The sequence below is a fragment of the Ottowia sp. genome, from assembly GCF_016703145.1.
GTDB lineage: Bacteria > Pseudomonadota > Gammaproteobacteria > Burkholderiales > Burkholderiaceae_C > Ottowia.
In genome coordinates this window covers 1-54,718 of record NZ_JADJCO010000002.1, presented here as the reverse complement: position 1 = coordinate 54,718, position 54,718 = coordinate 1, and the positions used below count along the sequence as shown (strand labels likewise).

The window sequence follows — 54,718 nt, the reverse complement described above, 5'->3', positions numbered from 1 at the left end:
GCCGACTCGCCAGCCTTGCCGCCCGCACCGCTGCATGCCATCGACTGGGCGGCCCTGCGCGGCCCGCTGCTGGTGGCTCTGCCCGGCGCCGGTTGCACGCCCGCCGTGCTGGGCGGCCTGCGGGCCCCCGGCTGGACGGTGCAGCCGGTGGACTGGGCCGAGCCGCCGCTCTGCCCGCACTCCTGCGACCCGCGCCAGGTGGCGCGGCGCCTGGCGGACAGCCTGCGCCAGCGCGCCCAGGACGGCCACGCCGGTCCGGTTGTGCTGCTGGGCTACTCCGTGGGCGGCGTGCTGGCCATGTTGACCGCGTTGCAGCCTGGTCTGCCCGTGGCCGGCCTGGTGGTGGGCAACACCGGCGCGCACAGTGCCCGCCATGGCGACCCCGCCTTCGCGCAGCGCGTGCGCGAGGCCTGGGCCCCGCCCGCCCAGCACGATTTCCTGCGAGCCTGCTTTGCCCAAATGCCACCCTCGGCGCTGTGGCGGCAGCTGTGCGACTACCTGGCCAGCCTGCCGCCGTCCGCGCTGCTGCAAAGCATCGAGGGCTTGCGCGCCCTGGATCTGCGCCCCGATCTGCCGTCGCTGCACTGCCCCGTGCTGGTGCTGCACGGCGAGCAGGACCGCCGCCGCGGCGTGGCCGACGCCATTGAGCTGGCCGCCTGCCTGCCCATGGCCCGGCTGCAACTGCTGCCTGGTGGTCACACGCCCATGGTGGACTGCCTGCCGCGGTACCTGCGGGCGCTGCACCCCTTTTTGGCTGGACTGCACCCGCCCCGCACCGATGCCGGGGCGCGGCCCGCCTGACGCGCTGCTTTCCTGCCCCTTCGAATCAGAGACCCGCCACGTTTTCACGGAGACAAACCATGCCCCGCACCGACCTTCACGACACCGCCTTCGCCCCCGTCGCCCCGGGCCGCCGCAGCCTGCTGCGTGGCCTGGCCAGCCTGCCGCTGGCCGCGCTGGCCCTGCCCCACGCACGCGCGGCGGACGCCGCGTGGCCCGCCGCACGGTCCATCACCATCATCGTGCCGTCGGCGGCCGGTGGCGCCGCGGACTTCATGGCCCGCACCTTCGCCAACCATGTGCCGCGCACCCTGCCCCAAGCCACCGTGGTGGTGGACAACCGGCCCGGCGCCGCCGGCATCCTGGGCGCCATGGCCGCCAAGGAGGCCGCGGCCGATGGCTATACCTTCCTGATCACCAGCAACTCCACGCATGCGGCCAACGTCAGCCTGTACCGCAAGCTGCGCTACGACCCGCTCAAGGACTTCGTGCAGGTCGGCATGTTCGGCCGCTTCAGCTCCGTGCTGCTGGTGCGCTCCGATGCCCCGTACAAAACCCTGGGCGAGCTGGTGGCGGCGGCACGCGCCAAGCCGGGCATGCTGAACTACGGCTACTACAGCTCGTCCTCGCAGGTGCCGGCGGAGCTGCTGCGCGTCTACGCCAAGCTGCGGTTCCAGGGCGTGTCGTACAAATCGGTCACGCACATCCTGACCGATCTGATGGGCGGGCAATTGGACTTCGTCTTCATCGACACCCTCTCCGCCGCGCCCATGCTGAAGAACGACCGGCTGCGCCCCATTGCCGTCACCAGTCCCAAGCCGCTGCCGTCGCTGGCCCATGTGCCGGCCGCCAACGCGATCGTGCCCGGCCTGGAGCTGCAGGGCTGGTTTGGCCTGGCCACGGCCGCCGGCACCCCGCCCGCGGCGGTGGAAGGCATGGGCCGCGCGCTGCAGCAGGCCATGGCCGACCCCGAGGTGCAGCAGGCCTACGCCGGACGCGGCCTTGAAAACCAGTGGCGCTCCGGCCCCGATATGCAGCGGTTCATCCAGGAAGACATCCGCCGCTGGGCCCAATGGGTGGATGTGGCGGGCATCGAGCGCATGTAGCCCCGCGGCCAGCAGACGCAGCCGGGGGTTGCTTCAATACCTGCTGATGAGCATCTCGCGCTCCTCGGCGATGAGCAGCAGGCCGTCGAAGATGAGGTTTTCGACCAACTCGAACGAGCGCGTCATCGACGGCAGCATCTTCCAGCCGGCGCCGCCCGTCATCAGGCACATGGGCTCGGCGCCGCAGTGGCGCGTCAGGTGCTGGGCCATGCGCTCGCAGGCACCGGCGATGGCGAAGGTGCCACCCGAAGTGAGCGCGTCGCTGGTGTTGGTCGGGAACTCGCACACCTCGCCCGTGGGCACGTGCAGGCCGGCGGTGCCCGATTCGAGCGCGCGCAGCATGACGCCGTGGCCGGGCAGGATCAGCCCGCCCAGAAAGCGCCCATGCTGGTCGATGGCCTCCACCGTCACCGCCGTGCCCACCATCACCAGCAGCAGCGGCCGCGGCGGCCCGTGCCGCAGCATGTGGTGGTGCGCGCCGATCATGGCGACCCAGCGGTCGGCGCCCAGGCGCGCGGGGTAGTCGTAGCCGTTGGTGAGCCCGGCCTCGGCCTCGGAGGCGACGACCCAGCGCGGCTCGACGTTCCACAGCTCCATCTGCTCCTGCACACGGTACTTGACGGCCTGGCCGGCCACGATGCAGCCCAGCATGCGGTCGGGCTCGGGCAGCTTGGCCCAGGCGCCCTCGGCCAGGCGATCGAGCTGCTCCAGGAATTCAACCCCGTGCGCCAGCACCTGCGCATCGGCCGCGGGGCGGTCGTACAGGGTCCATTTCAGTCGCGTATTGCCGACGTCGATCGCCAATAAATTCATGGCTTCGCAATATAAGCGGTTTTGTCCTACGGTCAGGAACGCGATGTCACCTGCGGTGGCCGGGATGACGGGGTACAGTGGCGGCTTCCTTCAACCACACCCGAGGAGAGCCCAGCATGGGATTGTTCAGTTTCATCAAGGAAGCCGGTGAAAAGCTGTTCGGCGGCAAGGAGGCCGCGGCGGTCCCCGGCGCCGACGTGGCCGACCTGAACGCCAAGGCCGGCGACGCCATCAGGACCTACATCGAGCAGCAGAACCTGGGCCTGTCGGGCCTGGGCGTGGCGTTCGACGGCGGCTCCGGCACCGTCACGCTGAGCGGCAACGCCCCCAGCCAGGAAGCAGCCGAGAAGGCGGGCCTGGCCGCCGGCAACGTGGCCAGCGTGAGCAACGTGGACAACAACCTGCAGTACCCGGCCGGCACCGCGTCGCAGTACCACGACGTGGTGCGGGGGGACACGCTGAGCGCCATCGCCAAGAAGTACTACGGCGACGCCAACAAGTACCCGGTGATCTTCGAGGCCAACAAGCCGATGCTGAGCCACCCCGACAAAATCTACCCGGGCCAGAAGCTGCGCATCCCGGCACTCTGATAAAGATAGCTACCGGCGCAATCCCTACGCGGGCCAGGGCCGGATTCAATGCATAAAGGCACCCTCGGGTGCCTTTATTGCTTCATGCTGGCTCCAGCGATCCACAGGCACTGAATGATGGACGACCTGCGCATCGGCGCGGCAGGATGGAGCGCCCCGAACGCGGCCGCCGAGCCCTTCCCCGATGAACGAAGCCACCTGGCGCGCTACAGCCAGGTTCTGAGCTGCGCCGAGATCTACGGAAGCCGCGGCGCCAGGTCACCGCTCACGCCACCGTCGTCCACGCTGGCGCCGGTGAAGGCGGCGAAGCTCATCTTGGCGAACGCCACGATCTTCCCGTCCCTGGTTTCCCAATAGTGGCCATCGGCGGGCACGACCTGGATGATGGACACGCGCGGGTCTTCCTTACCCTTGAACCAGGCCTTGGCAAACTCGGTCCAGTATCTGTCGATCGTGGCGGGGTCGGTGTGAATGCTGGCGCGGCCTGAAACCGCCAGATAAGCCATCTTCCCCTCGTTCTGGCACGTCAGAACCACACGGGGATCTCGGGCGATGTCGCGATTCTTCTCGCTCTCGGTGGAGCTCAGAAACCAGAAGGTGCCGTCCTCGTCGACTTCCTGGATGGACATCGGGCGCGTGTCCCCGGGAAAGCTGTCCAGGCCCGTCTGGAACATGCAGGTCCGGGTGTCTTTCGCGATCTCGCGAATCTTCTGGCCGGCCTCGGCGCCCGAGAGATCCTGCCGAGGCTGATGATCGATGTCCGCCATGATGGCTCCTTTCTTTGGCTGGACTTCCATTGGAGCGGCGGACGCATCCCGAGGCCGTAGGAGACGGCCCCGAGCCAGTCCAAGGAAAGCGCCCGTCTCCGATGCCGGCCCGGGCCGGGCATGGCGTAGAGTGTGGCGCCATGCCCGCCGCCACCCTGCCCGACGACCCCACCGCGCTGGACGCCAGCGCCCTGTCCGCCGCCCTGCACGCCCGCCAGGTGTCGTGCCGCGAGGTGATGGGCGCCTACCTCGCGCGCATCCACCGCCTCAACCCGCGCTGCAACGCGCTGGTCTCGCTGCGGCCCGACGACGCGCTGCTGGCCGAGGCCGACGCCCGCGATGCCGAGCTGGCGCGCGGCGCCTCGCGCGGCTGGATGCACGGCCTGCCGCAGGCCATCAAGGACCTGTCCAACGTCGCCGGGCTGCCCACCACGCTGGGCTCGCCGCTGATGCGCGGCTTCGTCGCCAAGGAGGACGGCCTGATGGCCTCGCGCCTGAAGGCGGCCGGCTGCATCGTCATCGGCAAGAGCAACACGCCCGAGTTCGGCCTGGGCTCGCACACCTTCAACGAGGTGTTCGGCGCCACGCTGAACGCCTACGACCCCGCCCGCTCGGCCGGCGGCAGCAGCGGCGGCGGCGCGGCCGCGCTGGCGCTGCGCCTGCTGCCGGTGGCCGACGGCTCCGACTTCATGGGCAGCCTGCGCAACCCCGCGGCCTGGGCCAACTGCTTTGGCTTTCGCCCCAGCCAGGGCCGCGTGCCGATGGCGCCGGTGCAGGACGTGTGGATCAGCCAGCTCAGCACCGAAGGCCCCATGGGCCGCAGCGTGCGCGACGTGGCGCGGCTGCTCGCCACGCAGGCGGGCCGGTCGGAAAACGCTCCTCTTTCAATAGCTGAAAGCATCGATCCGGCGCTGGCCAGCACCCCGTTGGCCCCCAAGAACCTGCGCATCGGCTGGCTCGGCGACCTGGACGGCCACCTGCCCATGGAAGCCGGCATCCTGGACGCCTGCGCGCACGGACTGGGCCGGCTGGAGGCCCTGGGCTGCGCCGTCGAGCCCACCCTGCTGGGCATGCCGCCCGAGCAGGTGTGGGACGCGTGGCTGGTCTGGCGCCGCATGCTGGTGGCCCCCCGCATCGCACCCTTCCTGCTGAAGGAAGGCAACCGCGCGCTCATCAAGCCCGAGGCGCTGTGGGAGCACGACCAAGCCCGGCACACCAGCGGCGCCGAGTTCATGAGCGCCAGCGTGGCGCGCACCGGCTTCTACCGGCAGATGCTGCGCCTGTTCGAGCGCCACGACGTGCTGGCCCTGCCGACGGCCCAGGTCTGGCCCTTCGACGCCCGCGAGCGCTGGCCCAGAGAGGTTGCCGGCCGCGCCATGGACACCTACCACCGCTGGATGGAGGTGGTGATCTACGCCACCTTCGCCGGCCTGCCCTGCATCAGCGTGCCCGTGGGCTTCGACCACCGGGGCCTGCCCATGGGCCTGCAGTTGATCGGCAAGCCGCGGGCCGACCAGCAGGTGCTGCAACTGGCCGCCGCCTACGAGCAGGCCATCGGCGACTGGCTGGCGGTGCGGCCCAGCGAGGCCTGACGGCCCCCTTCAGCCCTGCCGCCACGGCAGGCCGGCGTGCCGCCAGCCGTTCTTGCGCCCGCGCTGGGCCTGCTCGTCCGGGTCGCCCTCGAAGCCGCCCAGCACGTTGTAGGCGGCCAAGCCCAGCGCCGTCGCGCGCCGGGCGGCGGCGATGGAGCGCACGCCGCTGCGGCACAGCATCATCAGCGGGCGGCCGTCCCGCGCGGCGGTCTGGACGGCGGCGTCAAAGCCGGGGTTCAGCGCCATGCCGGGCCACTGCTTCCAGGCCGCGGTCTCGGCGCCGGGGACGAAGCCGACCCATTCGCGCTCGGCGTCGGTGCGCACGTCCACCAGCACCGCCTGGCCGGCCTGCATCCAGTCGTGCGCGGTCCGCGGGGTGATGTCGCCGGCATAGCCTTCGGCCGGCGCCGGCTCGCCCGAGGCCGCGCCGCCGGCGTCCTGGCGCAGGCCCGAGCGCTGGTTGGCGGGCACGGCCTCGTCCATGCGGCGCGGCCTGGGCAGGCCGAGGCCGTCCATGGTCTGCACGAACTGCTCGCGCGTGCGGCCGGCCAGCCGCGGGTTGGTCGTCTTCTCGGCGCCGATGGTGGACTGGGTGCGGCCGTGGTAGTCGTGCCCCGGCCAGACCAGGGTGGTGTCGGGCAGGGGGAAGAGCTTGCGCGTGATGCTGTCGTAGAGCTGCTCCGCACTGCCGGACTGGAAGTCGGTGCGTCCGCAGCCCTGGATCAGCAGCGTGTCGCCGGTGAACACGTGGCGCTCGGCAGCCTCGCCCGCCGGCCGCCACAGAAAGCACACGCTGCCCGCCGTGTGGCCGGGCGTGTGCAGCACGCGCACCGCCTCGCGGCCAAAGGCCAACGTGTCGCCGTCCCGCAGTTGCACCGCCGCCGTGCCCACGTCGCAGCCAGCGGGCGCGGCCGTGCGCGCGCCGGTCAGCTCGGCCAGCCGGGCGGCGCTGGTGATGTGGTCGGCGTGGGCGTGGGTCTCCACCGTCCACTTCAGCGTCAGCCCCAGGTGCGCCAGCGCGTCGAGGTCGCGCTGGAGTTGCTCGTCCACCGGGTCGATGATCAGCGCCTCGCGCGTCTGCTCGTCGAACAGGAGGTAGGTGTAGGTGCTGGAGGCGGGGTCGAAAAGCTGGGTCGGGTTCATGCCCGCAGTTTAGGGAAATGCGGCCGATCCTGTACAACAGGGGCTGCGCCCGCCACATCCCAGCAGGAGACACCGCATGACCGATCTGTCCGCCGAGTCCCGCGCCCTGGCCGCGTACCGCCCCGCGAACAAGGTGCGCTTCGTCACCGCCGCCAGCCTGTTCGACGGGCACGACGCGGCCATCAACATCATGCGGCGCCTCCTGCAGGGCATGGGGGCGGAGGTGATCCACCTGGGCCACGACCGCAGCGTGGACGAGGTGGTGACCGCCGCGCTGCAGGAGGACGCGCAAGGCATCGCCATCAGCAGCTACCAGGGCGGCCACGTCGAGTACTTCAAGTACATGGTGGACCTGCTGCGAAGCGCGGCGGCGCGCACGTCCAGGTGTTCGGCGGCGGCGGCGGCGTGATCGTGCCGGCCGAGATCCGCGCGCTGCAGGCCCATGGCGTGGCCCGCCTCTACAGCCCCGAGGACGGCCAGCGCATGGGCCTGCAGGGCATGGTCGGCGAGATGCTGATGCGCTGCGACCACGACCTGTCGGCGCATGCGCCGACGCGGATCGAGGCCCTCCAGGGCCACACCGAAGCGGCCTGGCGCGCGCTGGCGCAGCTCATCACCGCGCTGGAGAATTCCAAGGCAGATCAGGTTCTGGCCAGCACCCTGCAATCGTTTGCAGCTACAAAAAATATACCCATCGTCGGCATCACCGGCACCGGCGGCGCCGGCAAGTCGAGCCTGACCGACGAGCTGATCCGCCGCCTGCGGCTGGATCAGGACGACGCCCTGCGCATCGCGGTGATCTCCATCGACCCGTCGCGGCGCAGGTCGGGCGGCGCGCTGCTGGGCGACCGCATCCGCATGAACGCCATCGGGCCGTGGGGCCAGGGGCCGCGCGTCTTCATGCGCAGCCTGGCCACGCGCGGGGGCGGCGAGCTGAGCGCCGCCCTGCCCGGCGTGATCGCCGCGTGCCAGGCCGCCGGGTTCGACCTGGTGATCGTGGAGACCTCGGGCATCGGCCAGGGCGACGCCGCCATCGTGCCGCTGGTCGACGTGCCGGTGTACGTGATGACGCCCGAGTACGGCGCAGCCAGCCAGTTGGAGAAGATCGACATGCTGGACTTCGCCGAGTTCGTGGCCATCAACAAGTTCGACCGCAAGGGCGCGCTGGACGCCCTGCGCGACGTGGCCAAGCAGGTGCAGCGCAACCGGCAGGCCTTTGGCCAGCGCGCCGAGGACATGCCGGTGTTCGGCACCATGGCCGCGCACTTCAACGACGACGGCGTGACGGCGCTGTACCAGGCGCTGCGGCCCCGCCTGGCGGCGCTGGGCCTGGCGCTGCGGGACGGCCGCCTGCCCGCCGTGGGCGTGCGGCACAGCACCCACCAGTCGCCCATCGTGCCGCCCGCGCGCACGCGCTACCTGGCCGAGATCGCCGACGCCGTGCGCGGCTACGAGCGGCGCGCGCGCGATCAGGCCCGGCTGGCGCGCGAGGCGCAGCAGTTGCAGGAAGCCGCGCGCCTGCTGCGGGCCGAGGCGCCCGGCCGCGCCGACGCCGCCGACGCCGCGCTGGCGCTGGCCGAACAGCGCCTGGCGCGCCTGGACCAGGACGCGCGCCACCTGCTGGCGCAGTGGCCCGAGACGCAGCGCGCCTACGCCGGCGACGAGATCGTGGTGAAGAGCCGCGACCGGGAGATCCGCACCGCGCTCACCACCACGTCCCTCAGCGGCACGCGCATCCGCAAGGTGGTGCTGCCGGCCTACGCCGATCACGGCGACATCCTGCAGTGGCTGATGCTGGACAACGTGCCCGGCCGCTACCCCTACACCGCCGGCACCTTCGCCTTCAAGCGCGAGGGCGAGGACCCGACGCGCATGTTCGCCGGCGAGGGCGACGCCTTCCGCACCAACCGGCGCTTCAAGCTGCTGTCGGAGGGCCTGCCGGCCAAGCGCCTGTCCACCGCGTTCGACTCGGTCACGCTGTACGGCGCCGACCCCGACCCGCGGCCCGACATCTACGGCAAGGTCGGCAACGCGGGCGTCTCCATCGCCACGCTGGACGACATGAAGGTGCTGTACGACGGCTTCGACCTGTGCGATGCCGCCACCAGCGTGAGCATGACCATCAACGGCCCGGCGCCCGCCATCCTGGCCATGTTCATGAACACCGCCATCGACCAGCGGCTGGACGGGTTCGCCGCCGACCACGGCCGCGCGCCGACCAGCGCCGAGGGCGAGGCGATCCGCGCCTGGGTGCTGGCCCACGTGCGCGGCACCGTGCAGGCCGACATCCTGAAGGAGGACCAGGGCCAGAACACCTGCATCTTCAGCACCGAGTTCAGCCTGAAGGTGATGGGCGACATCGCCCGCTACTTCGTGCGGCACGACGTGCGCAACTTCTACAGCGTGTCGATCAGCGGCTACCACATCGCCGAGGCGGGGGCCAACCCGATCAGCCAGCTCGCCTTCACGCTCGCCAACGGCTTCACCTTCGTCGAGGCGTACCTGGCGCGCGGCATGCGCATCGACGACTTCGCGCCCAACCTGAGCTTCTTCTTCAGCAACGGCATGGACCCGGAATACACCGTGATGGGCCGCGTGGCGCGCCGCATCTGGGCCGTGGCGATGAAGGAGCGCTACGGCGCCAGCGAGCGCGGCCAGAAGCTCAAGTACCACATCCAGACCAGCGGCCGCAGCCTGCACGCGCAGGAGATCCAGTTCAACGACATCCGCACCACGCTGCAGGCGCTGATCGCCATCCAGGACAACTGCAACAGCCTGCACACCAACGCCTTCGACGAGGCCATCACCACGCCCACCGAGGACAGCGTGCGCCGCGCCATGGCGATCCAGCTCATCATCAACCGCGAGTGGGGGCTGGCCAAGAACGAGAACCCCAGCCAGGGCGCCTTCGTCATCGAGGAGCTGACCGAGCTGGTGGAAGAGGCCGTGCTGGCCGAGTTCGAGCGCCTCACCGAGCGCGGCGGCGTGCTGGGCGCCATGGAGACCGGCTACCAGCGCGGCCGGATCCAGGAGGAGAGCCTGCACTACGAGATGCTCAAGCACACCGGCGAGCTGCCCATCATCGGCGTCAACACCTTCCGCCACCCCCAGGGCGACCCGGTGGCCGGGCACGTCGAGCTGGCGCGCTCGACCGAGGAAGAAAAGCAGTCGCAGCTCCGGCGCCTGCGCGACTTCCACCAGCGCCACGCCCACCAAGCGCCCGCCATGCTGGCGCGCCTGCGGCAGGCCGTGATCGACGACGCCAACGTGTTCGAGGTGCTGATGGACGCGGTGCGCTGCTGCTCGCTGGGGCAGATCACCGACGCGCTGTTCGAGGTCGGCGGGCAGTACCGGCGCAGCATGTAGCGCCGTGTCACTCCTCCGGCCGCTGCCACAGCCAGACGGCCACGGCCAGCATCACCGCCGGCACGGCGATGCGCGCCCACAGCGGGACCTGGACGAAGAACTGCAGGCCGGCGGCGCTGGCGGCCATCATCAGCGTGCTGGCCCACTTGGCGCGCCGCGGCACGGCGCCGCGCTCGCGCCAGCGCACCAGGGGCGGGCCGAACAGGCGGTGCCCCAGCAGCCAGGTCTCGAACGCCGGCCAGCCCTGGCTGGCCGCCCAGGCCGCGACGATGAGAAACGGCACCGTCGGCATCACCGGCAGCACCACGCCGACCAGCCCCAGGCCGAAGGCCAGCACCGCCACCGCGCGCCACATCAGCACCGCCAGGCGCCGGCGCATCGCGACGCGGTCCGGCGACGGAATGCGGGAAGAATCGGGTTTGGGCATCAAAACGGCCAGTTACCGGCGCCGGTATTGCGCCAAAAGCTATATAAACAGTAGCAAACGAGCCTGGGGCACCATCATAGCCCCGGCGCCGGCGGTGCCGCCCCGCACCGTCACGGCCACGCCTTCGCCGGTGTGGACAATAGGCCATGACCCTGCTTCCGCCCTTCATCGCGCCCACCCCCTTCACCGACGCCGACGCCGCGCTGGCGCGCGTCCGGCAGATCCACGACGCCGGCCTGGCGCACCTGCGCCAGCAGCTGCAGGCCTTCATCGCCCTCGAAGCGCCGCCCGCCGCGCCCCTGCCGCGCGTGCGCGCCTGCTACCCGTTCGTGCGGCTGGCCACGGCGCACCACCGCCACCCGGACACGCGGCTGGCCTACGGCTTCGTCTCGCACGCCGGCCACTACGAAACCACCCTCACGCGGCCCGATCTGTTCGCCAGCTACTACCTGGAGCAGTTCCGCCTGCTGCTGGGCAACCACGGCGTGGCGCTGGAGGTGGGCGTCAGCAGCCAGCCGATCCCGCTGCCCTTCAGCTTCGCCGACGACGAGCACTTCGAGATCGGCCTGCGCCCCTGGCAGCGCCCGCTGCTGGCCGACGTCTTCGACCTGCCCGACCTGCTGGCCATGGACGACCGCATCGCCAACGGCACGCACGCCGTGCGCCGGGGCGAGGCCGCGCCGCTGGCGCTGTTCACCGCGCCGCGCGTGGACTACTCGCTGCACCGGCTGCGCCACTACACCGGCACCTCGCCCGAGCACTTCCAGAACTTCGTGCTGTTCACCAACTACCAGTTCTACATCGACGAGTTCATCGCCCTCGGGCAGGCCGAGATGCAGAACCCGGACAGCGCCTACACCACCTTCGTGCAGCCAGGCAACGTCATCACGCGCCATGCCGGCCTGGCCGCCCGGCCGGGCGACGACCCCGGCGCCACGCCGCCGCGCATGCCGCAGATGCCCGCCTACCACCTGATGCGCGAGGACCGCGGCGGCATCACCCTGGTCAACATCGGCGTCGGCCCCAGCAACGCCAAGAACATCACCGACCACATCGCCGTGCTGCGCCCGCACGCCTGGATCATGCTGGGCCACTGCGCCGGCCTGCGCAACAGCCAGCAGCTGGGCGACTACGTGCTGGCGCACGGCTACGTGCGCGAGGACCACGTGCTGGACGAGGACCTGCCGCTGTGGATCCCGGTGCCGGCGCTGGCCGAGGTGCAGATCGCGCTGCAGGACGCGGTGGCCGACGTGACGCAGCTCGAGGGGGTCGAGCTCAAGCGCGTGCTGCGCACCGGCACCGTGGCCACCACCGACAACCGCAACTGGGAGCTGCTGGGCGCCGGCGCGCCGCAGCAGCGCTTCTCGCAGTCGCGCGCGGTGGCACTGGACATGGAAAGCGCCACCATCGCCGCCAACGGCTTCCGCTTCCGCGTGCCCTACGGCACCCTGCTGTGCGTCAGCGACAAGCCGCTGCACGGCGAGATCAAGCTGCCCGGCATGGCCAACCACTTCTACCGCGAGCGCGTGGGCCAGCACCTGCTGATCGGCCTGCGCGCCATCGAGCGCCTGCGCGAGAACGGGCTCGACCGGCTGCACAGCCGCAAGCTGCGCAGCTTCGCCGAGGTGGCGTTCCAGTAGCTCGACCCTGATGGATTGGCATAGGCAACACATGGACACGCTGACCCCAGCGGAGCGCGGTGAGCGCATGAGTCGTATCCGCGCCCGGGATACTTCACCCGAAATGACCGTCCGGTCCTTTGTTCACGCATTGGGCTTCCGGTACCGGTTGCACGACCGACGCCTTCCTGGATGCCCCGATCTGGTGTTCGCGGCGCGCCGCAAGGTGATCTTCGTCCATGGCTGCTTCTGGCATCGGCATAATCGATGCGAACTGGCACGACTTCCAAAGTCACGATTGGAGTTCTGGTTGCCCAAGCTGGAAGCCAACAAACGACGCGATGCCCGATGCCGGCGCGCCCTGACGGCGCTGGGTTGGTCATCACTGGTCATCTGGGAGTGCGAGTTGCGCGATCCATTGAGAGTGATGTTCAAGACACTGATGTTCCTGGAGGATGAGACATGTCCTTGACATCCGTCGAATTGTTCGCTGGCGCCGGCGGCCTGGCGCTTGGCGTGGCCTTGGCGGGGTTCAGGACTCGCGCGGTGGTCGAGTGGGATCAGTGGGCATGCGACACCGTTCGCGAAAACCAGGCGCGCGGCTATCCCCTCGTGATGGACTGGCCTGTGATCCAGGGCGATGTGCGCAAGTGGATCGAGAACGCCGATATCGCAGCGCTCGGCCGTGACCTGGACTTGGTCGCTGGCGGCCCTCCTTGCCAACCGTTCTCCATGGGCGGCAAGCACAAGGCGCACATGGATCAGCGGGATATGTTCCCGGTCACCGTGGATGTGATTCGCCGGCTACGCCCTCGCGCCTTCATCATCGAGAACGTGAAAGGGCTGACCCGCTCCGCCTTTCACAACTACTACCAGTACATCCTGCTTCATCTGCAGTTTCCCGAGTTGAGCAAAAAGCCCGACGAAGGCTGGAGTGATCACTATCGACGTCTTCAGCAGCACCAGACGACTCACAAGCGGTCCGCTCAGGGCTTGACTTACCGCGTGAGTCCAACGCTCGTCAATGCCGCCAATTTTGGCGTTCCACAAAAACGCGAGCGCGTGTTCATCATCGGTTTTCGCTCGGATCAGGACGTGCGATGGTCGTTCCCACGTGACACGCATTCGTTGGATGCGCTGCTGCACGATCAATGGGTGACGGGTGCCTACTGGGATCGACACGAGGTTGCGCGCTCCCACCGTCCGCCTCCACCCGCACGCTTGGTCGCGACATTGAACCGGCTGCGCGGCTTGGGGCTTCCGCCCATGCACGCGCCTTGGCAGACGATTCGAGATGCGCTCAAGGAACTCCCCGAGCCGCACGCGCAGGACTCATGCATTCTCAACCATCGCCTGCAGACCGGCGCGCGCGCGTATCCTGGACACACCGGCAGCCCGCTTGATTTTCCCGCCAAAACGCTGAAGGCAGGCGATCACGGTGTCCCGGGCGGCGAAAACATGCTGGTCCGTCCGGACGGATCGGTTCGCTACTTCACGGTCAGGGAATCGGCACGACTTCAAACCTTCCCTGATGGGTACGAACTTCACGGCTCATGGTCGGAGGCCATGCGGCAACTGGGCAACGCCGTTCCCATGCTGCTGGGGCGGGTGGTCGCCGCCAGTGTCGCCGAGCACTTGCTGATGGCAAGCGCGCGAGTGCTGGCGAATGAGTCGCAGGCATCGATCCTGGCCAGTGTGGCATGAGCGAGCCCACCCCTTACAACCCACTCGACAAGATCAATCTTGGGCTCAGCGTCGCCGAGGCGCTGCTGGGAAGAAAACCCGTGGCCCTTGGCGGTCTGGAGCGGTTCAATGGCGCGGGAATTTATGCGCTCTACTACGTGGGATCCTTCAAGGCGTACCACGCGCTGAGCGTGCGCAACGCGGACGCGGACGGCTTGGTCGCACCCATCTATGTGGGCAAGGCCATTCCAGCGGGAGGAAGAAAGGGCACGTCCCTGAGCACGACGCCGCGGACCTTCGCCCTCTGGAATCGACTGCGCGAACACGCGGAAAGCATTGGATCGGCGCCCAACTTGCGGTTGAACGATTTTCAATGCCGGTATCTCGTGGTGGACGACATCTGGATCCCGCTGGGCGAGTCGCTCATGATCGCCAAGTTTTCACCAATCTGGAACAGCCTGATCGACGGATTTGGCAACCACGATCCTGGCAAGGGGCGCTACCTGGGAATGCGCACGCGATGGGACATGCTGCACCCAGGTCGCGCCTGGGCTGATCGCTGCGCCGCCAGACCGGAAACCGCCGACGATATTGATCGTGAGGTTCGATCCCACCTGGAGCGACTGGAGCCGCCACCCTCGCCCCATTTCCTCGTGGAAGAACGCAAGACACGCTATCGCATGAATCGCGCCGAGGATGATGTGACCCAGATGGACTGACGCCGTTATTCGCCAGCAACGGCGCGCGCGGGAAATACCAGCGCGATTCGTTCTCCCGCCCATCGACGCTGGAGAAAAAAGCCAGTTGAACGGACTCCACTTTGGCTTTCAAGGCATCGCCCCCTTCCTGGCGTCCCGCATCCCGTTGGTCCCCATGTACACCTCCACCTTCATCTTTGCCAAACGCCAGTTCGACGACGAGTTCCACCGGCTCGACGAGATCATCGCCAACGCGGCGAGGTCGATGCCCGGATTCCTCGGCGAGGAGTCCTGGGAAAACCCGGCGAACGGCCTGGTCTCCAACGTCTACTACTGGGCATCGCTGGAAGCGCTGCAGCGCCTGATCGAGCACCCGACGCACGTCGAGGCCAAGTCCAGGCAGGGGAACTGGCTGGCCGGCTACCGGGTCGTCATCGCCCAGGTGGTGCGAACCTACGGCGATGCCCGGCTCGACGGCGTGCTGCCCACCCCCTGACAAACACCCGGCCCATGTCCACGTCCTTCACCGCCTTCCTTCTCGCCGCCGTCGCCCTGGCCGCCACGCCCGGCCCCGGCATGGCCTACGTGGTGGCCCGCACGGCCGCCGGCGGCCGCGCCGAGGGCCTGGCGTCGTGCCTGGGCACCGCCCTCGGCGGCATGCTCCACGTCGTGGCGGCGGCGCTCGGCCTGTCGCTGATCGTCGCCCAGTCCGCCCTGGCGTTCAGCTTGGTCAAGTACCTCGGCGCCGCCTGGCTGGTCTACCTGGGCATCCGCCTGCTCCTGCGCCAGGATCGGGCCCCGGCCACCGAGGCCGTGGCGGCCCAGGGGGCGCGCCGCGCGCTGCTGGAGGGCATCGTGGTCGAGGCCCTGAACGTCAAGACGGCGCTGTTCTTTCTCGCGTTCCTGCCCCAGTTCGTCTCGGCGGGCGAACCGCTGGGGCTCCGGCTGGTTCTGCTCGGCAGCATCTGCGTGGGGCTCAACACGCTGGCCGACGTCATCGCGGTTTTCATGGCGGACCGCTGGCTCCGGTCGGGCGCCGTGCACGCGCGGCGGCTGCACCGCCTGTCGGGCGTCACGCTGCTGGGGCTGGGCGCCTACCTGGCGCTGGCGCGGCGCAGCGCCTGATCGCCAAGGTCGGGCCGCTCACCACACCCCGCGCCCGTCCACCGTCACCACGGCTTCCACCCGGCCCTGGGCCAGGCCGCCACGCACGGCGATCAGGTGGTCGTGCAGGTTGACCGTGGGGTCGCAGTGGCCGGGAATCAGCCACACGGTGTCGCCCAGGGCGGGCAGCGCGGGCAGGAGGCCGCCGGAGTGCAGCGGCAGCAGGATGGCATGTTCGTCGCCGCCGTTGACGACCTCCAGCGGCGGCTGGCCGGGCAGCGCCAGCACGGCGGGCAGGCCGCTGTCGATGGCGTGGCTCTTGTGGCCGGCGTCGCACACGGCGCGGTCGGCCGACACGCTGATGACCTGCGACTTGACGAACAGCGCCGGCTCGAAGGGTGGCTGCGCCGGGTCGCGCTCGTTGCGCAGGTAGTCGGCGTCCATGAACAGGTAGCTGCCCGCCTGCAGCTCGCCCCACAGGCCGCTGGCGGCCTCGTGGGCGAAGGTGCCGGTGCCCGCGCCGGTGACGAGGGGCGGCGCCAGGCCGGCGTCGCTCAACAACTGGCGGGTGTGCCGCAGCAGGTCCGCCGCCCGGGCGATGGCGGCGCGCCGCTCGGCCACCGTGCGCAGGTGCTGCGCGCCGCCGTGGTAGGCCTGCAGGCCGGCGTAGCGCAGGCTGCTGGAGCGCTCGGCCACCAGGCGCGCGAGCTGCACCGCCGGCTCGCCCGGCGCCACGCCGCAGCGGCCCTGGCCGACGTCCACCTCGACGAAGACGTCGATCACGGCATGGGTGAGCTGCATGGCCTGCGCCAGGCGCTCGACGCCCTCGGCGCTGTCCACGGCGATGGCCAGCTGGCCGCCGCGGCCCTTGAGCTGGTGCGCCAGCGCGGCGACGCGGCGCAGCTTGGGGGCGGCCAGCACCTGGTTGCTGATGAACAGGTCGTTGATGCCGCCGGCGGCCAGCGCTTCGGCCTCGCCCACGGTCTGCGCGCACAGGCCGACGGCGCCGGCCCGCAGCTGCAGGCGGCCGAACTCGGCGCTCTTGTGCATCTTGCCGTGCGGACGCAGGCGCAGCCGGTGCTTGGCGGCGAACTCGGCCATGCGCTGCAGGTTGCGGTGGGCGGCGTCCAGGTCCACCACCAGCGCGGGCGTGTCGATGGCGTCCACGCCTTGCCCGACGAGGGCGCGCAGGCGGTCGGCGATGGCCTCAGGCGGCGCGCTCATCGAGCGAGGCGTCTTCCAGGTGGGTGGTGTCGGCCCAACCGACGAGGCTGAAGGCGCCCTCGGGCGCCCACAGCAGTCGGTTGATGGCGGCGTTGCCCAGTTGCCAGGTGCGCGCGTCCTGCAGGCCGAGGCCGGTGGCGGCGCGGTACAGGACGTCGAGCACGCCGCCGTGGACGAACAGGGCGATGTGTTTACCAATGTTTTCGGCCGCTAGCCCGCACGCAGTCTGCGTTATTCGCTCCTGAAATTGTAGCAACGACTCACCGCCCCCAGGCGGCGCCCAGCCCGGGTCGCGCACGCGCCAGCGCTCGGCCTCCTCGGGCCAGGCGGCGCGGATCTCGGCGAAGGTGCGGCCCTCGAAGACGCCGAAGCAGCGCTCGCGCAGGGCCGGCGTGGCGACGAGCGGCGCGCCGGTGGCGTCGGCCACGGCCTGGGCCGTCTGCAGCGCGCGCGACAGGTCGCTGCTGTAGATGGCGTCGATGGCGTCGCGCCCGGCCAGCGCCTGCGCCAGCCGCCGCGCCTGCAGCCGGCCGGCGTCGTTGAGCGGGATGTCGAGGTGGCCCTGGATGCGCGTGTCCACGTTCCAGGCGGTTTCGCCGTGGCGGATGGCCAGGATGCGGGTGGACTCCATGGCGGCGATGATGCCACGCGGCGCGCCCGTCTCCCAGGCGACGCGCGGGCAGCGGCCGGAGCGATTAGGCTCTGCCGATCACCCGGCCGACGCGCCCATCCCGACTTCCATGAGCCTGCCCACCGACCTGCCCACTCCCCCCCCGGCGCGCGCCCGGCGCCTGGGCGACGCTGCTGCTGCTGGCCACCGGCTTCACGCTGAGCCAGGCCTTCCGCACCATCGCCGCGATCATGGCCGCGCCGCTGCAGGCCGAGATGCACCTGACGGCCCAGCAGCTCGGCATGTTCGCGGCGGCGTTCCATTTCGCCTTCGGCGGGCTGCAGCTGTTCATGGGCATCGGCATCGACGTGCACGGCCTGCGGCGCACGGTGCTGGCGATCTCGCCGCTGATGGTGCTGGGCGCGGCGGTGTCGGCGCTGGCGACGAACTTTCCGGTGCTGGTGGCGGGCCAGGTGCTGATCGGGGTGGGGTGCGCGCCGGCCTTCCTGGTGTGCACGGTGTTCATCGCGCGGCATTTCGCGCCGGAGCGCTTCTCGGCGGTGTCGAGCGCCATCCTGGCGGTCGGCAGCACCGGCATGCTGCTGACGGGGACGCCGCTGGCGTGGCTGATCGAGGCCAGCTCCTGGCGCATGGGCTTCTGGGTGCTGGCGCTGTGCGCGGTGGCGTCGTGGGTGGCGATCGCGCGGTGGGTGCACGAGCCGGCGCCGCCAGCGGGCGCCCAGCGCGAATCGCTGGGCGAGGCGGTGCGCACCTTCGGCCAGTTGTTCCGGCTGCCGTACACGGCGGGCATCGTGGCGCTGGGCCTGGTGACCTACGCCTCGTTCGTCGCGCTGCGCGGGCTGTGGCTGGGGCCGCTGATGATGGAGCGCCACGGCTGGAGCCTGGTGGCCGCCGGCAACCTGGCGGTGGTGCTGTCGGTGGTGGCGCTGATCGGCCTGCCGCTGTTCGGCCGGGCCGACCCGGGGCCGCGGCGGCGGCGCCACTGGCTGGTGGGCTTCACCCTGGTGTCGGCGGGCCTGTTCGCGGCCATGGCGCTGGGCGCCGGGGCGGCGGCGGACGTGGCGCTGATGCTGGTCCTGGGGCTGGTGTCGGGCTACGGCGCGCTGCAGTACCCGGACGTGAAGAACGCCTACGAGGCCGCCGTCATCGGCCGGGCGATGGCGCTGTTCACCATGGCCCTGTTCATGGGTGTGGCGCTGATGCAGTGGGCCACCGGGGCCATCGCGTCGACCGCGCAGGCCCACGGCGTCGAGCCCTTCGGCCCGGTCTTCGCCAGCATCGCGGCGATGCTGGCGGCCGGGGCGCTGGCCTTCCGCTGGCTGCCGCAGCCGCCGAGCGTGACGGGCCGGCCGTAGCCGCCAGCCCGCTCCGCGCTCAGCGGGCGGGGACAGGCGCCGCGGCCGCCGGCGGCAGCAGCGGCACGTCGACGCGGCGCACGCCCTGCGGCGGGTTGGGGTAGCCCTGCAGCGCGGCGACGAACAACGCGGCCAGCACGTTCTCGGTGTCGTGCCAGGGGCCGTCGTGGCGGGCGCGGCTGTCGTACACGATCTGGCCGGTCTGCAGGTCGCGCATCAGCACGCTGGCCTCGCTGATGTAGAGCGGGACCGAGGAGTCGTACAGGGGCCCGCCCAGCCCCAGCCCGAAGCCGCCGCGCCCCATGCCCAGCCCGAACGACAGGCGCCCCGGCCCACCCTGGGGCCGGCCCCAGTCGTCCATCCAGTAGGCGCTGACGGTGCCGCTCACCTGCACGGTCAGGCGCGCCCGCGCGTCGTCGCGTTCGAGGCCGACGCGCGCCAGCGCGGCCTGGGCCATCGCCTCCAGCCGCTCGGGCGCGGGCTGGCCAGCGGCTTGCGGGCCGCGCTCGAAGCGGTAGCGCGCGCCCGCCAGCACGGCGGCGCCGGGCGGCTGCGCGGCCGTGGTGCGCACGTCCGACGCCACGATGCGCGGCCCCGTGGCGCAGGCCGACAGCAGGAATGCTGCAGAAATGATAGCTGCTCGCGCAATCCACATGCGGACACCTCGCTGTTCTGGCTTGAAAACGGCTGGTCAGGCCCCGACCAGGGATACCCCGGCGAAGGGCGTGCCCACGGGATCGGGAAAGCGCTCCTCGTCGAAGGCCTTGTCGCCCTGCTCGTCGGCGATGCCGGTGATCTTGAGATGCCTGAAATCGTGCAGCGTTCCATCCATCAGGTGCGAGGGCACGACGTTCTGCAGCGCGGTGAACATGCTCTCGATGCGGCCGGGGTGGCGCTTCTGCCAGTCGCGCAGCATGTCGCCCACCACCTGGCGCTGCAGGTTCTCCTGGCTGCCGCACAGGTTGCAGGGAATGATGGGGAACTGGCGGTGCGCGGCCCAGCGGATGAGGTCGTCCTCGGCCACGTAGGCCAGCGGACGGATGACGATGAATTCGCCGTTGTCGCTGGCCAGCTTGGGCGGCATGCCCTTGAGCTTGCCGCCGAAGAACATGTTGAGAAAGAAGGTCTGCAGCATGTCGTCGCGGTGGTGGCCCAGCGCGATCTTGTTGCAGCCCAGGCGCCGCGCCACGCTGTAGAGGATGCCCCGGCGCAGGCGCGAGCACAGGCTGCAGGTGGTCTTGCCCTCGGGGATCTTGGCCTTGACGATGCTGTAGGTGTCCTGCGTCTCGATGTGGTGCTCCAGCCCCAGATCGCGCAGGTAATCGGGCAGCACCTCGGCCGGAAAGCCGGGCTGCTTCTGGTCCAGGTTGACGGCCACCAGCTCGAACGGCACCGGCGCGCGGGCGCGCAGCTTCATCAGCACGTCGAGCAGGCCGTAGCTGTCCTTTCCGCCCGACAGGCACACCATCACCCGGTCGCCGGCCTCGACCATGTTGAAGTCGGCGATGGCCTGGCCGACCTGGCGGCACAGGCGCTTCTCCAGCTTGAGCACTTCGCGCTCGGCCCTGGAGCGGGCGGCGCGGCCGGCGGCGGCCGTGTCGACCGGGGCGGCCGAATCAAAAAAAATCGCGGTCATAGGACCGCGATTTTCCTCGAATTGCCCAACACGAGGGGTGATGGGCAACCGCTGGCCTCAGCGCACCGTCACTTCTTGACCAGGTCCGCCGTCTTCATCTCGCGCACCTTGCCGTTCTCGATCACGGCCAGGCGCATGTCGAAGGCCGTGCCGCCCTTGTCGTCCACGCCCCTGAAGCCGTGGAAGTTGATCGTCGCGGGCAGCGCCTTGAAGGCCTTGTCGAGCTGGGCGCGGATCGCCGCCGCGTCGGTGGCGGAGCCGGCCAGCTTCATGGCTTGCGCCAGCGCATGGATGCTGGTGTAGTTGAGCGTCACCTCGGACGACGGGTCCTTGCCCGGATGCTTCTTGCGGTAGCGCTCCACGAAGGCCTTGGTGTTGGGATCCTCGTCGGCCACCACCGGCAGCACGCCGATGGAGCCTTCCAGCGCCGCGTAGCCGCCCGTGACCTTGGCCACCTCGTCGGCCTTGGCCTGGTCGATCAGGATGAAGCCGCCCTTGAAGCCCAGCTCGCGCGCCTGCTTGACCACCAGGCCGGTCGGCTCGGAGGCGCCGCCGATGAACATCACGTCGGGCTTGGCGGCCAGCACCTTGCTGACGCCGCTGTAGAAGTCGGCCGCCTTGTTGTAGCTCATGGGGTTCTCGGCGACGATCTTGCCGCCAGCCTTCTCCCAGGCGGGCTTGAAGGCCGCGACCCAGACCTTGGCGTAGTCGTGGTCGGCGGGGGCCAGTCCCACGTTCTTGCCCCACTTGGCCATCGTGTACTTGGTGAAGGGCTCGATGTATTCCGTGAATTCCGGCGGAATGCGCAGCGTGAGCTTGTTGTTGCGGGCGGTGATCTGCGGCACGCTGGAGTAGGCCAGCACCAGCAGCTTCTGGCGCTCGTTGCTGGTCTGCACGGCGAAGATGCCGCCCGAGTGCGGCACCAGCACCGCGGGCGCCTTGTGCTCCTGCACCAGGCGCTGCGCGTTGATCGCGGTCTCGCTGGGGTTGTACTTGTCGTCGAGGGCGACGATTTCAAGCTTGACCTTCTTGCCGCCGATGTCCAGGCCGGCGGCGTTGATTTCCTCGACAGCCATCTGCATGCCGTCCAGCACGTTCTTGCCGTACAGCGCGGCGCCGCCGGACAGCGGGCCGGAATAGCCGATCTTGACCACGTCCTGGGCCCAGGCGGCGGCCGGCGCCAGCGCGAAGCCGGCCAGGGCCAGCGTCGCCAGAATGGTGTTGCGTCGTGTGTTCTGCATGTACATCTCCTTGGTTGCGTGTGACTGTCGAAAAAACTGGCGCGCCTCAGCCGCCGATGTAGGCCTTGCGGATGCGCTCGTCGCCCAGCAGTTGCTGGCTGTTGCCTTCCATGACGATGCGGCCGCGCTCCATCACGTAGGCGCGGTTGGACACCTTCAGCGCGGCGTAGGCGTTCTGCTCGGCCAGCAGCACCGTGGTGCCGGCCTGGTTGATGCGCTGGATGGTCTCGAACATCTGCTTGACCACCAGCGGCGCCAGGCCGAGCGAGGGCTCGTCGAGCATCAGCGCCTTGGGCCGGCCCATCAGCGCGCGGCCAATGGCCACCATCTGCTGCTGGCCGCCGGAGAGCGAACCGGCCGGGTCGTCCTTCTTCTGCAACAGGATCGGGAACATCTCGAACACTTCGTCGATGCGCTTCTTGTTGCCCGCCGAGTCGGACGAATGCACGAAGGCGCCCAGCATCAGGTTCTTGAACACCGACATCATCGGGAACAGCTTGCGACCCTCGGGGCACTGCACGAGGCCCTGGCGCACGATCTGCGAGGGCTTCATGCCCAGCAATTCGGTGTTGCCGAAACGGATGCTGCCCGTGGCCTTGTGAAGGCCGCTGGCGGCGCGGAACACCGAACTCTTGCCGGCGCCGTTGGCGCCCAGCAGCACCACCAGCTCGCCATCCTCGGCGTGCAGGCTCACGCCCTCCAGCGCCCGGAAGCCGCCGTAATAGAGCGACAGGTCTTTAAACGTCAGCATGTTCGGCTCCCAGGTAGGCGTCGATCACCGCCGGATTGCTGCGGATTTCAGCCGGCGTGCCCTCGGCGATCTTCTCGCCGTAGCTGAGCACCAGGATCTTGTCGGCCAGGCTCATGATCATGTCCATCTTGTGCTCGATCAGGCACACGGTGAGGCCGCTCTTGACCATCTTGCGGATCAGGTCCGCCAGACCCCAGGTTTCCTCGGGGTTCACGCCGCCCGCCGGCTCGTCGAGCAGCACCAGAGTGGGCTCGGTCGCCAGCGCCAGCGCGAAGGCCACGCGCTTGCGCTGCTCCTGCGTGATGTCGCCCGCCATGCGGTTCTCCATGTGCGCCAGGCCGACGAAGTCGAGCGCGTCGCGCGCCTTCTCCCGGCAGACGCGCTCTTCTTCCTTCAGCCGGTTGGAGCCGACCAGCACGTCCCACAGCCCGGAGCGGGTGCGCAGCCGGTGGCCGACGATCAGGTTGTCGAGCACGCTGGCCATGTCGAACAGCGTGGTGGCCTGGAAGGTGCGCGAGATGCGCAGGCGCGCGATCTCGTCGGTGCGCAGCGTGGTGATGTCGCGGCCCTCGAAGGTCAGCGTGCCCGAGGTCGGTTTGTGCACGCCGCTGATGAGGTTGAAGAACGTTGTCTTGCCGGCACCGTTGGGGCCGATGATGGCGTTGATCTTGCCGCGCTCGACCGTGGTGCTGACATCGTTGACGGCGACGTTGCCCCCGAACTTCTTGGTGAGGTGCTCGACCTTAAGCATTGGAGGCCTCCTGGGTCTTGTCGGATGCGCCCGGCTGCGCCGCCACCGCGGCCTGCGAGGCGCGCTTGGCCTTGCGGGCCAGGTAGCTGCCCACGATGCCGTAGGGCACGAAAATCACCAGCAGGATCAGGATCGGGCCGAAGACGACGAAGCGGTATTCCTGCAGGAACTGCATGTACTGCGTGAGCCACGGCACGATGATGCCGCCGACCAGCGGGCCGAGCAGCGTGCCGATGCCACCGATGAGCATGAACATCGTCATGTCGAAGGTGTGGTGCGCGCCCGCGAGGTCGGGGCCGAGGAAGCGCACGAAGCCCGCGTACAGCCCACCGGCCCAGCCGGCATACAGCACCGAGATCAGGAAGGCCAGCAGCTTGTTGCGCGCCAGGTTGATGCCCAGCGCCTCGGCCAGCTCGTCGCCGTTGCGGATGGCCATGAAGGTGCGGCCCAGCAGCGAGTTGACGATGCGTCGCATCACCCACATGCCGATGCACAGGAAGACGAACACGAGGTAGTACAGCGACAGCGGCGATTCGAACTCGATCGGACCGATCGGCGACGGCGCCGGAATGCCGATGATGCCCACCGTGCCGTGCGTCAGGCCCTCCCACTTCTCGATGATCAGGTACATGATGTAGCCGACGCACAACGTGAAGATCGAGAAGTAGTGCCCCTTGAGCCGCAGCGACACCCAGCCCAGCGGCAGGCCGAGCAGCACGACGAAAACGCCTGCGGAGAGGAAGGCCGACCAGAAGCCCCAGCCGTGGTCCACCGTGAGGATGCCCACCACGTAGGCGCCCACCGCCATGAAGCCGGCGTGCGCCAGGTTGAACTGGCCGGTGTAGCCGGTGATCAGGTTCAGCCCCATCGTCGCGATGATGTAGATGTAGGCCGTGGTCATCACCGTGAGGTGGTATTCGTTGCCCGTGATGAACGGGAACAGCAGGCCGGCGGCGAACAGCAGCGCCCAGCCGAGGCGTCCTTCAAGCATTTGCATGATCAGCGAGCCCTCTGTTTGAACAAGCCCTCGGGCCGCAGCGACAGGATGATCACCAGCAGCACGAAGGCCACGATGTCCTGGTAGTCGGTGGAGATGTAGAAGGCGCCGAAGGCCTCGGCGAAGCCGATGATCAGTCCGCCCAGGATGGCCCCGGGCACGCTGCCCATGCCGCCCAGGATGATGATCACGAAGGCCTTGGTGATGACCAGGTTGCCCATCGCCGGGAACACCAGCCCGATGGGCGAGTACAGCGTGGCCGCCACGGCCGCCAGCACGCCGGAGATGGCGAAAGTGAGCATGGCCACGCGCGTCGCGTCGATGCCCATCAGCGAGGCGCCCTCGCGGTTCTGCGCCATGGCGACGATGGTCGAGCCCGTCACGGTGCGCGTCAGGAACAGGTGCAGCGCCAGCATCAGCGCGAAGGCGCCGCCGATGATCAGCAGGCGCTGCACGGGGGCCGTGGCGCCAAAGATGTTGACGATGCCTTCGTACGGCGTGGACATGCGCCGGAAGTCGGCACCCCACAGCGCCTGCGCCCCCGCCTCCAGGAACAGCAGCAGGCCGATGGCGGCGATCATCGGGTGCAGGCCCTCGTGGTGGCGCAGCGGGTGGAAGATCAGCCGTTCCGACAGCGCGGCCAGCACCGCGACCACGGCCGCCGAGCCCACCATCGCGACCCAGTAGTTCAAGCCCCAGGCCGACATGAGCTGGTAGGACACGAAAGCGCCCACCATGTAGAACGCGCCGTGCGCGAAGTTGGGCACGTGCAGGATGCCGTAGACCAGCGTCAGGCCCAGCGCCACCAGGCTGTACGTGCCGCCCAATGTCAGCCCGTTGAGTATCTGCTGCAGCAGTACTTCCATTGTGTCTCCTCTTGTTGTCTGTCCGCATGGACGCCGCCGCAGTAGCGCGATTCAGCGTCGCCGATGGTCGAGCAGACCCTCGGGCAGAGCAAAGTGAGTTTATCCCCGAAATTTGTGGTTTCAGGACAGATGGCGTTAACCCCTATACGGTTCCGCGCCGCTCACCATCGCCCCGCTTCCATCCGCATCGCGACCTCGCAATCGCCGAAGATCTCCAGCTTGGTGATCTTCACCCGCACGCCCTGCACGCCGTGCAGGCGCATCAGGCGCTGGCACAGCTTGCCGATCAAAGTCTCCAGCAGGTTGACGTGCTCGGCGGTGCATTCGTCGATGATGATCTGGCGCACCTTGCGGTAGTCCAGCACGTGGGTGATGTCGTCGTCGCGCGGACGCAGGGGCTGCGGGCCCAGGCTCAGCTCGGCATCGACCTGGATAGGCTGCGGGGCGCGCTTCTCGTGGTCCAGGATGCCCAGGTTGGCGGCAAAGCGCAGGCCGGTGAGCTGCAGGCTCTGGCGGCCCTGTTCGGAGGAGATGTCGGTCGGCATCGGAAGGATTCACCAGGGCTTGAGGCCGACGCGCTCGACGCCGACGGACGCGCTGTCGGGGTACACGTCGGGCTTGCGGGTGGCCACGCGCGCGGCCTGCACCTCGGGGCGCCGCATCACGGCGTGCAGCACGGCGTCGCACAGCGTTTCCTGCAGCTCGTGGTGCCGGCTGCCGACGGCGGCGGCGATGACCTCGCGCACGAAGTCGTAGTCCAGCGTGTGCGCGATGTGGTCCTGCGCGGCCCCGGCGTGGTCGAGCTTGACGCACAGGTCCACGTCGAACCACAGGCGCTGCGGCCCCTCGCGCTCGAACCCGTGCACGCCGATGCGCACCGGCAACTCGTGCCGGCGCAGGCTGAGCAGGCGGCAGCCGGTGGCCAGGCGCGCGTCCAGCGCGGCGAAGGCGAGCAGCATCGAGTTCATGGCGCCCCCCGGACGCCGCCGGGCCGCCCCAAGGCGGGCGAAGCCCCCTCGGGGGGCAGCGGACCATGCGAAGCAGGGGAGCGTGGGGGCATATCCGCGACGCCGCCGGGCCGCCCCAAGGCGGCCGGAGCCCCCTCTGGGGACAGCGGACCATGCGCCAGCGGGGGAGCGTGGGAGCCAGTCTCCACGGCGAACATCACGTCACGGTCCAGCGCCACCAGGTGCTGGCCGTTGTCGGCGCGCAGGGTGGTGCCGTTCAGGCTGGGGTTGTCGGCGATGAAGACGGCGCAGCGCGCCACGTCGGCCGGGGCGATGGGCTGCCGCAGCAGGTTGACCTGGGCGGCGCGGTCGAAGTTGTCCTGCGTCTGCGGGCCGCTCAGGTACATCAGGCCGGGCGACAGGCCGCACACGCGCACCCACGGCGCCAGCGCCTGCGCCTGCAGCGCCACGCTGTGCGCCAGGGCCAGCTTGCTCACGGTGTACGAGAAGTAGTCGGGGTTGAGGTTGTGCACCTTCTGGTCGAGCACGTGGACCACGCTGTAGCGCCCGGCGGTGGCCGCGCCCGCCCGGGCCAGCCGCGCGCCCAGCGCGTTGCCCAGCAGCAGCGGCGTGGCGGTGTTCGTCGAAAAATGATGAATCATGCCGCCAGCCCGCGCGGAACAAGCGTCATCCGCTTCAAAAATAGAAGCATTGTTGACGATGCAGTGCGGCAGGCCGCCGCCGGCGGCGCTGGCCTGGTCCAGCAGCGCGCTGGCCGCATCGGGCCGCGCCAGGTCGGCCTCGGCCAGGTGGCAGCGCCGGCCCAGGCGCGCGATCTCGGCCTGCAGGGCCAGCGCCTCGGCGCGCGAGCGGAGGTAGTGCGCCACCACGTCCCAGCCCGCGCGCGCGAAGTGCAGGCTGATCTCGCGCCCCAGGCGGCGCGCGGCGCCGGTCACCAGCACGGTGCGGGCGGCGGACGGGGCAAGGGCGCTGGAGTCGGGCACGAGCAGCATTGTGGGCCAAAACGCCACCGCCGCCGGGCGGCGGGCGCGCGATGGCCCACAATGCGGGCGTGTCCTCCGCACCGCTGCGTCGCGCCGTCCTGGCCGACCCTCCCCTGCCTGCCCTGATCGCCCGCGAGATCCGCGCCGCTGGCGGCTGGCTGCCGTTCGACCGCTTCATGCACCTGGCGCTGTACGCCCCCGGCCTGGGCTACTACGCGCATGGTTCGCCCAAGTTCGGCGCGATGCCGGGCTCCGGCAGCGACTTCGTGACGGCGCCCGAGCTGTCGCCGCTGTTCGGCCGGGCGCTGGCCGCGCAGGTGGCCGACAGCCTGGCCGCCACGGGCACGGACGAGGTGTGGGAATTCGGCGCCGGCTCGGGCGCGCTGGCGGCGCAGTTGATCGCGGCGCTGGACGCGCTGGGCCGACCGCCCGCGCGCTACACCATCGTCGACGTGTCGGGCAGCCTGCGCGCGCGCCAGCGGGCGCGCCTGGCGCCCTTCGCCGCGCGCGTGCGCTGGGCCGACCGGCTGCCCGAGGCGCTGCGCGGCGTGGTCGTCGGCAACGAGGTGCTGGACGCCATGCCGGTGAAGCTGCTGGCCCGGGTCGGCGGGGCGTGGCATGAGCGCGGCGTGGCGATTTCAGAGCAGTTTTGGCATTCAGCCCACGTGGATACTGCGCCAGAAGCTATCAAAACAGAAGCAAATCACAACACGCCCCGCACCTTCACCTGGGCCGACCGCCCGACCGCGCTGCGCCCGCCGGCGGATGTGGAGGGCGCGCACGACGTGGTGACCGAAATCCACCCGCAGGCCGAGGCCTTCGTCGCCACCGTGGCCGAGGCGCTGCGGCGCGGCGGCGCCGGCGCGGCCTTCTTCATCGACTACGGCTTTCCCGAGGCCGAGTACTACCACCCGCAGCGCAGCACCGGCACCTTGGTGTGCCACCGTGCGCACCGCGTGGACGACGACCCGCTGGCCAACCTGGGCGCCAAGGACATCACGGCCCACGTCGACTTCACCGGCGTGGCGCTGGCGGCGCAGCAGGCCGGGGTCGATGTCCTGGGTTACACCTCGCAGGCGCGCTTCCTGCTCAACTGCGGGCTGGCGGCCATGATGGAGGCGTCCGACCTGCCCACCCGCGCCACGGCCATGAAGCTGCTGGCCGAGCACGAGATGGGCGAGCTGTTCAAGGTCATCGGCCTGGCCACGCCCGGCCACGGCGCGGCGCGCGGCTTCGCCCAGGGCGACCGCACGCACCGGCTCTGAAGCGCGGAGGACGCCATGCTCCGCTGGGTGCTCGTGGTCTTCCTGGCGCTGGTGCTGATCGGCGCCCTGCGGCCCTGGCTTGAGAAGCTGGGCCTCGGGCGGCTGCCGGGCGACCTGCGCTTCCGGCTGTTCGGGCGCGAGTGGTTCATCCCGCTGGCCAGCACCTTGCTGCTCAGCGCCCTCGCCAGTCTGGTCGCTAAACTGCTGTAGGGTCGGGCGCCAATGGACGAGCGCCCCCTTCTGATCGATTCATCACCACAACCGGAGACTGACATAACTTCCCTCGCACCCTCCCGCCGCCGCGCGCTGTCGGCCGCCGCGGCGCTCGCCGCCTTGTGCGCCGGCCTGGCCGCCGCGCCCGCAGCGCTGGCCCAGGCCTACCCGTCCAAGCCCATCAAGCTGATCGTGCCCTTCCCCGCCGGCGGGCCGACGGACGTGTCGGCGCGCGTCATCGGCCAGCGCATGGCGCAGGGCCTGGGCCAGCCCGTGGTGGTGGAAAACCGCGCCGGCGCCTCCGGCATGATCGCGGCCGAGGCCGTGGCCAAGTCGCCGCCCGACGGCTACACGCTGATGGTGCTGGCCACGCCCACGCTGCTGGGCCCGCACCTGTACGGCAAGCGGTCTTACGACACCCTCAAGGACTTCACCCCCATCGGCTCGGCCTACGACCTGCCGATCGTGATGGTGGTCAACCCGCAGGCGCTGCCCGACGTGACCTCGCTGGCGCAACTGATCGCCAAGGCCAAGGCCACGCCCGGCCAGATGAACTACACCAGCGCCGGCAACGGCAGCTTCGGCCACCTGTCCACCGAACTGCTCAAGGGCCTGGGCGGCTTCGACGTGCGCCACATCGCCTACAAGGGCAGCGCGCCGGCCATCACCGACCTGCTGGGCGGCCAGGTGCCGGTGATGTTCTCCGACATGATCGCGGCGCTGCCGCACATCCAGTCCGGCAAGCTGCGGCCGATCGCCGTCGGCTCGCCCCAGCGCGTGGCGCTGCTGCCCGACGTGAAGACCGTGGCCGAGCAGGGCTTCGCCGGCTTCGACGCCGTGTCCTGGGGCGCCTTCGTGGCGCCGGCCGGCGTGCCGGCCGACATCGTCGCGCGCCTGAGCGGCGAGCTGAAGACCGCCCTGGCCGACAAGGAGGTGCAGGCCAAGCTGGTCAAGGTCGGCACCGCCGCCGCCTACCAGCCGCCCGAGCAACTGGCGGCGCGCATGCGCGCCGACTACGAGAAGTGGGGCAAGGTCGTGCAGGAGCGCGGCATCCGCAACGAGTGACCCCGGCGGGCCGTCACAGCATCTCGTCTGGCGCGAACGGCCCCAGGACCTTGATCAGCAGCCGCAGGCCCAGGCTGGTGTCGGGCTCGCCGTGCGCGTCCTCGAAGTCGGCGCCGGGCGGCGCGCGCCACAGCAGCCGGCCCTCGGGCGTCAGCACCATCTGCCAGGCGCCGCTGGCCAGGGCCTCCTCCACCTCCACCGCCGCCTGGCGCGCCAGCGCGCGGCTGCGGATGACCAGCGCCACCTCGGTGTTCTGCAGCTTGGAGCGCCAGTCGAGGTTCATCGAGCCGATGCTGATCACGCGGCCGTCGACGATCAGCATCTTCGAATGCAGGCTGGCCTGCGAGCCGCCCGGGCTGGAGCCGAACACGGTGCGGTTCAGCCGGGCGCCCTGCAGCGCGCGCATCTCGTACAGCGCCACGCCCTGGCGGATCAGCGCCTCGCGGTGGCGCGCATAGCCCACGTGCGCCAGCGGTGCGTCGTTGGAGGCCAGCGAGTTGGTCAGCACGCGCACCCGCACGCCGCGCCGCACCATGTCGGCGAACACCTGCTTCATCTGCTCGCCGGGCACGAAGTAGGGTGAGACGATGAGTGCGTCGCGCCGCGCCAGCCGCAGCAGCGACAGCATGCCGTCCACCACGGTGTCCTCGGTGTGTTCGTCGTTCAGCTCGGGCACCAGCTTGGCGGGCTGGTCCACCAGCAGCGCCGCCGGCGCCCAGGTCAGCGGCAGGCGGGCCAGGTCCGATGGCGGCGGCAGCGGCGCGGGGGCGTCCGAAGCGGGCGCGGCGGGCGCGGCGGACCGCGTGGTATCGCGCAGCGTGCGCAGCTCGTCCTGGCTGACGAGCGAGGCCACCGGATAGGCCAGCAGGTCGTTCCAGTAGCGGTCGAAGCTGGCCGACATGGCCTGCACCACCGGGCCCACGGCCAGCACGTCCATGTCGATGAAGTTGCTGCCGTCGGCGGTGCCGAAGTAGGCGTCGCCCAGGTTGCGCCCGCCGGTGATGCCCCAGGCGTTGTCGGCGATGTACAGCTTGTTGTGCATGCGGTGCTGGATGCGCTGGAAGTCGTGCAGCGAGCCCAGCGCCCGCAGCATGCCGGCGCCACGGGCGCCGGGCAGCGGGTTGAACATGCGCATCTCCACGCCGGGCAGGAAGGCCATGCCCATGACCAGCGCGTTCTGCCCGGTGCTGTTGAAGTCGTCCAGCAGGATGCGCACGCGCACGCCGCGCGTCGCCGCCGCGCGCACCTCGCGCAGCAGCGCGCGCGTGCTGTCGTCGGCGTGGATGGCGTAGTACTGGATGTCCAGGGTGCGGCTGGCCTGCTGCGTCAACGCCAGGCGGCTGGCGTAGGCCATGTTGGCCGAATCGACGAGCGCGAAGCCCGATTCGCCCGCGCGCGCCGTGGCGGGCCGGCGCTGCGCCGCCAGTTGACCCAGCGGCGTGGCGCCGCCGTCGGCCAGCGCGCGCGACACGGGGCGCTCCACGTCCTGGGGCAGGCTGCCGCAGGCGGGCAGCGCCAGGGCCAGGACGAGCGCCAGCCCGGCGGCCACGCCGGCGCGGGACGGGCGTGCAGACCTCGGGCGGTCGCGGAAAGGAAGTCACGCATGGTGGGCGAATCAGGGTGGGCCGATGGCATCGTAGGGCCGCGCGGGCCGGCGGCCTGTCGGACGGCAGCGCGACATCGCCCCGCCGCGCCCCGCCAGCGAGAAGGCCGCCCGGAGGCGGCCTTCAGGGCGGGAGCGGGGCCGGCCTTCAGGCCGCCGTCTGGTCGACCACCGCCGCGCCGGGGGCGTGGTTGACGCAGGACTGGATGCCGGCGTCGCGCGTGGCCTCGCTGGCGTACATCTGGCTCTGGCCGATGACCTGGCCATTGCCGGCCTTGAGCGTGAAATAGGGCGAACCGTCCTTGGCGCTCAGCTTGTCGTAGCGCGCGGCGTCGCCGCCGTTCTTCTTGACCGACTCGATGCCGTTCACCGCGCTGGCCTTGGCCTCGTACATCTCGCTGCTCAGGATCACCTGGCCGTTGCTGGCGAGCAGGGAAAAATAGAACTTGTCGTTCTTGGACTTCTTGAGTTCGAACTTGCCTGCCATGAAAACTCCATTTTTTGTGAGGGAAGCCAGCATGGCTGGCCGGCGCGCATTGTGCGCCCGTCGCGGCGGCAATTCAACCGCGCGGCCGCCCACCCGTGCATTCCTGCACGCCGGCGTGGCGGGCGCGCCGCGGTGCCGGCCGGCGCGGTCAGCTCTGCATCAGCCGCTTGGACTTGGCGATGGACATCAGCATGCCCAGCGCCAGCCCCAGCGTGACCAGGGCCGTGCCGCCGTAGCTGACGAAGGGCAGCGGCACGCCCACCACCGGCAGGATGCCGCTGACCATGCCCATGTTGACGAAGGCATAGGTGAAAAAGATCATGGTCACGCTGCCGGCCAGCAGCCGCGAAAACAGCGTGGGCCCCTCGGCGGCGATCATCAGGCCGCGGAAGATGAGGAAGATGAAGCCGGCGATCAGCGCCAGATTGCCGGCCAGGCCGAACTCCTCGGAGAAGGCGGCGAAGATGAAGTCGGTGGTGCGCTCGGGGATGAACTCCAGGTGCGTCTGCGTGCCCTGCATGAAGCCCTTGCCGTACAGCCCGCCCGAGCCGATGGCGATCATGCCCTGGATGATGTGGAAGCCCTTGCCCAGCGGGTCGCGCGTGGGGTCGAGCAGGGTGCACACGCGCTGGCGCTGGTACTCGTGCAACACCACCCAGTCCACGCCGTCGGCGCACAGCTCGGGCTCGTAGGCCATCACCAGCGCCACCACCAGCGCGCCGGCCAGCACCGGCGGCAACACCAGCTTCCAGGGCAGGCCGGCGAAGAAAATCACGGCCAGCCCGGCGGCCAGCACCAGCAGGGCGGTGCCCAGGTCGGGCTGCTTCATGATCAGCCCCACCGGCAGCGCCAGCAGTGCGAAGGCGGCCACGAAATCCAGCGGCCGCGTATGCCCCTCGCGGCGGTGGAACCACCAGGCCAGCATCAGCGGCGTGGCGATCTTCAGCAGCTCGCTGGGCTGGATCACCACGCCGACGTTGATCCAGCGCTGCGCGCCCTTCTTGGTGATGCCGAACAGCGCCACCGCCACCAGCAGCGCCACCCCCAGCGTGTACAGCGGCACGGCCAGGCTCATCAGCCGCTGCGGCGGCACCTGGGCGACGACGAGCATGATGCCGGCGGCCACCAGCATGTTGCGGCCGTGGTCGGCGAAGCGCGTGCCGTGGTCGAACCCCGACGAGTACATGGCCAGCAGCCCCGCGCCCGCCAACAGCAGCACGGCCAGCGCCAGCAGCAGGTCGAACCCGCGCAGCAGCGGCCACGCGCGCTGCAACAAGGAGGATTTTTCGAACACCACGGACATGGGCGGGATTATCCGCGCCGACTGCCGTAGCATGGCCGCATGACGACGACGCACCTGCTCTACCTGCACGGCTTCCGCTCCTCGCCGCAGTCGGCCAAGGCGCGCCTGATGGCCGCGCGGGTGCAGGCCGCCCACCCCGGCGTGCGCTGGTGGTGCCCGCAACTGCCGCCCTCGCCGCGCGCGGCCGCCGGCCTGATCGCCGACGGCATCGCCGGCTGGCCGCGCGGGCGCATGGCGGTGGTGGGCTCGTCGCTGGGCGGCTTCTACGCCACCTGGGTGGCCGAGCGCCAGGGTTGCCGCGCCGTGGTGCTGAACCCGGCCGTCGATCCGGCGCGCGACCTGGCGGCCCACATCGGCGAGCAGGTCGCCTGGCACGACCCGGCCGAGCGCTTCTTCTTCCGCCCCGAGTACGTGGATGAACTGCACGCGCTGCAGGCCGGCCCGCTGGCCGACCCGGCGCGCTACCTGGCCGTCATCGCGAAAGGCGACGAGCTGCTGGACTGGCGCGAGATGGCCGCGCGCTACCAGGGCGCCCGCCTGCGCGTGCTGGAGGGCGGCGACCACGCGCTGTCGGACTTCGCGCGGCACCTGGACGAGGTGCTGGCCTTCCTGGACCTCGCGGGCCCCGATAACTCCTGATTTAATAGCTATTGACACAGTACCCGCACTGGCTAGAACCCGATTTGGCTTGAAATCCAGCCCTGCTCGCCCGGCCGCCGGCGGCGTTGGTGGGACAATCGCCCTCCTCCATGCATGTACTTTTCGACGAGGCGGGCAAATTCCTGGCCGGCCGCATTCTTTCCGAGGCCGACGCCTCGGCCCAGGTGGAACTGGACTCGGGCAAGCGCCTGAAGGTGAAGGCCGCCAACCAGTTGCTGCGCTTCGACAAGCCCGCGCCGGCCGAGTTGCTGGCCCAGGCCCAGGCCCAGGCGGCCGAGATCGACCCGGCGCTGGCCTGGGAATTCGCGCCCGAGGACGAGTTCGGCTTCGCCGTGCTGGCGCGGGACTACTTTGGCGACGCCCCCACGGTGGCGCAGCAGGCGGCGGCGCTGATCGCGCTGCACGAGGCGCCGCACTACTTCCGCCGCGCCGGCAAGGGGCGCTTCCGCAAGGCACCGGCCGACGTGGTGGCGCAGGCGCTGGCCGCGATCGAGAAGAAGAAGCAGATCGCCGCCCAAATCGCCGCCTGGGCCGATGAGCTGGCCCAGGGCCAGTGCCCGGCGCCGATCCGCGAGCAGCTCTACAAGATCCTGTTCCGGCCCGACAAGAACGCGCCCGAGTACAAGGCCGTGGTCGAGGCCGCGCGCGCCACGCAGCAGGCGCCGCTGGCGCTGCTCACGCGCGCCGGAGCCATCGCCTCGGCCTACCAGTTCCACTGGCAGCGCTTCCTGTTCGAGAACTTCCCCAAGGGCACGGGCTTCCCGGCGCTGCAGGCGCCCGCCATCGCCGAGGAGCTGCCGCTGGCCGACGTGCAGGCCTACTCCATCGACGACTCGCAGACCACCGAGATCGACGACGCGCTGTCGCTGCGGGGCCTGGGCACGGGCACGGTCGTGCTGGGCATCCACATCGCCGCGCCGGGCCTCGCCATCCAGCCCGGCGACGCGCTGGACGAGCTGGGCCGCGCGCGCCTGTCCACCGTGTACATGCCCGGCTACAAGATCACCATGCTGCCCGACGAGGTGGTGCAGGCCTACACCCTGTCCGAGGGGCGCGCGGCGCCGGCGGTGTCGCTGTACGTCACCCTGGACGAGGCCAGCCTGGAGATCCAGGCCAGCGAGACGCGCCTGGAGCGCGTGCCCATCGCCGCCAACCTGCGCCACGACCAGCTCGACGCGCTGGTCACCGCCGAGTGGCTGGAAGGCGGCGAGGATTTGAATGAAAACGAGCTCCAGCCCCCGACCATACAGCGTGAGCAGCTCTCATTTTTATACCGCCTGGCCCGCCACCTGAAAGCCCGGCGCGAACAGGTGCGCGGCAAGCCGGAAACCTTCAACCGCCCCGACTACAACTTCCGGCTGGCCGGACACGACGGCGGCGTGCCGACGGGCGACGAGCAGGTAGCTATCACCACCCGCCAGCGCGGCGCGCCGCTGGACCTGATCGTGGCCGAGGCCATGATCCTGGCCAACAGCACCTGGGGCCAGTGGCTGGCCAGCCTGGGCGTGCCAGCCATCTACCGCAGCCAAGCCAGCCTGGCGCCGGGCGTGAAGGTGCGCATGGGCGCCAAGGCGCTGCCGCACGCCGGCATCGGCGTGCCCAGCTACGCCTGGAGCACCTCGCCGCTGCGGCGCTACGTCGATCTGGTGAACCAGTGGCAGATCATCGCCTGTGCGCGCCACGGCAAGACGGCGGCGCTGGCCGCGCCCTTCAAGCCCCGGGACGCGCAGCTGTTCGCCATCATCAGCGCCTTCGACGCCGCGTACACGGCGTACAACGGGCACCAGGCCAGCATGGAGCGCTTCTGGACCTTGCAGTACCTGCGCCAGCACGGCATCACCGAGCTGACCGCCAGCCTGATCAAGGAGCAGCCCGGCGGCGCCTGGCTGGTGCGCGCCGACGATCTGCCGCTGGTCTTCACCGTGCTGGGCGCGCAGGGCCTGCCGCGCGGCACGCGGGTGCGCGTGAAGCTGGGCGAGATCGACGCCATCGCCCTGGACGTGCGCGGCACGGTGCTGGACGTGTTGCAGGCCGAGCCCGTCGGCGTCGGCGCGCCCGCCCCCACGCCCGACGAGGACGACGAGGAATCCGCCGCCGGCCCGCTCACCATCGCCGTGGACGTGGGCGAAGCCGAGGGCGCCAGCGCCGACAATCCGGCGCCGTGATGCCGCGATATCTCCCGTCGCTGTCCGTCCTGCAGTGGGCGCTGGCCGCCTCCGTGCTGCTGCACGCGGTGCTGCTGACGGTGCGCTTCGTCGATCCGGAGGGCTTGCGGCGCGTGTTCCATCAGAGCACGCTCGACGTCGTGCTGGTCAACGCCAAGTCCGACGAGAAGCCCCGGAAGGCCCAGGCCATCGCCCAGCACAGCCTGGCCGGCGGCGGCGGCGCGGAGGGCCCGCGCCTGGTCAGCACGCCGCTGCCGCCCAGCCTGCGCGACGCCAGCGGCGACGCGGCCATCGACCAGAACCAGCGCCAGATCGACCACATGCAGCAGCAGCAGGAGCTGCTGCTGGCCCAGGTGCGCCAGCAGCTCGCGGCCCTCCCCAAGCCCGACCCGCGCCGCGACAGCAGCGACCCCGACGCCCGCGCCCAGGCAAAACGCCGCCAGCAACTGGCCAGCTGCTGGCCGCCATCGAGAAGCGCGTGGAGGAAGAGAACACGCGCCCGCGCAAGCGCTACCTCAGCCCCGCCACCCTGGGCACCACCTACGCGCAGTACTACGACGACATGCGCCGCAAGATCGAGGCGCGCGGCACGCAGAACTTCCCCCACGTGGCCGGCCACAAGCTGTACGGCGAACTGCTGATGGCCCTGCTCATCAACCACGACGGCCGCATCCTGGACGCGCGCGTGGTGCAGGGCTCGGGCAACCGCATCCTCGACCGCCTGGCCGAGGCCATCGCCCAGGCGGCGGCGCCGTTCGGCCTCTTCACCGCGGCCATGCGCCGGGACACCGACCAGTTCGACGTGACGGCGCGCTTTCGCTTCACGCACGAGCAGACGCTGGAGACCATGCTGCAGGCCGGCGCGCCGGGCGCCGCCAGGAGCGCGCGCTGATGCGGACGCTGCGCAACGGGGTGCTGCTGGCGCTGGCCGCGGCGCTGGCGCTGCAGCTTTTCTTCATCGGCCGCATCGCGCTGATGGCGGTGCTGGCCCCGCAGTCCACCACCTTCGAGCGCTCGGAGGCCTGGCGCTTGGCGCTGGGCGGCGAGCTGCGCTGGCGCCAGGACTGGCGCGGCTACGCGCAGATCTCCGACCACCTCAAGCGCGCCGTCATCGCGTCGGAGGACGACAGCTTCGCCAGCCACGAGGGCGTGGACTGGGAAGCGATCGAGAAAGCCTGGGAGCGCAACGCCAAGGCCGAGGAAGCCGCCGCCCAGCGCGCCGCGCAGAACCGGCCCACGCCGCCCATCCGCATCCGCGGCGGCTCCACCATCACCCAGCAACTGGCCAAGAACCTGCTGCTCTCCGGCGAGCGCACGCTGCTGCGCAAGGGGCAGGAGCTGGTGCTGGCCTACGCGCTGGAGCAACTGCTGAGCAAGCGCCGCATCCTGGAGATCTACCTCAACCACGTCGAATGGGGCGCCGGCGTGTTCGGCGCCGAAGCCGCCGCGCAGCACTACTTCAGGAAGAGCGCCGCCCAGCTCAGCGCCTGGGAAGCAGCCCGCCTGGCGGTGATGCTGCCGCGCCCGCGCTACTTCGAGCAGCGCCCCCGGTCGGCCTACCTGAACCACCGCACGGCCACCATCGTCGCCCGCATGCGGCGCGCCGAGCTGCCATGATCATTTCATGCCATTTCGGCCTTCAGCCCGCACCTGCATTGTGCCGGCAGCTATATAAACAGAAGCAATGAGAATCCTCGGCATCGACCCCGGCCTGCGCACCACGGGCTTCGGCGTGCTCGATGCCGAGGGCGCGCAGTTGCGCTACGTCGCCAGCGGCGTGATCCAGACCACGGCGGCCGCCCAGGGCGACCTGCCCGCGCGGCTGAAGCTGCTGTTCGACGGCATCCGCGAGTTGGCGGCGCGCTACCAGCCCGAGGCGGCGTCGGTCGAGATCGTCTTCGTCAACGTCAACCCGCAGGCCACCCTGCTGCTGGGCCAGGCGCGCGGCGCCTGCGTGACGGCGCTGGTGTCGTGCGGGCTGCCGGTGGCCGAATACACCGCGCTGCAAATGAAGCAGGCCGTCGCCGGCCACGGCAAGGCCGCCAAGGCGCAGGTGCAGGCGATGGTGCAGCGCCTGCTGCAGTTGCCCGCCGCGCCGCGCCCCGACGCGGCCGACGCGCTGGGCTTGGCCATCACCCACGCGCACGCCGGCCCCGCCATCGCGCGCCTGCACGCGGCGGGGCTGGCGCGCACCACCGGCAGCATGTACCGGCGCGGGCGCTGAGTTCTCGAGATTGGCCTTGATCGCTGCGCTGCTACGCCGCGTAGCCGATGCGCGGCACGCGCATGTGGCTGCGTACGTAGGCGGCGCGCTGCGTCACCTTGTCGCAGGAGACTTCCAGGTGCCGCCGCAACAGTGACTGGGCCTGGGCCGCGTCGCCTTGCGCCACGGCTTGCAGCACGGCCATGTGCTCGGCCATGAACGGGTCTTCCGCGGGCATGGGCGCAGCGGCACCCAGCACGTGCTTGCTCAGCGTGAGGATGCAGCGCGTGCGGGGCAAACTCTCCAGGATGGCGGGGTTGGCGCAATACGACAGCAAGTCGATGTGCAGATCGCGCTCCAGCCGATCCAGCTCGGCGCGCTGCACCTTGGGGTAGGCTCTGGCGGCGCGTTGCAGGCGGCGGACCATGGGCTGCACTTCCTCGGGCGGAATGGCGCGGGCGGCGCTGGCCAGCGCCGCGGGCTCCAGAAGCAGGCGCAGCTCGTACAGGTCGCCGATGCGCTTGCTGTCCAGCGCAATCACCGTCCAACGCGAGCGCTCGTCCTTGGCGACCAGGCCCAAGGCCTCGGCATGCACCAGCACGTCGCGCGCCACCATGCGGCCCACGTTGAAGTGGCGGGCCAGCTCGATTTCGTTGATGCGGTAGGCGCCAAAGACCGACAGGTGCACGATGCTCTGCTCCACGCCGTGGTACAGCGCCTCCCACCCTGGGGCCTTGCGCACCGGCTCATCGGTGGCGGCCACGCCAAGCATGTCCCCCGTGAGCGCGATGCGCTGGGGCTGCGTGCCCGCGCCGCCCGCCACCAGGCCCCGGCCTTCGAAGCGCGAGACGTGGCCCTGCGCCTCCAGCTCGCGCAGCGCCTGCCGCACGGGCGTGCGCGTGACACCCAGCAAGTCGGCCACATGCCCCTCGAGCAGGACCGCGCCCGCCGGCAGCGCGCCGGTGCGCAGCGCGTTGGCCAGCACCTGGGTGATGCGTGCGTACAGCGGCTGGCCAGGGGCAGATTCGGTGGACTGGGACTTCATGGTGGCGATCCTACGGGCTGCGCCCCAATCGCGATGGTGAATTCGGGAAAACCATAATGACCTCTGCCTTCATAAGTCATTACATTGCCCTTTGCCAGCAATAAACATTCACAAAACCACCACGATGGACTACCAGTTCGACTTCAGTTTTCTGAGCGACCACTGGCCCGCGCTGCTGTCGGGCCTGTTCTCCACGCTGCGCATGGCGGTGTTCACCATCGTGCTGGGCTTCATCGTGGGCACGGTGCTGGCCGTGGCGCGCACGCAGGGGTCGCCGTGGATGCGCCGGGCCGTCACGGCGTATGTGGACGTCGTCCGCAACACGCCGCTGGTGATCCAGGCGTTCTGGCTGTTCTTCGGGCTGGCGGCCATCCAGCTCAAGGTGCCCGCGCTGATGGCGGCGGTGATCGCGCTGACGATCAACGTGTCCGCCTACACCACCGAAATCATGCGCGCGGGCATCGAGTCGATTCCGCGCGGACAACTCGAAGCGGCGGAATGCCTGGGCATGTCGCGCTCGAAGATGCTGCGCCTGGTCATCCTGCCGCAGGCGGCCGAGCGCATGTACCCGGCGCTGATCAGCCAGTTCGTTTTGATGATGCTGGCCACGTCGATCATGTCGCAAATCTCGGTGGAAGAGCTGACCTCGGCAGGCTACATCATCCAGTCCGAGACTTTCCGCGGCTTCGAGATCTACCTGGTGGTGGCCGCGCTGTACCTGGTGCTGTCGTGGCTGCTGCGGCTGGGCATGGCTGGAGTGGCCATGCTGGCTTTCGAGCGCCGCCGCAAGCTCAAGACCCCTTTGTGAAAGGCCGCCACCATGTCGGGCATTTCGATCGACCAGATTGGTTTCATCTTCAAGGGCGCGGGCTGGACGCTGGTGCTCTCGGCGCTGGGCTTCATTGGCGGCGCGGTGATCGGCCTGCCGCTCGCGCTGGCGCGCAGCCGGGGGGCGCGCTGGCTGCGCGGCGTCACGGGTGCTTACGTGCAGTTGATCCAAGGCGTTCCGCTGCCCGTGATCATGTTCCTGGCGTACTTCGGCATCAGCATCGCAGGCTTTGATTTGCCCAGCCTGGTGGCCGCGGGACTGGCGATGACAGCCTATTCCAGCGCCTATCTGGGCGAGATCTGGAAAGGCTGCATCCAGGCCGTGTCCAAGACACAGTGGGAAGCTGCGGAGTGCCTGGCCCTCACACCCTGGCAGCGCGCGGTGTACGTCATCCTGCCGCAGGCGGCGCGCATCGCCGTGGCGCCCACCGTGGGGTTTCTGGTGCAGATCGTGAAGAACTCGTCCTACGCGGTGGTGATCGGCTTCTTCGACCTGACGTATTCAGCCCGTGTGGTCAACAACTCCACGTTCGCGCCCTTCACGGTGTTCAGCCTCGCGGCGGTGCTGTATTTCGCCATTTGCTACCCACTGTCGATGCTGTCATACCGGCTCGAAAAGAAGCTGGCGCGCCGCTAATCCACGGAGACATTCATGAGCAACAACGAGATCGTGCGCTTCGACAACGTGCGCAAGTCCTATGGCGACACGCAGATCCTCAAGGGCGTGAGCTTCACCGTGAAGCCCGGCCAGGTGGTGGCGCTGATTGGCCGCAGCGGCTCGGGCAAGACCACGGCGCTGCGCTGCATCAACGGGTTGGAGACCATCCAGGGCGGCGAGCTGCACGTGTGCGGCCGGGCCATGCACACGGGCAAGGTCGATCTGCTCGGATTGCGGCAAGAAGTGGGCATCGTCTTCCAGAGCTACAACCTGTTCCCCCACCTCACGGTGCTGCAGAACGTGACGCTCGCGCCGCGCAAGGTGAAGGGCGTTCCCGCCGCCGAGGCCGAAACGATAGCGCTGCAGATGCTCACCAAGGTGGGCTTGCATGAGCGCGCGAACTACTACCCCGAGCAGCTTTCCGGCGGCATGCAGCAGCGCGCGGCCATCGCCCGTTCGCTTGCCATGCAGCCGCAGTTGATGCTGTTCGACGAGGTCACTTCCGCGCTCGACCCCGAGCTCACGGGCGAGGTGCTGCGCGTGATCGAAGGGCTGGCCAAGGACGGCATGACCATGGTGCTGGTCACGCACGAAATGGCCTTCGCGCGCCAGGTGGCCAGCCAGATCCTGTTCATGAACCAGGGCGTGGTGTGGGAGCAGGGCGACGGCTCCATGCTCCAGAACCCGCGCACGCCGGAGTTGCAGCAGTTCGTATCCAGCGGCCTTTGAATCCAATTCCGCCCCCATCCACAACCCACAGGAGCCCCCGATGAACCCTCTCCGCCGCCATGCCCTGGCCGCCATCGCCGCCGTGTGCGCAGCCGCCGCCTTGCCTGTCCACGCCGACACGCTGGACACCATCAAGCAGCGCAAGAAGATCCTGATCGCCGTGGACATCGGCGCGCCGCCGTACGGCATGATCGACGCGCAGGCCAAGCAGGTCGGCTCCGACGTGGAGGCCGCGCACCTGCTTGCCAAGGATCTGGGCGTGGCGCTGGAGATCGTGCCCGTCAACGGCCCCAACCGAGTGCCCTTCCTGCTGAGCAAGAAGGCCGACGTGGTGATGGCCTCGTTCTCCATCACCGACGAGCGCAAGAAGGTCATCAACTTCTCCGAACCCTACGGCGTGGTGCCCGTGGTGGTCGGCGGCCCTGCGGGCGCGAAGGTGGAAGGCTTCAAGGACTTGTCGGGCAAGTCCGTGGCCGTGACGCGCGGCACCACGTCGGACATGGAGCTGACGCGCGGCACCAAGGAGGTGCCGGGTGTCACCATCGTGCGCTACGAGGACGACGCCACCACCAACACCGCCGTCTCCACCGGCCAGCAGGACTACCTGGCCGCCGCGCCCAGCGTGATTCCCGCCGTGAAGAAGGCCAACCCTTCGCGCGACATCGTCAACAAATTCACCATGAAAGCCTACCCCTACGGCATCGGCCTGCGCAAGGACGACGCGGCGCTCAAAAGCTGGCTGGACGGGTGGGTGAAAACCAACCTCAAGAACGGCAAATTCAACGAAATCTACACACGCTATTTCGGCATGTCGCTGCCTGCGGAAATGCTGAAGTGAAGGGACGGATGCCATGACGCTCGTGATCCGCCTGCACCCGCAGGACGACGTGGTGATATCGCTGGGGCAACTGGTCTCCGGCACGGTGCTGGAAACCGAGGAGGTGACCGTCGCCGGACTCGTCCCTCCCGGCCACAAGGTGGCGACGCGCGCCATCGCGGCGGGCGAGGCCGTGCGGCGCTATGGGCAGATCATCGGCTTTGCCAGCCAGCCCATCCGCCCCGGCCAGCACGTGCACGTGCACAACCTCGCCATGGGCGACTTCGCGCGCGACTATGCCTACGGGCAGGACGCACGCCCCACGCCCCTGGCGCAGCCGCCCGCCACCTTCCAGGGCATCGTCCGCGCCGATGGCCGCGTGGCCACGCGCAACTACATCGGCATCCTGACCAGCGTGAACTGCTCGGCCACCGTGGCCCGCGCCATTGCCGACCACTTTCGCCGCGACATCCACCCCGAGGCACTGGCCGACTACCCCAACGTGGACGGTGTGGTGGCCCTGACCCATGGCACCGGCTGTGCGATGGACTCCCAGGGCGAAGGCCTGGCCGTGCTGCAGCGCACGCTGGGCGGTTACGCCTGCCACCCCAACTTCGCGAGCCTGCTGGTCATCGGCCTGGGCTGCGAAACCAACCAGATTTCGCGCCTGCTCGAAACCCAGGGGCTGCAAAGCAGCGACCACCTGCACGCCTTCACCATCCAGGACACGGGCGGCACCACCAAGACCATCGCGCACGGCATCGAGCTGATCCGCCAGATGCTGCCCGCCGCCAACGCGGTGCGCCGCCAGACCGTGCCCGCCAGCCACATCACCGTGGGCTTGCAATGCGGCGGGTCGGACGGCTATTCGGGCATCTCGGCCAACCCCGTGCTGGGCGCGGCGGTGGACTTGCTGGTGCAGCACGGCGGCACGGCCATCCTGAGCGAGACGCCCGAAATCTACGGCGCGGAGCACCTGCTCACGCGCCGCGCGCAGACGCCCGAGGTGGGCCGCAAGCTCATCAACCGCATCCGCTGGTGGGAGGACTACTGCGCGCGCAACAGCGCCTCGATGGACAACAACCCCTCGGCGGGCAACAAGGCGGGCGGCCTGACCACGGTGCTCGAAAAGTCGCTCGGCGGCATCGCCAAGGCCGGCTCCACCAACCTGATGGACGTGTACGAATACGCCCAGCCCGTGCGCGCCAAGGGCCTGGTGTTCATGGACACGCCGGGCTATGACCCCATCTCGGCCACGGGCCAGGTGGCGGGCGGCGCGAACCTGATCTGCTTCACCACCGGGCGCGGCTCGGCCTACGGCTGCGCGCCCGCGCCCTCGTACAAGCTGGCGACCAACACCGCGCTGTGGGAGCGCCAGAGCGACGACATGGACTTGAACTGCGGCCACATCCTGGAAGGCACGCATGGCATCCAGGAGCTGGGCGCCATCCTGTTCCAGAACCTGCTGGCCACCGCATCGGGCCAGCGCTCGCGCAGCGAAATCCACGGCTACGGACAGCAGGAATTCGTGCCCTGGCAGCTCAGCGTCATCACTTGAGGTTTTCACCCCATGCCCGGACTTTCCAACCCGCGCTATCGCGGCATCTTCCCCGTCGTGCCCACCACGTTCCACGAGGACGGCACGCTCGACCTGGCGAGCCAGAAGCGCTGCCTGGACTTCATGATCGCCTGTGGCGTCGATGGCCTGTGCATCCTGGCCAACTTCTCCGAACAGTTCCTGGTCTCGGACGAGGAGCGCGAAATCCTCACGCGCACATCGCTGGAACACGTGGCGGGCCGCGTGCCCGTGATCGTGACCACCACGCACACCAGCTCCAAGGTCTGCGCCGAGCGCAGCCGCCGCGCGCAGGACATGGGCGCGGCGATGGTCATGGTGATGCCGCCGTACCACGGCGCCACCTTCCGCTTTGGCGAGGCCGCCATTGAGGCGTTCTACCAATCGGTATCCGACGCGATCGGCATCCCCATCATGGTCCAGGACGCGCCCGCCGCGGGCACGCCGTTGTCCATGCCGTTCCTGGCCAGGATGGCGCAGGAGATCGAGCAGGTCAGCTACTTCAAGATGGAAACGGCCGGCGCGGCCAACAAGCTGCGCGAACTCATCGCCCTGGGTGGCGAAGCCATCGAAGGCCCGTGGGACGGCGAGGAAGCCATCACCCTGCTGGCCGACCTCGAAGCGGGTGCCACCGGCGCGATGACCGGCGGCGGCTTTGCCGACGGCATCCGCCCCATCATCGAAGCGCACCGCAGCGGCGACAAGGACAAGGCCTTTGAGCAATACCAGCGCTGGCTGCCGCTCATCAACCACGAGAACCGGCAGGCCGGCTTCCTGGCCGCCAAGGCGCTGATGAAGGCGGGCGGCGTCATTGCCTGCGAAGCCCCGCGCGCGCCCTGGCCACCGATGCACCCGCAGACGCGCAGCCAGTTGCTCGACATCGCGCGCCGGTTGGATCCGCTGGTGCTGCGCTGGGCCAAGTGAATATTTTTCAAGCCAAATTGGCATCCAGCCCTTGTGCATAAATAGCTTACAGCTATTAATTTAGTAGCAAATGACACAACACGACAACCTCATCAACGGTCAGTGGGTGCCTGGCAAGGCCTACGCCCCCAACCTCAACCCCAGCGACCTGTCCGATGTCGTGGGCGAATACGTCCAGGGCGATGCTGCCGACGTGGATGCCGCCGTGGCCGCCGCGAAGGCCGCTTTCCCTGCGTGGAGCACCTCCGGCATCCAGGCGCGCTCCGATGCGCTGGACAAGATCGGCACCGAAATCCTGGCTCGCAGGGAGGAACTCGGGGAGCTGCTGGCGCGTGAAGAAGGCAAGGTGCGCGCCGAGGCCATTGGCGAAGTCATGCGCGCCGGGCAGATCTTCAAGTTCTTCGCCGGCGAATGCCTGCGCCTGGCGGGCGAGACGGTTCCGTCGGTACGCCCCGGCATCGGCGTGGAGGTCACGCGCGAGCCCATCGGCGTGGTGGGCCTGATCACGCCCTGGAACTTCCCCATCGCCATTCCAGCCTGGAAGATCGCCCCGGCGCTGGCCTTCGGCAACTGCGTGGTCATCAAGCCGGCCGACCTGGTGCCGGGCAGCGCCTGGGCGCTGGCGGACATCATCCACCGCAGCGGGATCCCTGCCGGCGTGTTCAACCTGGTCATGGGCCGGGGGCGTGTGATCGGCGAAGCGCTGGTCAACCACCCCGGCGTGGCGGCGATCAGCTTCACCGGCTCGGTGGGTGTGGGCCGGGGGATTGCTGCGGCCTGCGTGGCATCGGGCAAGAAGGTGCAGTTGGAGATGGGCGGCAAGAACCCGCAGGTGGTGCTGGACGATGCCGATTTGAAGCAGGCCGTGGAACTGAGCGCGCAAAGCTGCTTCTATTCCACGGGCCAGCGCTGCACGGCGTCGAGCCGCATCATCGTCACCGACAAGATCTATCCCGCATTCGTCGAAGCGCTGAAGGTTCGCATCGAGGCCATCAAGGTCGGGGCGGCGCTGGCCGCTGGCACGGACATGGGGCCGGTGGTCAGCCAGGGGCAACTGGAGCAAGACCTCTCTTATGTGGAGATCGGCAAGGCCGAGGGTGGCAACCTGGTCAGCGGCGGCAGCCGCATCGCCTGCCACACGGGCAGCGGCCATGAGGGTTACTTCATGGCGCCGGCGCTGTTTGCCGATACCGTGCCGGCCATGCGCATCAACCGCGAGGAGATCTTCGGGCCGGTGGCCAGCGTGATCCGCGTGAAGGACTACGAGGAGGCGCTGCACGTGGCCAATGACACGGAGTTCGGCCTCTCCGCGGGCATTGCCACGACGAGCCTGAAGTACGCCACGCACTTCAAGCGCCATGCGCAGGCGGGCATGGTGATGGTGAACCTGCCGACGGCGGGGGTGGACTACCACGTGCCTTTTGGGGGGCGCAAGGGCTCCAGCTACGGGCCGCGCGAGCAGGGACGCTATGCCCAGGAGTTCTTCACCACCGTCAAGACAGCCTACACGCTGGCCTGATCGCGCACCGGCCGCCGACCGTCACGGGCAGAACCAAATTGGCCTCAAGACCGCGCCATTACTTCGGAATTAGCTATTATTTTTGCATCAACCTCAGAGCACCCGCTCGGCGATCAGCACCGCGAAGAAGCCCAGCGCCGCCAGGATCGTCCACTTGAGCACGACCCAGCCGAAGTGCCGGTAGCGCGGCTGGCCGGTGGCGGCGTAGAAGGCAAAGCTGACGCCGGCCGCCAGCAGGCACAGCAGGATCAGCCAGCGGAACAGCAGCATGGCGCCCCGCCTGCCCCGGGCGCTACCAGGCGCGCGCCAGTTGCGCGAAGCCGGTGGGCGCCTGCCGCTCGTCCTCGAAGGTGACCAGCTCGTAGGCGTCGGGCCGGGCCAGCAGCTCGCGCAGCAGCCGGTTGTTGAGCGCGTGGCCGGAGCGGAAGGCGCTGTAGGCGGCCAGCATGGGCCGACCCACGCAGTACAGGTCGCCGATGGCGTCCAGGATCTTGTGCTTGGCGAACTCCTCGGCGTAGCGCAGGCCGTCGGCGTTGAGCACCTTGGTGTCGTCCATGACGATAGCGTTGTCCAGCCCGCCGCCCAGGGCCAGGCCGTTGGCGCGCATCATCTCCACGTCCTTGCTGAAGGCGAAGGTGCGGGCGCGGGCGATGTCGCGGCTGTAGCGGCCCGAGCCCATGTCGAACTCGACGCGCTGCCCGGTGGAATCGACCGCCGGGTGCTGGAAGTCGATCTCGAAGCTGAGCGTGAAGCCGTGGTGCGGCATGAGAAGCGCCCACTTGAGCTGGTCGCCCTCGCCTTCGCGCACCTCGACGGGCTGGGTGATCCGCAGGAACTTGCGAGGCGCGTTCTGCAACTCGATGCCGGCGCTCTGCAGCAGGTAGACGAAGGACGAGGCCGAGCCGTCGAGGATGGGCACTTCCTCGGCCGTGATGTCGATGTACAGGTTGTCCAGCCCCAGGCCGGCGCAGGCCGACATGAGGTGCTCCACCGTGCGCACCTTGGCATCGCCCGCCGACAGGGTGGAGGCCAGCCGCGTGTCGGTGACCGACAGCGCGCCGACGGGAATGTCGACCGGCTCGGGCAGGTCGATGCGGCGGAACACGATGCCGGTGTCCGGCAGCGCGGGCCGCAGCGTCAACTCGACCCGCTCACCGCTGTGCAGGCCGACGCCGACGGCGCGCGTGAGCGACTTCAGAGTGCGTTGCGAAAGCATAGCCCCGCATTTTAGGTTTTCCCTCCCGCGGGTGCCCGCCACCCTCCGCGGCGCACCGAACCGAAAGAAACCAAAGGCCTCGAAGCAGGCCACGCCAGCGACCGCCGCGGCCCGGCTCGGCCGGGCAGCGAATGGAGCCTGGGGCCGGACGTCAGTCCGCTTGCTTGCGCAGGAATGCCGGGATCTCGAAGTCGTCCATGCCGCCCGAGGACAGCGCATCCACCTTGGCCGCGGCCTGGGTGCGGTTGGTGCGCCACACGCTGGGCACGGCCATGTTGCCGTAGTCCGGCCCCGCGCCGGCGCCGCCGTGGCCGGCGACCGCGTGGTTCATCGCGGACACGGCGAAGGGCACGTTGTCGGTGCCGGTGCGAAGGCCGCCCACCACCACGGTGATCGGCTGGCGGCGCACGCCCTGGCGCGACAGACCCGTGGCCACCACGGTGACACGGATGCTGTCACCCAGCGTGTCGTCGTAGGCGGCGCCGTAGATCACGTGCGCGTCGGGCGAGGCGTAGGCGCGGATGGTGTTCATGGCTTCCTTCGACTCGCTCAGCCTGAGCGAGCCCTTGGCGGCCGTGACCAGCACCAGCACGCCCTTGGCGCCCGACAGGTCGATGCCTTCCAGCAGCGGGCAGGCCACGGCCTGCTCGGCGGCGATGCGGGCGCGGTCGGGGCCGTTGGCGGCGGCGGTGCCCATCATGGCCTTGCCGGGCTCGCCCATCACGGTGCGCACGTCCTCGAAGTCGACGTTGACGTGGCCGTACTCGTTGATGATCTCGGCGATGCCGCCGACGGCGTTCTTGAGCACGTCGTTGGCATGGGCGAACGCCTCTTCCTGCGTGATCTCGTCGCCCAGCACCTCCAGCAGCTTCTCGTTCAGCACCACGATCAGCGAATCGACGTTGGCCTCCAGCTCGGCCAGGCCGGCCTCGGCGTTGGTGATGCGGCGCCCGCCCTCCCAGTCGAAGGGCTTGGTGACCACGCCGACGGTGAGGATGCCCATGTCCTTGGCGATGCGCGCGATCACCGGCGCGGCGCCAGTGCCGGTGCCACCGCCCATGCCGGCGGTGATGAACAGCATGTGCGCGCCGCGGATGGCCTGGCGGATGTCGTCGGCGGCGGCCTCGGCGGCCTCGCGGCCCTTGTCGGGCTTGCTGCCGGCGCCCAGGCCGGTGGTGCCGAGCTGGATCGCCGACGCCGCCTGGGTGCGGGTGAGGGCCTGCGCATCGGTGTTGGCGCAGATGAACTCCACGCCCTGCACGTGGCGGGCGATCATGTGGTCGACCGCATTGCTGCCGCCGCCGCCCACGCCGATCACCTTGATGTGGGTGCCGGAGTTGAATGCCTCTGTCTCAATCATCTCGATGCTCATGATGTACTCCTGGTTTGCCTGCAGTTGCCTTGGATGGAACGGTTCTTGGTATTCGTGAAAGCATGGCCCGAGGCGCCGCCTCATGAAGGCGGCCCGGTAACGGGCCAGGCGGCGGTATCGGGCGGACGAGGGCGTAGAGGGTGGGCAGGGACATGGTCAGAAGTTCCCGACGATGAAATCCTTGAAGCGGCCGAACGCCGACTTCACGCCGCTGGTCTTCTGCGCCACCTTGAAGCCGCGCAGCCGCGCCTGGCGCGCCTCTTCCATCAGCCCCATCACGGTAGCGGCGCGCGGCTGCGCCACCATGTCGGACAGGGCACGCGAGTACTTGGGCACGCCGCGCCGCACGGGCTTGAGAAAGATGTCCTCGCCCAGCTCGACCATGCCCGCCATCACCGCGCTGCCGCCGGTCAGCACCACGCCGGAGGACAGCACCTCCTCGTAGCCCGACTCGCGGATCACCTGCTGCACCAGCGAGAAGATCTCCTCCACGCGCGGCTCGATCACGCCGGCCAGCGCCTGCCTGGACAGCATGCGCGGCGTGCGGTCGCCCAGGCCGGGCACCTCGACCTGGGTGTCGGCGTCGGCCAGCAACTGCTTGGCGCAGCCGTTGGCGACCTTGATGTCCTCGGCGTCCATGGTCGGGGTGCGCAGCGCCATGGCGATGTCGCTGGTGATGAGGTCGCCCGCGATCGGGATCACCGCCGTGTGGCGGATCGAGCCGCCGGTGAAGATGGCCACGTCGGTGGTGCCGGCGCCAATGTCCACGCAGGCCACGCCCAGTTCGCGTTCGTCGTCGGTCAGCACCGCCTGGCTGGAGGCCAGCGGGTTGAGCAGCAGTTGATCGACGTCGAGGCCGCAGCGGCGCACGCACTTGATGATGTTCTCGGCCGCGCTCTGGGCCCCGGTCACGATGTGGACCTTGGCCTCCAGGCGCATGCCGCTCATGCCCACGGGCTCGCGCACGTCCTGGCCGTCGATGACGAACTCCTGCGGCTCGACCAGCAGCAGGCGCTGGTCGCTGGAGATGTTGATGGCCTTGGCGGTCTCGACCACGCGCGTGACGTCGGCGGGCGAGACCTCCTTGTCCTTGACCGCCACCATGCCGCTGGAATTGATGCCGCGGATGTGGCTGCCCGTGATGCCGGTGTAGACGCGGCCGATCTTGCAATCGGCCATCAGCTCGGCTTCCTTCAGCGCCTGCTGGATGCTGGCCACGGTGGCGTCGATGTTGACGACCACGCCGCGCTTCAGGCCGTTGCTGGGCGCGATCCCCAGTCCAGCGAGCTTCAGGTCGCCGCCGGGCAGCACTTCGCCGACCACCACCATGATCTTGGCGGTGCCGATATCGAGCCCGACGATCAGATCCTTGTACTCTTTTGCCATTGGGTCACCAGTCGCTCTGTGTTCTTCTCGTTGCGGGGTCAGCGCTGGGCCGCGCCGTCGGCGCGCATCGTGCTCACGCCGCGCAGGCGCAGCGCGTAGCCGCCGGCGTGACGCAGGTCGGCCGATTCGAGGGCGTCCACCGCACGCTGGTGCCGCGCCGCCACCTCCCTCACCGTCCCCACGAATTGCGTCAGGCGGGCGGCCAGTTCCTCCGGCGCGCCCTGACCCAGTTCGATCACCCCGCCCTGGTCCATCTCGGCGCGCCAGTGGCCGCGCGACTGCAGCTGCAGCTGCGCGATGCGCCGGTCCAGGGGCCTGACCAGCGGATCCAGCAGCCGGTGCATCGCCAGCACCTGGGCCGCCTGGCCGTCCGGCCCGATGAGCGTGGGCATGCCGTCGTCGTCCTCGTCGGCGCCGCCGACCTCGAACACCTCGCCGGCGTCGTTGACCAGGTGCGTGTCGTCGTCGCCCCAGCGTGCCACGGGCACGTGCTCCTGCAGGCGCACGGTCAGCCGGTTCGGGAACTCGCGCTGCACCGCGGCGTGGCGAACCCAGGGCACGGACTGGAAGGCCGCCTGCGTCGCCGCCAGGTCGAGCGTGAAGAAGTTACCCGACAGCCGCGGCGCCACGCCCGCGCGCAGGCTGGCGGCGCTGTTGTGCGCGGTGTCGCCGGTGACCGTGATCTGTTCGATGGCGAAGGTGGGGCTGCGCAGCGCCCACCCCAGCGCCGCGGCGGCGCAGGCCAGCAGCAGGCCGCACGCGAGCAGGGCCGTGGTCAGGTTCATCAGCCTGACGTCCATCGGCAGCGGCAGGGCGGCGTTCATGCGCACGCGCCCCCTGCTGGCGCGCAGTCGAGCGCGGCGGCCGCCAGCACGCGCAGGCACAGCTCCTCGTAGTCCATGCCGGCGGCGCGCGCCGACATGGGCACCAGCGAGTGCGAGGTCATGCCGGGCGAGGTGTTCATCTCCAGCAGGAAGGGCTTGCGGTCAGCCGCGCGGACCATCAGGTCGGCCCGGCCCCAACCGCGGCAGCCCAGCGTGTGGTACGCCGCCAGGGTGAGGCGGCGGATCTCCTGCTCCAGCGCGTCCGGCAGGCCGGCCGGGCAGTGGTACTTCACGTCGTCGGTGAAATACTTGTTCTGGTAGTCGTAGGCGCCCTCGGGCGCGGCGATGCGCACCACCGGCAGGGCGACCGCATCGAGGCCGCTGCCGAGGACGGCGCAGGTCACTTCCTCGCCTTCGATGAACTCCTCGCACAGCACGTCGGCGTCGTAGCGCGCCGACAGCTTCACCGCGTCCTGCATCTCCGAATGGCCGCGCACCTTGGTCACGCCGATGGACGAGCCCTCGCGCGGCGGCTTGACGATCAGCGGCAGACCCAGCACGTCGGGCACGACGCGCACCTGCTCGGGCGACTGCTGGTCAAAGGCCAGGCGCACGTACCTCGGCGTGGGCAGGCCGTCGGCCTGCCAGAGGCGCTTGGTCATCACCTTGTCCATCGCCACGCTGGAGGCCATGACGCCCGAGCCGGTGTAGGGAATGCCCAGCAGTTCCAGCGCGCCCTGCACCGTGCCGTCCTCGCCATGGCGGCCATGCAGCACGATGAAGCAGCGCGCGAAGCCCTGGCGCCTCAGCTCGTCCAACGGCTGCGCGGCCGGATCGAAGGCGTGCGCATCGACGCCGCACGCGCGCAAGGCGGCCAGCACGCCCTGGCCGGACATCAGCGACACCTCGCGCTCGGCCGACTGCCCCCCCATCAGGACGGCGACTTTTCCGAATTGAACGCTTTGTTGCTGCATGGTGAATGATTCAGCCGGGATTATGCTCAGTTTTTTGTAGCATTTCAACGATTTTTGCCGGCACGCCACCGATGGAGCCAGCGCCCATGCACATCACCACGTCGCCATCGCGCGCCTGGTCGATGACCTGCCGCGGCAGGTCAGCCACGTTGTCGATGAAGAGCGGCTCCACCCTGCCGGCGACGCGCAGCGCGCGCGCCAGCGAGCGGCCATCGGCCGCCACCACGGGCGCCTCGCCCGCCGCGTACACCTCGGTCAGCAGTACCGCATCGGCGTGGCCGATGACCTTGACGAAATCCTCGAAGCAGTCGCGCGTGCGGCTGTAGCGGTGCGGCTGGAAAGCCAGCACCAGGCGCCGGCCGGGGAAGGCGCCGCGCGCGGCGGCCAGCGTGGCCGCCATCTCCACGGGGTGGTGGCCGTAGTCGTCGATCACCGTGAACGTGCCACCGCCCTGGGCAGGCAGGTCGCCGTAGTGCTGGAAGCGCCGGCCCACGCCCTTGAACCCCGCCAGCGCGCGCTGCACGGCGTCGTCGGGGATGTTGAGTTCCACCGCGACGGCGATGGCCGACAGCGCGTTGAGCACGTTGTGCTCGCCCGCGAGGTTGAGCGTGACTTGAAGGTCGGGCAGCGTGACGCCGTTGCGCCGCTGCACGGTGAAGCGCATCTGCCCGGCATCGGCCCGCACGCCGATGGCGCGCACCTGGGCGCCTTCGGAGAAGCCGTAGCTGGTGATGGGACAGGTGACGCTGGGCACGATCTCGCGCACGGCGGGGCTGTCGATGCACAGGATGGCCGTGCCGTAGAACGGCATGCGGTGCAGGAAATCCACGAACGCGCCCTTGAGCCGGCCGAAGTCGTGGCCGTAGGTCTCCATGTGGTCGGCGTCGATGTTGGTGACGACAGCCATCACGGGCAGCAGGTTCAAGAACGAGGCGTCGGATTCGTCCGCCTCGACCACGATGTAGTCGCCGCTGCCCAGCTTGGCGTTGGCGCCCGCGCTGTTCAGGCGGCCGCCGATCACGAAGGTCGGGTCCAGCCCTGCCTCGGCCAGCACGCTGGTGACGAGGCTGGTGGTGGTCGTCTTGCCGTGCGTGCCCGCGATGGCGATGCCCTGCTTGAGGCGCATCAGCTCGGCCAGCATCAGCGCGCGCGGCACCACGGGGATCTTTTTCTCACGCGCGGCCAGCACCTCGGGGTTGTCGGCCCGCACCGCCGTGGAGGTGACCACCGCGTCAGCCCCCTCGATGTGCGCCGCCGTATGGCCCAGGCACGTCTTGATGCCCAGGCCCTGCAGCCGTCGCAGCGCGGCGCTGTCGGCCAGGTCGGAGCCGGAAATGGTGTAGCCCAGGTTGTGCAGCACCTCGGCGATGCCGCTCATGCCCGCGCCGCCCAGGCCGACGAAATGGATGTGCCGGATGGCGTGCTTCATGCGGCCAGCTCCTCGCAGGCGGCGACGATCTCCCGCGTGGCGGTCAGTTTTTGAAGGTTTTTGGCCTTTTGCCCGCACTGGACAAGGGCATGTCGCTCTGTATTTTGTAGCATTTCCATCAATTTGCGGGGCGTCAGCTCGCCCTGCGGGATCAGCCAGCCCGCGCCCTGGTCGACCAGGAAGCGCGCGTTGGTGGTCTGGTGGTCGTCCACCGCGTGCGGGAAGGGCACGAACAGCGCCGCAGCGCCGATGGCCGCGATCTCGGTCACCGTGGTCGCGCCGGCGCGGCAGATCACCAGGTCGGCCTCGGCGTAGGCGCGCGCCATGTCGTCGATGAAGGGCAGCAGCGTCGCCTCGACGCCCGCCGCCCGGTAGTGGGCGCGCAGGGTGTCGATCTGCCTGGCGCCGCTCTGGTGCGTGACGATCGGGCGCTGGCCTGCCGGCAGCAGCGCCAGCGCCTGCGGCACCACCTCGTTCAGCGCCTGGGCGCCCAGGCTGCCGCCCACCACCAGCACGCGCAGCGGACCGCCGCGGCCGGCGAAGCGGGCGGCGGGCTCGGGGTATTGGGCGAACTCCGCGCGCAGCGGGTTGCCCACCCATTGCACGCGGCGCGCCCTGGGCAGCACGCCCGGAAACGCGGTGAAGACGCGGTCGGCGATGCCCGCCAGCACCTTGTTGGCCATGCCGGCGACCGAGTTCTGCTCGTGCAGCACCAGCGGCTTGTTCAGCGCCACGCCCATCAGTCCGCCGGGGAAGGTGATGTAGCCGCCCAGGCCCACCAGCACGTCGGGCTTCACGCGGCGGATCACCCCGATGCTCCGCGCGAAGGCCCGCAGCAGGCGCAGCGGCAGCAGTGCCAGCGTCAGCGCGCCCTTGCCGCGCACGCCGCCGAACGCCACCGCCTCGAAGGGATAGCCGCGCGGCGGCACCAGTTGCTGCTCCATGCTGCCGGGCGCGCCCAGCCAATGCACGCGCCAGCCGCGCTCGCGCAGGGCGTCGGCGACGGCGAGGCCCGGGAAGATGTGCCCGCCCGTGCCCCCAGCCATGACCAAGGCGCATCTCTGCGTCATGCCCGCCCTCCCCGCATGAGCTGGCGGTTCTCCACATCGACCCGCAGCACGATGGCGATGGCCACCAGGTTGGCCATGATGGCCGAACCGCCGTAGCTCATGAACGGCAGCGTCAGCCCCTTGGTGGGCAGCGCGCCCAGGTTCACGCCGATGTTGATGAAGGCCTGGAAGCCCAGCCACAGGCCGATGCCCTGCGCCACCAGGCCCGAGAACACGCGGTCCAGCGCGATCGCCTGGCGGCCGATGTGCATGATGCGCCGCGTCAGCCACAGGAACAGGAAGATCACGCAGATCAG

At 69.6% G+C, this 54,718-nt stretch carries 54 protein-coding genes and 3 pseudogenes (1 of these 57 cut by a window edge); 27 read left to right on the top strand and 30 right to left on the bottom strand.

Annotation, left to right across the window (positions count from 1 at the left end):
- Together IPG65_RS00365 and IPG65_RS00360 are read left to right on the top strand one after the other, a co-directional pair.
- Positions 1–801: the 3' portion of an alpha/beta hydrolase gene (locus IPG65_RS00365; protein WP_293187301.1), read on the top strand. It extends 24 nt beyond the left edge of the window; only the last 801 of its 825 coding nucleotides appear in the window; its start codon lies off the left edge, out of view; it ends in the stop codon at positions 799–801.
- Between the two features lie 59 nt (positions 802–860).
- Positions 861–1,886, top strand: coding sequence for a tripartite tricarboxylate transporter substrate binding protein (locus IPG65_RS00360; RefSeq protein WP_293187299.1), 1,026 nt, complete (start codon positions 861–863; stop codon positions 1,884–1,886).
- A 33-nt stretch (positions 1,887–1,919) separates the two neighbouring features.
- Here IPG65_RS00360 and IPG65_RS00355 read toward each other — a convergent pair whose 3' ends face one another.
- Positions 1,920–2,699, bottom strand: coding sequence for a type III pantothenate kinase (locus IPG65_RS00355; protein WP_293187297.1), 780 nt, complete (start codon positions 2,697–2,699; stop codon positions 1,920–1,922).
- Positions 2,700–2,815: 116 nt separating this feature from the next.
- Here IPG65_RS00355 and lysM point away from each other — a divergent pair, with 116 nt between their 5' ends.
- Positions 2,816–3,289, top strand: a complete 474-nt coding sequence (gene lysM, locus IPG65_RS00350) for a peptidoglycan-binding protein LysM (protein ID WP_293187295.1) — start codon at positions 2,816–2,818, stop codon at positions 3,287–3,289.
- A 236-nt stretch (positions 3,290–3,525) separates the two neighbouring features.
- Here the strand turns inward: lysM and IPG65_RS00345 are convergent, their stop codons facing one another.
- The gene (locus IPG65_RS00345) at positions 3,526–4,056 is read right to left on the bottom strand and encodes a pyridoxamine 5'-phosphate oxidase family protein (protein ID WP_293187293.1); all 531 of its coding nucleotides are present in this window, start codon (positions 4,054–4,056) and stop codon (positions 3,526–3,528) included.
- Between the two features lie 140 nt (positions 4,057–4,196).
- Here IPG65_RS00345 and IPG65_RS00340 point away from each other — a divergent pair, with 140 nt between their 5' ends.
- Positions 4,197–5,648 carry an amidase gene (locus tag IPG65_RS00340; protein ID WP_293187291.1) on the top strand — a complete coding sequence of 484 codons (1,452 nt, stop codon included), beginning with the start codon at positions 4,197–4,199 and terminating at the stop codon, positions 5,646–5,648.
- Positions 5,649–5,657: 9 nt separating this feature from the next.
- Here the strand turns inward: IPG65_RS00340 and IPG65_RS19285 are convergent, their stop codons facing one another.
- Both IPG65_RS19285 and IPG65_RS19280 read right to left on the bottom strand, forming a co-directional pair.
- On the bottom strand, positions 5,658–6,029 hold the full coding sequence (locus IPG65_RS19285; protein WP_366932115.1) for a rhodanese-like domain-containing protein: 372 nt from the start codon (positions 6,027–6,029) through the stop codon (positions 5,658–5,660).
- A gap of 60 nt (positions 6,030–6,089) precedes the next feature.
- Positions 6,090–6,791: pseudogene (locus tag IPG65_RS19280) on the bottom strand (MBL fold metallo-hydrolase); the annotation flags it as partial.
- A 76-nt stretch (positions 6,792–6,867) separates the two neighbouring features.
- Here IPG65_RS19280 and icmF point away from each other — a divergent pair.
- Positions 6,868–10,157, top strand: a pseudogene (gene icmF, locus IPG65_RS00330) (fused isobutyryl-CoA mutase/GTPase IcmF).
- A gap of 7 nt (positions 10,158–10,164) precedes the next feature.
- Here the strand turns inward: icmF and IPG65_RS00325 are convergent.
- The gene (locus IPG65_RS00325; protein ID WP_293187288.1) at positions 10,165–10,584 is read right to left on the bottom strand and encodes a YbaN family protein; all 420 of its coding nucleotides are present in this window, start codon (positions 10,582–10,584) and stop codon (positions 10,165–10,167) included.
- A 146-nt stretch (positions 10,585–10,730) separates the two neighbouring features.
- Here IPG65_RS00325 and IPG65_RS00320 point away from each other — a divergent pair, with 146 nt between their 5' ends.
- From IPG65_RS00320 to IPG65_RS00295, 6 genes are all read left to right on the top strand, one after another.
- Positions 10,731–12,224 (top strand): AMP nucleosidase, encoded by a 1,494-nt coding sequence (locus IPG65_RS00320; RefSeq protein WP_293187286.1) that lies wholly within the window; start codon positions 10,731–10,733, stop codon positions 12,222–12,224.
- 31 nt (positions 12,225–12,255) lie between these two features.
- Positions 12,256–12,675, top strand: a complete 420-nt coding sequence (locus IPG65_RS00315) for a very short patch repair endonuclease (RefSeq protein WP_293187285.1) — start codon at positions 12,256–12,258, stop codon at positions 12,673–12,675.
- Positions 12,666–13,907: a DNA cytosine methyltransferase gene (locus tag IPG65_RS00310; RefSeq protein WP_293187284.1), complete on the top strand. Its 1,242-nt coding sequence runs from the start codon at positions 12,666–12,668 to the stop codon at positions 13,905–13,907. The genes IPG65_RS00315 and IPG65_RS00310 overlap by 10 nt, the downstream gene beginning before the upstream one ends.
- Positions 13,904–14,605 (top strand): Eco29kI family restriction endonuclease, encoded by a 702-nt coding sequence (locus IPG65_RS00305; RefSeq protein WP_293187283.1) that lies wholly within the window; start codon positions 13,904–13,906, stop codon positions 14,603–14,605. The genes IPG65_RS00310 and IPG65_RS00305 overlap by 4 nt, the downstream gene beginning before the upstream one ends.
- A gap of 154 nt (positions 14,606–14,759) precedes the next feature.
- Entirely contained in the window at positions 14,760–15,080 is a 321-nt protein-coding gene (locus tag IPG65_RS00300) for an antibiotic biosynthesis monooxygenase (RefSeq protein ID WP_293187282.1), read from the top strand.
- 14 nt (positions 15,081–15,094) lie between these two features.
- Positions 15,095–15,709 (top strand): LysE family translocator, encoded by a 615-nt coding sequence (locus IPG65_RS00295; RefSeq protein ID WP_293187281.1) that lies wholly within the window; start codon positions 15,095–15,097, stop codon positions 15,707–15,709.
- Between the two features lie 18 nt (positions 15,710–15,727).
- Here IPG65_RS00295 and IPG65_RS00290 read toward each other — a convergent pair whose 3' ends face one another.
- Positions 15,728–16,912 carry a DSD1 family PLP-dependent enzyme gene (locus IPG65_RS00290; RefSeq protein ID WP_293187280.1) on the bottom strand — a complete coding sequence of 395 codons (1,185 nt, stop codon included), beginning with the start codon at positions 16,910–16,912 and terminating at the stop codon, positions 15,728–15,730.
- Positions 16,896–17,543 carry a histidine phosphatase family protein gene (locus IPG65_RS00285; RefSeq protein WP_293187279.1) on the bottom strand — a complete coding sequence of 216 codons (648 nt, stop codon included), beginning with the start codon at positions 17,541–17,543 and terminating at the stop codon, positions 16,896–16,898. The genes IPG65_RS00290 and IPG65_RS00285 overlap by 17 nt, the downstream gene beginning before the upstream one ends.
- 170 nt (positions 17,544–17,713) lie before the next feature.
- Here IPG65_RS00285 and IPG65_RS00280 point away from each other — a divergent pair, with 170 nt between their 5' ends.
- Positions 17,714–18,898, top strand: coding sequence for a nitrate/nitrite transporter (locus IPG65_RS00280; RefSeq protein ID WP_293187913.1), 1,185 nt, complete (start codon positions 17,714–17,716; stop codon positions 18,896–18,898).
- Positions 18,899–18,917: 19 nt separating this feature from the next.
- Here the strand turns inward: IPG65_RS00280 and IPG65_RS00275 are convergent, their stop codons facing one another.
- From IPG65_RS00275 to IPG65_RS00230, 10 genes are all read right to left on the bottom strand, one after another.
- Entirely contained in the window at positions 18,918–19,553 is a 636-nt protein-coding gene (locus IPG65_RS00275; protein ID WP_293187278.1) for a DUF4136 domain-containing protein, read from the bottom strand.
- 36 nt (positions 19,554–19,589) lie between these two features.
- Complete coding sequence (gene ttcA / locus IPG65_RS00270) at positions 19,590–20,534, bottom strand: tRNA 2-thiocytidine(32) synthetase TtcA (protein WP_293187277.1); 945 nt, start codon at positions 20,532–20,534, stop codon at positions 19,590–19,592.
- 68 nt (positions 20,535–20,602) lie between these two features.
- A complete protein-coding gene (locus IPG65_RS00265; RefSeq protein ID WP_293187276.1) occupies positions 20,603–21,775 on the bottom strand; it encodes an ABC transporter substrate-binding protein in 1,173 nt (390 codons plus the stop codon).
- A 46-nt stretch (positions 21,776–21,821) separates the two neighbouring features.
- Positions 21,822–22,526, bottom strand: a complete 705-nt coding sequence (locus IPG65_RS00260; RefSeq protein WP_293187275.1) for an ABC transporter ATP-binding protein — start codon at positions 22,524–22,526, stop codon at positions 21,822–21,824.
- Positions 22,513–23,277: an ABC transporter ATP-binding protein gene (locus IPG65_RS00255; RefSeq protein ID WP_293187274.1), complete on the bottom strand. Its 765-nt coding sequence runs from the start codon at positions 23,275–23,277 to the stop codon at positions 22,513–22,515. The genes IPG65_RS00260 and IPG65_RS00255 overlap by 14 nt, the downstream gene beginning before the upstream one ends.
- Positions 23,270–24,274 carry a branched-chain amino acid ABC transporter permease gene (locus IPG65_RS00250; RefSeq protein WP_293187273.1) on the bottom strand — a complete coding sequence of 335 codons (1,005 nt, stop codon included), beginning with the start codon at positions 24,272–24,274 and terminating at the stop codon, positions 23,270–23,272. The genes IPG65_RS00255 and IPG65_RS00250 overlap by 8 nt, the downstream gene beginning before the upstream one ends.
- A 2-nt stretch (positions 24,275–24,276) precedes the next feature.
- A complete protein-coding gene (locus IPG65_RS00245; RefSeq protein WP_293187272.1) occupies positions 24,277–25,140 on the bottom strand; it encodes a branched-chain amino acid ABC transporter permease in 864 nt (287 codons plus the stop codon).
- A 161-nt stretch (positions 25,141–25,301) separates the two neighbouring features.
- Positions 25,302–25,685, bottom strand: coding sequence for a dihydroneopterin aldolase (locus IPG65_RS00240; RefSeq protein WP_293187271.1), 384 nt, complete (start codon positions 25,683–25,685; stop codon positions 25,302–25,304).
- Between the two features lie 9 nt (positions 25,686–25,694).
- Positions 25,695–26,108 carry a dihydroneopterin aldolase gene (locus IPG65_RS00235; protein WP_293187270.1) on the bottom strand — a complete coding sequence of 138 codons (414 nt, stop codon included), beginning with the start codon at positions 26,106–26,108 and terminating at the stop codon, positions 25,695–25,697.
- Entirely contained in the window at positions 26,105–27,091 is a 987-nt protein-coding gene (locus IPG65_RS00230) for an SDR family oxidoreductase (RefSeq protein ID WP_293187269.1), read from the bottom strand. Before IPG65_RS00230 ends, IPG65_RS00235 begins: the two co-directional genes overlap by 4 nt.
- A 176-nt stretch (positions 27,092–27,267) precedes the next feature.
- Between IPG65_RS00230 and IPG65_RS00225 the strand changes: the two genes are divergently transcribed.
- From IPG65_RS00225 to IPG65_RS00215, 3 genes are read left to right on the top strand one after another with little or no spacing between them, the layout of a single operon-like run.
- The gene (locus IPG65_RS00225; protein WP_293187912.1) at positions 27,268–28,356 is read left to right on the top strand and encodes an SAM-dependent methyltransferase; all 1,089 of its coding nucleotides are present in this window, start codon (positions 27,268–27,270) and stop codon (positions 28,354–28,356) included.
- Between the two features lie 15 nt (positions 28,357–28,371).
- The gene (locus IPG65_RS00220) at positions 28,372–28,566 is read left to right on the top strand and encodes a DUF2905 family protein (RefSeq protein ID WP_293187268.1); all 195 of its coding nucleotides are present in this window, start codon (positions 28,372–28,374) and stop codon (positions 28,564–28,566) included.
- Between the two features lie 12 nt (positions 28,567–28,578).
- Positions 28,579–29,634 (top strand): tripartite tricarboxylate transporter substrate binding protein, encoded by a 1,056-nt coding sequence (locus IPG65_RS00215; protein WP_293187267.1) that lies wholly within the window; start codon positions 28,579–28,581, stop codon positions 29,632–29,634.
- A 13-nt stretch (positions 29,635–29,647) separates the two neighbouring features.
- Here IPG65_RS00215 and IPG65_RS00210 read toward each other — a convergent pair whose 3' ends face one another.
- The 3 genes from IPG65_RS00210 to rodA all read right to left on the bottom strand — a co-directional run bounded on the left by IPG65_RS00210 (position 29,648) and on the right by rodA (position 33,027).
- The gene (locus IPG65_RS00210) at positions 29,648–31,183 is read right to left on the bottom strand and encodes a phospholipase D family protein (protein WP_293187265.1); all 1,536 of its coding nucleotides are present in this window, start codon (positions 31,181–31,183) and stop codon (positions 29,648–29,650) included.
- Between the two features lie 202 nt (positions 31,184–31,385).
- Positions 31,386–31,724 carry a YegP family protein gene (locus IPG65_RS00205; protein ID WP_293187263.1) on the bottom strand — a complete coding sequence of 113 codons (339 nt, stop codon included), beginning with the start codon at positions 31,722–31,724 and terminating at the stop codon, positions 31,386–31,388.
- 148 nt (positions 31,725–31,872) lie between these two features.
- Entirely contained in the window at positions 31,873–33,027 is a 1,155-nt protein-coding gene (gene rodA / locus IPG65_RS00200; RefSeq protein ID WP_293187261.1) for a rod shape-determining protein RodA, read from the bottom strand.
- A gap of 39 nt (positions 33,028–33,066) precedes the next feature.
- Between rodA and IPG65_RS00195 the strand changes: the two genes are divergently transcribed.
- From IPG65_RS00195 to ruvC, 5 genes and pseudogenes are all read left to right on the top strand, one after another.
- A complete protein-coding gene (locus tag IPG65_RS00195; protein WP_293187259.1) occupies positions 33,067–33,666 on the top strand; it encodes a YqiA/YcfP family alpha/beta fold hydrolase in 600 nt (199 codons plus the stop codon).
- A gap of 110 nt (positions 33,667–33,776) precedes the next feature.
- Entirely contained in the window at positions 33,777–35,852 is a 2,076-nt protein-coding gene (locus IPG65_RS00190) for a ribonuclease catalytic domain-containing protein (RefSeq protein ID WP_293187257.1), read from the top strand.
- Positions 35,852–36,744 (top strand): annotated as a pseudogene (locus IPG65_RS00185) (TonB family protein). The gene IPG65_RS00190 and the pseudogene IPG65_RS00185 overlap by 1 nt, the downstream one beginning before the upstream one ends.
- A complete protein-coding gene (mtgA, locus tag IPG65_RS00180; RefSeq protein WP_293187255.1) occupies positions 36,744–37,469 on the top strand; it encodes a monofunctional biosynthetic peptidoglycan transglycosylase in 726 nt (241 codons plus the stop codon). The pseudogene IPG65_RS00185 and the gene mtgA overlap by 1 nt, the downstream one beginning before the upstream one ends.
- 67 nt (positions 37,470–37,536) lie before the next feature.
- Positions 37,537–38,076 (top strand): crossover junction endodeoxyribonuclease RuvC, encoded by a 540-nt coding sequence (gene ruvC, locus IPG65_RS00175; RefSeq protein WP_293187253.1) that lies wholly within the window; start codon positions 37,537–37,539, stop codon positions 38,074–38,076.
- Between the two features lie 31 nt (positions 38,077–38,107).
- Here the strand turns inward: ruvC and IPG65_RS00170 are convergent, their stop codons facing one another.
- Positions 38,108–39,100, bottom strand: a complete 993-nt coding sequence (locus IPG65_RS00170; protein ID WP_293187251.1) for a GntR family transcriptional regulator — start codon at positions 39,098–39,100, stop codon at positions 38,108–38,110.
- Between the two features lie 124 nt (positions 39,101–39,224).
- On the opposite strand from IPG65_RS00170, the gene IPG65_RS00165 reads away from it, so the two are divergent.
- The 7 genes from IPG65_RS00165 (at position 39,225) to IPG65_RS00135 (ending at position 46,151) form a co-directional block, all read left to right on the top strand.
- Complete coding sequence (locus IPG65_RS00165) at positions 39,225–39,908, top strand: amino acid ABC transporter permease (RefSeq protein ID WP_293187249.1); 684 nt, start codon at positions 39,225–39,227, stop codon at positions 39,906–39,908.
- A gap of 12 nt (positions 39,909–39,920) precedes the next feature.
- A complete protein-coding gene (locus IPG65_RS00160; RefSeq protein WP_293187247.1) occupies positions 39,921–40,565 on the top strand; it encodes an amino acid ABC transporter permease in 645 nt (214 codons plus the stop codon).
- 15 nt (positions 40,566–40,580) lie between these two features.
- A complete protein-coding gene (locus IPG65_RS00155; protein ID WP_293187245.1) occupies positions 40,581–41,315 on the top strand; it encodes an amino acid ABC transporter ATP-binding protein in 735 nt (244 codons plus the stop codon).
- 40 nt (positions 41,316–41,355) lie between these two features.
- Complete coding sequence (locus IPG65_RS00150) at positions 41,356–42,153, top strand: transporter substrate-binding domain-containing protein (protein ID WP_293187243.1); 798 nt, start codon at positions 41,356–41,358, stop codon at positions 42,151–42,153.
- A gap of 13 nt (positions 42,154–42,166) precedes the next feature.
- Positions 42,167–43,690: a UxaA family hydrolase gene (locus IPG65_RS00145; RefSeq protein ID WP_293187241.1), complete on the top strand. Its 1,524-nt coding sequence runs from the start codon at positions 42,167–42,169 to the stop codon at positions 43,688–43,690.
- 12 nt (positions 43,691–43,702) lie between these two features.
- Entirely contained in the window at positions 43,703–44,632 is a 930-nt protein-coding gene (locus IPG65_RS00140) for a dihydrodipicolinate synthase family protein (protein ID WP_293187239.1), read from the top strand.
- Between the two features lie 70 nt (positions 44,633–44,702).
- Positions 44,703–46,151 carry an aldehyde dehydrogenase family protein gene (locus IPG65_RS00135; RefSeq protein WP_293187237.1) on the top strand — a complete coding sequence of 483 codons (1,449 nt, stop codon included), beginning with the start codon at positions 44,703–44,705 and terminating at the stop codon, positions 46,149–46,151.
- A 93-nt stretch (positions 46,152–46,244) separates the two neighbouring features.
- On the opposite strand, the gene IPG65_RS00130 is transcribed toward IPG65_RS00135, so the two are convergent.
- From IPG65_RS00130 to IPG65_RS00090, 9 genes are all read right to left on the bottom strand, one after another.
- The gene (locus tag IPG65_RS00130; protein ID WP_293187235.1) at positions 46,245–46,421 is read right to left on the bottom strand and encodes a hypothetical protein; all 177 of its coding nucleotides are present in this window, start codon (positions 46,419–46,421) and stop codon (positions 46,245–46,247) included.
- Between the two features lie 22 nt (positions 46,422–46,443).
- A complete protein-coding gene (gene lpxC, locus IPG65_RS00125) occupies positions 46,444–47,367 on the bottom strand; it encodes a UDP-3-O-acyl-N-acetylglucosamine deacetylase (RefSeq protein WP_293187233.1) in 924 nt (307 codons plus the stop codon).
- 151 nt (positions 47,368–47,518) lie between these two features.
- Complete coding sequence (gene ftsZ, locus IPG65_RS00120) at positions 47,519–48,739, bottom strand: cell division protein FtsZ (protein WP_293187231.1); 1,221 nt, start codon at positions 48,737–48,739, stop codon at positions 47,519–47,521.
- Between the two features lie 156 nt (positions 48,740–48,895).
- Positions 48,896–50,125 (bottom strand): cell division protein FtsA, encoded by a 1,230-nt coding sequence (ftsA, locus tag IPG65_RS00115; RefSeq protein ID WP_293187229.1) that lies wholly within the window; start codon positions 50,123–50,125, stop codon positions 48,896–48,898.
- Between the two features lie 38 nt (positions 50,126–50,163).
- Positions 50,164–50,949, bottom strand: a complete 786-nt coding sequence (locus tag IPG65_RS00110) for a cell division protein FtsQ/DivIB (RefSeq protein ID WP_293187227.1) — start codon at positions 50,947–50,949, stop codon at positions 50,164–50,166.
- Positions 50,946–51,923, bottom strand: a complete 978-nt coding sequence (locus tag IPG65_RS00105; RefSeq protein ID WP_293187225.1) for a D-alanine--D-alanine ligase — start codon at positions 51,921–51,923, stop codon at positions 50,946–50,948. The genes IPG65_RS00110 and IPG65_RS00105 overlap by 4 nt, the downstream gene beginning before the upstream one ends.
- Before the next feature lie 10 nt (positions 51,924–51,933).
- Positions 51,934–53,352: a UDP-N-acetylmuramate--L-alanine ligase gene (gene murC, locus IPG65_RS00100; RefSeq protein ID WP_293187223.1), complete on the bottom strand. Its 1,419-nt coding sequence runs from the start codon at positions 53,350–53,352 to the stop codon at positions 51,934–51,936.
- On the bottom strand, positions 53,349–54,422 hold the full coding sequence (murG, locus tag IPG65_RS00095; protein WP_293187221.1) for an undecaprenyldiphospho-muramoylpentapeptide beta-N-acetylglucosaminyltransferase: 1,074 nt from the start codon (positions 54,420–54,422) through the stop codon (positions 53,349–53,351). Before murG ends, murC begins: the two co-directional genes overlap by 4 nt.
- On the bottom strand, positions 54,419–54,718 hold a 300-nt coding region (locus IPG65_RS00090), incomplete at its 5' end, for an FtsW/RodA/SpoVE family cell cycle protein (protein WP_293187219.1). The genes IPG65_RS00090 and murG, both read right to left, overlap by 4 nt.

Excerpts from the sequence above, each read along its gene's own strand:
- IPG65_RS00360 (WP_293187299.1), top strand. The coding sequence starts at position 861 with ATGCCCCGCACCGACCTTCACGACACCGCCTTCGCCCCCGTCGCCCCG.
- IPG65_RS00355 (WP_293187297.1), bottom strand. The coding sequence starts at position 2,699 with ATGAATTTATTGGCGATCGACGTCGGCAATACGCGACTGAAATGGACC.
- lysM (WP_293187295.1), top strand. The coding sequence starts at position 2,816 with ATGGGATTGTTCAGTTTCATCAAGGAAGCCGGTGAAAAGCTGTTCGGC.
- IPG65_RS00345 (WP_293187293.1), bottom strand. The coding sequence starts at position 4,056 with ATGGCGGACATCGATCATCAGCCTCGGCAGGATCTCTCGGGCGCCGAG.
- IPG65_RS00340 (WP_293187291.1), top strand. The coding sequence starts at position 4,197 with ATGCCCGCCGCCACCCTGCCCGACGACCCCACCGCGCTGGACGCCAGC.
- IPG65_RS00325 (WP_293187288.1), bottom strand. The coding sequence starts at position 10,584 with ATGCCCAAACCCGATTCTTCCCGCATTCCGTCGCCGGACCGCGTCGCG.
- IPG65_RS00320 (WP_293187286.1), top strand. The coding sequence starts at position 10,731 with ATGACCCTGCTTCCGCCCTTCATCGCGCCCACCCCCTTCACCGACGCC.
- IPG65_RS00315 (WP_293187285.1), top strand. The coding sequence starts at position 12,256 with ATGGACACGCTGACCCCAGCGGAGCGCGGTGAGCGCATGAGTCGTATC.
- IPG65_RS00310 (WP_293187284.1), top strand. The coding sequence starts at position 12,666 with ATGTCCTTGACATCCGTCGAATTGTTCGCTGGCGCCGGCGGCCTGGCG.
- IPG65_RS00305 (WP_293187283.1), top strand. The coding sequence starts at position 13,904 with ATGAGCGAGCCCACCCCTTACAACCCACTCGACAAGATCAATCTTGGG.
- IPG65_RS00300 (WP_293187282.1), top strand. The coding sequence starts at position 14,760 with ATGTACACCTCCACCTTCATCTTTGCCAAACGCCAGTTCGACGACGAG.
- IPG65_RS00295 (WP_293187281.1), top strand. The coding sequence starts at position 15,095 with ATGTCCACGTCCTTCACCGCCTTCCTTCTCGCCGCCGTCGCCCTGGCC.
- IPG65_RS00290 (WP_293187280.1), bottom strand. The coding sequence starts at position 16,912 with ATGAGCGCGCCGCCTGAGGCCATCGCCGACCGCCTGCGCGCCCTCGTC.
- IPG65_RS00285 (WP_293187279.1), bottom strand. The coding sequence starts at position 17,543 with ATGGAGTCCACCCGCATCCTGGCCATCCGCCACGGCGAAACCGCCTGG.
- IPG65_RS00275 (WP_293187278.1), bottom strand. The coding sequence starts at position 19,553 with ATGTGGATTGCGCGAGCAGCTATCATTTCTGCAGCATTCCTGCTGTCG.
- ttcA (WP_293187277.1), bottom strand. The coding sequence starts at position 20,534 with ATGACCGCGATTTTTTTTGATTCGGCCGCCCCGGTCGACACGGCCGCC.
- IPG65_RS00265 (WP_293187276.1), bottom strand. The coding sequence starts at position 21,775 with ATGCAGAACACACGACGCAACACCATTCTGGCGACGCTGGCCCTGGCC.
- IPG65_RS00260 (WP_293187275.1), bottom strand. The coding sequence starts at position 22,526 with ATGCTGACGTTTAAAGACCTGTCGCTCTATTACGGCGGCTTCCGGGCG.
- IPG65_RS00255 (WP_293187274.1), bottom strand. The coding sequence starts at position 23,277 with ATGCTTAAGGTCGAGCACCTCACCAAGAAGTTCGGGGGCAACGTCGCC.
- IPG65_RS00250 (WP_293187273.1), bottom strand. The coding sequence starts at position 24,274 with ATGCAAATGCTTGAAGGACGCCTCGGCTGGGCGCTGCTGTTCGCCGCC.
- IPG65_RS00245 (WP_293187272.1), bottom strand. The coding sequence starts at position 25,140 with ATGGAAGTACTGCTGCAGCAGATACTCAACGGGCTGACATTGGGCGGC.
- IPG65_RS00240 (WP_293187271.1), bottom strand. The coding sequence starts at position 25,685 with ATGCCGACCGACATCTCCTCCGAACAGGGCCGCCAGAGCCTGCAGCTC.
- IPG65_RS00235 (WP_293187270.1), bottom strand. The coding sequence starts at position 26,108 with ATGAACTCGATGCTGCTCGCCTTCGCCGCGCTGGACGCGCGCCTGGCC.
- IPG65_RS00225 (WP_293187912.1), top strand. The coding sequence starts at position 27,268 with ATGCACCTGGCGCTGTACGCCCCCGGCCTGGGCTACTACGCGCATGGT.
- IPG65_RS00220 (WP_293187268.1), top strand. The coding sequence starts at position 28,372 with ATGCTCCGCTGGGTGCTCGTGGTCTTCCTGGCGCTGGTGCTGATCGGC.
- IPG65_RS00215 (WP_293187267.1), top strand. The coding sequence starts at position 28,579 with ATGGACGAGCGCCCCCTTCTGATCGATTCATCACCACAACCGGAGACT.
- IPG65_RS00205 (WP_293187263.1), bottom strand. The coding sequence starts at position 31,724 with ATGGCAGGCAAGTTCGAACTCAAGAAGTCCAAGAACGACAAGTTCTAT.
- rodA (WP_293187261.1), bottom strand. The coding sequence starts at position 33,027 with ATGTCCGTGGTGTTCGAAAAATCCTCCTTGTTGCAGCGCGCGTGGCCG.
- IPG65_RS00195 (WP_293187259.1), top strand. The coding sequence starts at position 33,067 with ATGACGACGACGCACCTGCTCTACCTGCACGGCTTCCGCTCCTCGCCG.
- IPG65_RS00190 (WP_293187257.1), top strand. The coding sequence starts at position 33,777 with ATGCATGTACTTTTCGACGAGGCGGGCAAATTCCTGGCCGGCCGCATT.
- mtgA (WP_293187255.1), top strand. The coding sequence starts at position 36,744 with ATGCGGACGCTGCGCAACGGGGTGCTGCTGGCGCTGGCCGCGGCGCTG.
- ruvC (WP_293187253.1), top strand. The coding sequence starts at position 37,537 with ATGAGAATCCTCGGCATCGACCCCGGCCTGCGCACCACGGGCTTCGGC.
- IPG65_RS00170 (WP_293187251.1), bottom strand. The coding sequence starts at position 39,100 with ATGAAGTCCCAGTCCACCGAATCTGCCCCTGGCCAGCCGCTGTACGCA.
- IPG65_RS00165 (WP_293187249.1), top strand. The coding sequence starts at position 39,225 with ATGGACTACCAGTTCGACTTCAGTTTTCTGAGCGACCACTGGCCCGCG.
- IPG65_RS00160 (WP_293187247.1), top strand. The coding sequence starts at position 39,921 with ATGTCGGGCATTTCGATCGACCAGATTGGTTTCATCTTCAAGGGCGCG.
- IPG65_RS00155 (WP_293187245.1), top strand. The coding sequence starts at position 40,581 with ATGAGCAACAACGAGATCGTGCGCTTCGACAACGTGCGCAAGTCCTAT.
- IPG65_RS00150 (WP_293187243.1), top strand. The coding sequence starts at position 41,356 with ATGAACCCTCTCCGCCGCCATGCCCTGGCCGCCATCGCCGCCGTGTGC.
- IPG65_RS00145 (WP_293187241.1), top strand. The coding sequence starts at position 42,167 with ATGACGCTCGTGATCCGCCTGCACCCGCAGGACGACGTGGTGATATCG.
- IPG65_RS00140 (WP_293187239.1), top strand. The coding sequence starts at position 43,703 with ATGCCCGGACTTTCCAACCCGCGCTATCGCGGCATCTTCCCCGTCGTG.
- IPG65_RS00135 (WP_293187237.1), top strand. The coding sequence starts at position 44,703 with ATGACACAACACGACAACCTCATCAACGGTCAGTGGGTGCCTGGCAAG.
- IPG65_RS00130 (WP_293187235.1), bottom strand. The coding sequence starts at position 46,421 with ATGCTGCTGTTCCGCTGGCTGATCCTGCTGTGCCTGCTGGCGGCCGGC.
- lpxC (WP_293187233.1), bottom strand. The coding sequence starts at position 47,367 with ATGCTTTCGCAACGCACTCTGAAGTCGCTCACGCGCGCCGTCGGCGTC.
- ftsZ (WP_293187231.1), bottom strand. The coding sequence starts at position 48,739 with ATGAGCATCGAGATGATTGAGACAGAGGCATTCAACTCCGGCACCCAC.
- ftsA (WP_293187229.1), bottom strand. The coding sequence starts at position 50,125 with ATGGCAAAAGAGTACAAGGATCTGATCGTCGGGCTCGATATCGGCACC.
- IPG65_RS00110 (WP_293187227.1), bottom strand. The coding sequence starts at position 50,949 with ATGAACGCCGCCCTGCCGCTGCCGATGGACGTCAGGCTGATGAACCTG.
- IPG65_RS00105 (WP_293187225.1), bottom strand. The coding sequence starts at position 51,923 with ATGCAGCAACAAAGCGTTCAATTCGGAAAAGTCGCCGTCCTGATGGGG.
- murC (WP_293187223.1), bottom strand. The coding sequence starts at position 53,352 with ATGAAGCACGCCATCCGGCACATCCATTTCGTCGGCCTGGGCGGCGCG.
- murG (WP_293187221.1), bottom strand. The coding sequence starts at position 54,422 with ATGACGCAGAGATGCGCCTTGGTCATGGCTGGGGGCACGGGCGGGCAC.